The organism is Streptomyces sp. NBC_01381 (genome assembly GCF_026340305.1).
Lineage (GTDB): Bacteria > Actinomycetota > Actinomycetes > Streptomycetales > Streptomycetaceae > Streptomyces.
Genome location: NZ_JAPEPI010000004.1, coordinates 338,505 through 393,652, shown reverse-complemented (window position 1 = coordinate 393,652; position 55,148 = coordinate 338,505). Strand labels below are relative to the sequence as shown.

Below are 55,148 nucleotides of genomic sequence, written 5' to 3'. Positions count from 1 at the left end.
CCGCGAGACCGGGGGCGTAGGGAAGCCGACCGCGTCGGTAGTAGGCGGCCGTGCCCGAGAACAGGGTCTCGTCCCACTCCCAACCTGCCGTCATGCCCAGCACCGCCTTCACCGTCATCCAGTCGTCCGTCCCTGCCGGACGGACGATGATTCCACGGCGCGAGCGACCACCACGGCATCCTGCCGGGTCGAGGTGGAGCTCCGTGTCGGCCCTTTCGACGGTTCGATAGCCTCGGGGCTCTTGTGTGGCAGCGGGCGTGCGTGCGCCTCGGAACCTGGGGGCTTGGGATGACGGAGCAGACGGAGAGTGCGGCGGTCCGGGCCGCCGTCGAAGAGCGCTTCCTGCGCGAGTGGGGGTTCGAACTGCCTGAGTCGGTCTTCCGGTTCTGGGCGTTCCTCGGCTCGCTCGGCCCCGTGGAGGAGCAGGCGCTCGGGGAGCTGGACGTGAGCCCCGTCGGCATCATGGACCTGTTCGCCGACCCCGGTCTGCGGCCGCGCGACGGCATCGACGTACGCGTGCACGGTCGCTACTACCGCGACCCTCCCGAGTTCCTGACCTTCCTGCACGGCGGCTCCGACGGCCTCCACCACGGCCTGTGGTTCGACGACGGCCGCACCTGCAGTGGCGTCGCGTCGTACTACAACAACGACGGCGGTGGCATCAACACGCATGCGGCCACTCCGCTGGAGGCGGTGCGCGCGATTCTCGAACTCTTCTGGCGCGAACTCGACGACGACGTACAGGACGAGGAGGTGACCGAACGGCGCTCCCGCCTGGCCCTGCTGCGCGATGCCCTGACCGGCTTCGAGACCGGCGACCGCCCCGAGGTCGGCCTCGTCTACTCCAAGGCGTACGACTGGACGATCCAGCCCGAGGACCCCGACCGGGTCACGACGCTGGACGGCGCGGGCGCACTCGCCGCGGGGGAATCCGTCCTGGACCGCCCTGCCCACCACGGCGCCGACGAGTACAAGTTCGCGACGTACATGTACGCCCTCTTCGACGACGCCGAGGCGCTGCGGGCGAACCTGGAGGAGGCCCGCAGCCGTTGCTCGGCGGGCGATCCGACGGAGGCGCTCCTCCTCGGCCGCGACCTGCACTGGGCGTCGGGCGGCGACCCGGCCCGTGAGGCGCTCGCGAACGAACTGCTCGTGCTGGCCTATCGCGCGCTGGATCGTCCCGCGCTTGCGGGGATCGCCGAGGCGCATCACCGGCACCGTTCCTTGGCGAAGGTGACCGTCCTTGAGACGAAGAAGGCCTGAACCGGCCCGACGGTGCGCTCGCGTCGTCAGAGGACGTCGTAGATCAGATGCGTCGCGGTCGATGTGGCGGTCACGCTCCGCTGCACCAGCGTGCGCGGCGCTCCGCCGGTGAACAGTGGTGTCCCCGCGCCCAGCACGACGGGCGCGAGGTGCAGCGACAGCACGTCGATCAGGCCGGCGTCGAGCGCCGAGCGGATCGTGGCGCCGCCGCCCATGAGGACGACGTCGAGCTCCTTGCCGCCGGCCGCCGACGCCGCCTCGGCGTGCTCGCGCGCGGCGGTGACGGCGTCGGGCAGACCGGTGGTGACGAACGTCCAGTCGAGGCCGGTCAGCCGCACCGACTCCGGCGGCGAGCTCGTCACGACGACGAAGGCGGGCTTGCCCACCTCGGCCGCGCCGTAGCCGACCTTGTCGTCCCAGCCGTGCGGCCCGTCGACCACGTCGAAGAGGTGGCGGCCGAGGATGACGGCGCCCGAGCGGGCCGTCGCCTCGTGCAGGATCCGGCGGTCTTCGGGGTCGTCGGAGAACGCCCAGGTGTGCAGGGCCTCGCCGCCGGTGCCCAGTCCGCTTTCCGGGCCGGGGTCGGGCCCGGTGACGAAGCCGTCGAGGGAGACCGAGATGTCAGCGATGATGCGCGTCATACCAGGGCAGACCCGATCCGCCGCCCGAACTCATCGCTCGCCCATGAAGCGACCCGGCGACTTCAGTACCCGATGGTGAAGCGGCGCTGCACGAAGCGGGGCAGTTCCGCCTCGTCGATCAGGGCGACGGCGGCGTCCTCGGCCGAGATGCGGCTGCGGCCGTCCGCATCCACAACGGGCTGGTCACCGCCGGTGCGGAAGCGGCCCGTGCGTTCGCCTGGGGCGATGTCCTCGGCGGGGCTGAAGTAGGTCCACAGGCGGTTCGACACGCGCAGGACGTTCAGGGCGTCCCGATGGCCGCGCACGGCCGCCGCGTAGGCGCGGGGCAGGCCGACCTGGTCCAGGGTCGCGTGCAGCAGGTCGTCGGAGTCGGCTCGCACCACTCCCGGTTCCACCTCCAGGCTGCCCGCGCCGCCGATCACGATCAGCCGGGTGCGGGGATGCCGCTCCAGCGCCTTGAGCAGGGCGCGCGCCGCGGTGGCGTAGACGGTGGGGTCGGCGATCGAACGCCGCACGGTGTCGGTCATGTCGTGCGCGGCGTTGCCGGGCTGGAATCCGCTGATCAGGACGTCGAGACCGGGCAGGGCGGCGGCGACGGCCGCGGGGTCCAGGACGTCGACGCTCGACCAAGTGATGTTCTCCCGCTGCTCCTTGCCCGCGGCCGACGAGGCGTCGCGGCTGAACGCCTTGACGTGATGCCCCCGGCCCAGCGCTTCGGTGACGACCCTGCTGCCGATGGTTCCCGTGGCTCCGATGACTCCGATGTGCATGGCTCTCCCCTGTGCATGCCGATGTACGACGCCCCCTGATGGTGACGCCGTGCGAAAACTATACGCCGTGAAGTTTTCGCATGGTGCGCATTAAATTGACGCTGTAGATTGGCCGCGTGGCAGATACAGGCAGCAAGGGCAGGCGCGAGCGGCTACGGGCCGAGACGACCGCCGAAATCAAGGGCGTGGCCTTGACATTGATGGCATCGGGCGGTCCCGACGCCATCACTTTGCGAGCCATCGCCCGCGAAATGGGCATGACGGCGAACGCCATCTACGGGTACTTCGCCACCCGGGACGACCTGATCACCACGCTCATCAATGACGTGTACACGGCCCTCGCGGACGCCGTGGACAGCTCCTGGGAGGCCACCTCCGACGAGAGCCCGGCCGCGCGGATCCAGGCATGGTCCCGCACCTTCCGGAACTGGGCCCTGGCCAATCCACAGGGCTTCCGGCTCATCTACGGCGATCCCGTTCCCGGCTACCACTCCCCCGAAGGCGGCGCCGCCCCGGACGCCGCGCGCCGCGTCTGCACCGGGCTCACCGCCCTGGCGGCCGCCGCCTGGCCGCACGCCGAACGCCTCTACGAGGGCAGCGAGTTCGCCTGGTCGGACTTCGACGCGGGGCTGCTCGACAAGGTACGCCCGGCCTTCCCGGAGCTGCCGCCGGCTGCCGTCGCCCTCGCGCTCCGCATCTGGGGGCATCTGCACGGCCTGGTGTCGCTGGAGGTCTACGGCCACCTGCGTACCCAGACCGCAAGCCCGGACAAGCTCTTCCAGGAGGAACTCGCCCAGCTGGTACGGATGTTGGGCCTCCCGCAGCAGCGCTGATCGGCCACCCCGACCGGATGTGAAGTGAATCACCGCGGCGGACTGTCACGGTTCGCCGGTCCGGAGTGTCTCGATGGGCGTCCGACGAGTCCGACGAGAGGAGCCGGGTGTGATGCCGAGGTACCGAGGGGTGCTCGCCGCGGGGGCGGGCCATGGCTGAGGACGCCTTCACCGAGCACCGTCCGCTGCTGTTCACCATCGCGTACGAGATGCTGGGCAGCGCCGCCGACGCCGAGGACGTGCTGCAGGAGAGCTACCTGCGGTGGAGCGCGGTCGATCCGGCGACGGTCGAGCACCCGCGCGCCTACCTGGTCCGCCTGGTGACCCGGCAGGGCCTCAACCACATGCGCGCGGTCAGGGCGCGGCGCGAGGAGTACGTCGGCCCATGGCTGCCCGAGCCGATCCGCACCGTACCCGAGGTGAGCGAGGACGCGATCCTGGCCGAGTCGGTGTCGATGGCCATGCTGCTCGTCCTGGAGACGCTCAACCCGACCGAGCGCGCGGTGTTCGTGCTGCACGACGTGTTCGGCTACACCCACGGCGAGATCGCAGCGTCGATCGGCAAGGCCGAGGTGACCGTCCGTCAGATCGCCCACCGTGCACGCCGGCACGTCCACGCACGGCGCCGCCGCTTCGAGCCCGACTCCGACGCCACCCGGCAGATCGTCCAGCGGTTCCTGCTCGCGGCGTCGACCGGCCGGATCCAGGATCTGATGGATCTGCTGGCGCCCGATGTCGTGCAGATCTCCGACGGCGGAGGGAAGGTGGTCGCCGCCCGCCGGCCGATCACCGGCCGCGACGAGGTCGCCCGGTTCGTCCTCGGCGTGCTCCGCACCACCGGCTCGACGACCAGTGTCGAGCCCGCCACCTACAACGGCATGCCCGCGGCCCGGTTCCTGACCGGCGACGCACTCGACTGGCTGGTCGCGTTCGAGATCCACGACGGACGGATCACCGGCCTCTACGGCATGCGCAACCCGGACAAGCTGCGCCGCGCCGACGCGGTGCGCGAACTCGACAGAGGAGGTCTCTGACCATGGAAACCATGACGGTCGAACGCGTCATCGCCGCCCCGGTCGAGGAGGTGTTCGCCTGGCTCACCACGACCACCAACTACACGCGTTCACCCCTGGTGGTGCGCTGCCGCCTGACGCGGCGCGGCGAGGGCGCGCCCTACGGCGTCGGCGCGGTGCGCAGTCACCTCTGGCTGATCGGCTGGTTCCGGGAACGCATCACCCGCTACGAACCGCCGTACGCCACCGAGTACGTCGTCGAGCGCAGCCTGCCGCCGGCCCGGCACGAGATCGGCCGTATGACGTTCGCGCAGGTCGACGGCGGCACCCTGGTGCGCTGGACCACCCGTGCCGAGGTCAGCGTCCCGTTGCTCGGCCCGCTGCTCACGCGGCGCCTCGCGAGGCCGATCATCACCCACACGTTCGGCGGCATCCTCGACGCCGCCGCCACGGCGCTCGCCACCGCTTCGAAGCCGGCTGCATGAACTGGCGTACGCGCACTGATCGTTGGGACGTAGGTTGTGCGGTGGAACACTTCACGCCTCGGTGGAAAGACGGACGGAACCCATGACCGACCCCGCGACGACGCCCGGGTCTGCGGCACAGCAGCAGATCGACACCTCTGTGCCGCACTCGGCGCGGATCTGGAACTACTGGCTGGGCGGCAAGGACAACTACGCCGTCGACGAGGCGGCAGGCGACGCGTACAGCGCCGTCTTCCCCGGCATCGTCACCATCGCCCGCAGCAGCCGCGCCTTCCTGCGCCGGAACATCACGTACCTGGTCGACGACGCGGGCATCCGGCAGTTCCTCGACATCGGCACGGGACTGCCGACCGGGGACAACACTCATGAGGTCGCCCAGCGGCTCGCTCCCGAGACCCGGATCGTCTACGTCGACCACGACCCGATGGTGCTCGCACATGCCCGCGCGCTGCTCACCTCCACCCCGGAGGGGGCGACCGCCTACGTCGACGCCGATCTGTCCGACCCCGACCGCATCCTGGCGGCGGCCGCGGAGACGCTGGATCTCACGCGCCCCACGGGCCTGATCCTCAGCAACATCCTTGGCCACGTCGCCGATTACGACCAGGCGCGATCCATCGTCGCCCGCCTGATGGAGGGGCTGCCGTCCGGCAGTCACCTCTCCATCAACGACGGTTCACGGGGCACGGACGCCGATTACGAGCAGGCCCAGGATGCCTACAACGAAACCGGCGCCGTCCCCTACTTCCTGCGTCCCGTCGACGAGATCACGGCGTTCTTCGACGGCTTGGAGCTCCTGGACCCCGGGGTCGTCTCGGTCCCGCTCTGGCGGCCGGACGGCACCGCTCCTGCTCTGGAGCCCATTGGTGAGCACGGCGGTCTCGCCCGCAAGCCGTGACCCTCAGGCCCTTCAGGCCGGGAGGGCCTCGACGTTGGGGACGACCGTGCCGAACAGGTCGGTGATCGCGGTCAGCGCGGCGGACTGGAGGCCGGCGGCCGGCAGGACGCCGCCGTCGGGTGTGGCGAGGGCGCGCGTGGCGGTGGTCTCGGCGACGACGGTGGGCCGGTAGCCGAGGTTGAAGGCGCCCTGGGCCGTGTAGTTGACGCACATGTGCGTCATGAAGCCGCCGAGGACCAGGTCCTTGCCGCTGCCCGGCGCGGCGCCGAGCTCGGTGAGCGTCTTCTCCAGTTCCGTGAGGTGGAAGGAGTTGGGGAACTGCTTGACCACGACGGCCTCGCCGTCCACGGGGGCTACCTCGTCGCTGATCGCCCCGATGTGGGCGCGGATGTCGTACGGGGTGCCCTCGCCGCCGTCGTTGATGACGTGGACGACCGGGGTGCCCGCGGTGCGCGCACGCTCCAGCAGGCGGGCGCCCGCCGCGACGGCCTGCTCGGCGCCGTCCAGGGCCATGACGCCGCTGCGGTAGGTGTTCTGGAAGTCGATCAGGATCAGGACGGATTCGCTCAGCCGGGGCGGCTGGTTGTCCAGGCCGATCACGTCACGCAGGGTCGTCGAAGGCTGATTCGTGCTCATGGGGAACCTTTCCAAGGGGAAAAGGGCATGGCGAAGCCGCAGGGGGCTCGCCTGCCGGCGAAGAGATGGATGGATGTGGATGGGTGTGGCTGGGTGTGGCTGGTGTGGATGGGTGTGGCTGTTTGTGGCTGGGTGAAGAGGGTCAGGTGGTCTGGGTGCGGAAGCGGCGGCGGTAGGCCCCCGGGGTGGTCGCGAGCTGCCGCTTGAACGCCCGGTGCAGGGTTTCCGCCGAGCCGAGCCCGGCGGCGGTGGCGACCTGGTCGAGCGGGCAGTCGGTGGTCTCGAGCAGGCGGCGGGCCGCCTCCACTCGGGCGGCCTCGACATAGCCGGCCGTACTTGTGCCCGTCTCCTGTTTGAAGACGCGGGCGAAGTGCCGCTCGCTCAGGCACATCCGGGCCGCCAAGGCCTCCGCGGACAGATCCGCGTCGAGGTGATCGGCGATCCACAGGCGCAGTTCGTCGATGTCACGCCGGGAGGCGGCGGGGCGGCTGAGCGGTACGGAGAACTGGCTCTGGCCGCCCTGCCGCTTGAGGTACATCACCAGCTGCCGGGCCACCGCGAGCGCGCTGTCCTCGCCTAGGTCCTCGGCCACCAGGGCAAGCGCGAGGTCCAGGCAAGCACTGATCCCGGCCCCGGTCCACAGCCGGCCCCGGTCCGTACGTACGAAGATGGGGTCCGGGTCGACCGTGACGGCAGGATGGTCGGCGGCCAGCTGGGCGGCGGTCGACCAGTGGGTGGTTGCCGTCTTCCCGTCGAGGAGTCCGGCCGCGGCCAGGACGTGCGCGCCCACGCACACCGACGCGACGCGCCGGGCATGCGGGGCGGTCTCCTTGACCCAGTCCACGACGTCGGTGTCGATGCGGGCGACCGGGCCGTCCTCGGTCATGTCGACCGCGCCGGGCACCAGCAGGGTGTCCACCTGGCCGCCGACCTCGCCGAAGGCGAGATCGGCCACGATCCGCACACCCGCGGAAGTCCGCACCTCACCGCCGACGGGCCCGGCGAGGCGGACCTGGTAACCGGCGCGGCCCGCGGTCTCCCGGTTGGCCAGCGCGAAGACCTCGGCGGGGCCGGTGACGTCGAGGAGATCGACATCGGGGAAGACCGCGATGACGACACGGTGCGGAGTGGGCATGACCCCATCCTCACCGCCACCACCAATGGCCGCAATGACGATTCCCTGTCACATCCGGACATGCGGCGGGCGGTTCAGCTGGGGCTGGCGTGGGCCGGTGCCGGGGGCGTGACGCGAGCCTGAGCTGGGCTCGCGCCGAGGTGGCCGGGACTTGGCCGGAGGAGTCGGCCCGCGCTTGCCTGCATGCGGGCGCGCCCTGGGATCGGCGCAGACGGATGTCGACGGACCGACAACCCAGGCCCGAGGTCATGCCGAAGGTGATCGCAGCCAGACCCGGAAGCGTCAGCCCACCCGAGGCTGCATGCCGAAGCGGACGCGCCCTCTCGCCGCCACAGACCGACCTCGGCGGACCGACGGCCCCGGCCCGAGACCATGCCGGAGGTGATCGCGGCCAGGCCCGGAGGCGTCAACCCACCCAAGCCCGCACACCGAAGCAATCACGCCCCCTCCTCGCCACAAACCGACCTCGACGGACCGACACCCCCACCCCGAGACCACACCGAAGGCGATCGCAGCCAGGCCCAGAAGCGTCAACCCACCCAAGCCCGCATGCCCGGAAGCCGCCGCCCCGCCCCTCCCCGCTGGAGATCCCTCCGCGTCAGGCGCCGGGGCTGCGCAGCCCCGCCACCGCCCACTTCGCCCGTGTCGAGAGGCCGCTCAGTGCCTTCGCCAACTGCTTGGCGATTGTGTTGAGCAGGACCTTGCCGTGGGTCATCGTCGTCCGTGCGAGTTCCGTGTCGCCCGCCTCGACCGCGGCCAGGGTCAGCTCCAGATGCTGCTCCGTGATGAGCCGGCCGAGCCCTCGGCGGTGCCACTCCGCCACCGTGCTGTCCGGAGCCGTGCCGTCGACACCGACCGCCGCGCGCGCCCGCTCCAGGGCTCGCCCCGCTGCCGCGAGGTCGCCCTTGCCGCGCTCCAGGCGGGCCAGGATGTACGCCTCCGAGGCCCGGTCCCATGCGGTGTCCTGGAGCGAGAGGAGGTTGAACTGGGCGCGGGCCGCCTGTGCGTGGTCGCCTATGCGCTCCAGCGCGCGGCTCAGTTCCCGGAGCCGGTCCGCGTGCGGACCCGTGTCGTCCAGGAGGCGGATGAGCGCGACCCGGGCGTGCTCGGTGCGCCCCTGCCGGTGGGCCAGCTCGATCCAGGTGAACTCGCTCTCCGCCGCCGCATCCCGCTCGTGCCGCTTCGCTTCCTCGGCGCGGGCCCACTCCACGGCACCGGCACTGTCGGTGACCTGCCCCCAAGAGGCCGACCGCAGCAGCGGAACATCCTGGTCCTGCCCGTACGACGCCACCAACACCGCGGTAAGCCGCTGCTCCTCGAACGACTCGGTCCGCTCGGCATTCTCGCGCTCCAGCAGGAAACGCAGAAACGGCAGGTCGCCGTCCCGGCGGTCGAACTGCGCCGCCCGCAGCGCCCCCGCCCGGAGCACCGGATCCGCGGCCGCCTCCTCCCGCGCGCCGAGGTCGCCGGAGCGCATCCGCTCCAGGATCGCCCGCCCCGGGCCGAGGACTACGTCGCGCAGGCACTGCCGGTAGGACTCGTGCAGCCGGTACGCGCACAGGTCACGGGAGTTGAGCAGGACATGGTCCGGTTCGGTGCGCCCGGCGGCCGACTCCGTCAAGGCGAAGAGCTCGACCAGCGGCCGGTCCGGCAGCCCAAGGCCACTGACCAACGCGGCCCGCTGCGCGTCCAGTTCGGGGGCGAACTCCTCGCGGGCTTCATCGTCTCCCGCACGCACCTGGGCCCGCAGCCCCTCCTCGTCCAGCTCGGCGGTGAGCCCTTCGCACCACTCGGGCAACCGGACGAGCATCTCGAGCGCCTCCCCGACACTGTCGGCGATCAGTACGGCGTCCCCCTCTGAGGACGCGTGGAGCACCGCCTGATCCGCGCACAGGAAGTACGTACCGCCAGTGTCGTCGCCGGCGATCGCCTCCAGCGACGCACCTGACGCCAGGTGCACGTCCTCGACGTGGTACGCCCTGCTCACGTCGAAGTTGAAGGGAAACGCGGCCAGTTCGGCCAGGTCGGGGCGGCCGCGCAAGAGCTCCAGTACGCGATCGGTCATACGACCGAACCCTAGCGAGGCCCTGGCGACTGCCAGGCATCACCCACACACAACGGCCGCCCCGCGCAACCTCAGAAGGGAACAGCCGGCCCGGCCTCACGCAGCCGAAGCAGCGCCCTGTCCATGCACTCGGCAACCGAGGCCCCGTCGGCCCGCAGCCCGGCGGACAACGGTCCACCACCGGCGGCGAACGTCCACGCCGGCCGGCCGTCCCGCAGGCGCTCCGCATCGACTCGGATCATCGCCCCCACACCCTGCTCCCCGAGCCACTCCAGGATCAGCACCGTCGCATCCTCGACGCCGCTGTCCCCCGCCGCGGCCGTCGGGCAACCCGACCTGCCGACGCCCCGACATCGGCCGCGACCGCACGACGTACCCACACCACGCCCAACGTGACCACGCACCACCACAGACATGCACTCCCCCGCATCAACCGAACGGCCGACACAGGAGTCGGCTCAACGCCCCCGCAGCTCCATCCGGTTCAGCGACAGCTCAGGCCCCCGGACCGCCCGAGCATGGAGTGCGGGCCCATCGCACGCCCCCGCCCGCGCATGGCGGCCCGCCGCCCATGCCGATCCACCAGCCGAGGAAGGCGGCGAGGACAACCACCCCCACCGAAAGAGGAACCATGGCCTTCGCACGTCACGCGCCCCTCCTGCTCGTCCCCCTCCTCGGCCTGGGCCTGCTCGCGACCGCCTGCGGAAGCCCCGCGTCCGACAGCGACGCCGCCGCCGAGCGCAAGCCGTCGGCCACCCGGTCCGACTCGCCCTCCCCCAGCGCGAAGCCGAAGAAGACGGCCGCCGGCCGGGCCCTGCTCGACGCCGCGCGATCCGGTGACGCCGACGCGGTGCGCGGCGCCATCAAGCGGGGTGCCGATCTGGAGACCCGCGACAGCAGCCGCCGTACGCCGCTCCTCCTGGCCGCCACCGGCGATCACGTCGAGGCCGCCCGGCTGCTCGTCGAGGCCGGGGCCGACCCGGACGCCCTGGACCAGCAGCACGACACTCCGTGGCTGGTGACCGGCGTGACCGGCAGCGCGGCCATGGCGCGCACTCTGGCCGCGGCCGACCCCGACTACACGATCCTCAACCGGTACGGCGGCACCTCCCTCATCCCGGCCGGCGAGCACGGCCACGTCGCCTACATCCGGGAGGTCACCACCAACCCGGACATCGATGTGGACGTCGACCACGTCAACAACCTCGGCTGGACCGCGCTCCTTGAGGCCGTCATCCTCGGCGACGGCGGGCGCGACCATCAGGAGACGGTGAGGCTCCTCCTGGACGCCGGAGCCGACGCGTCCATCGAGGACAAGGACGGCGTGACCGCGCTCGACCACGCCGAGCAGAAGGGATACGCCGGGATCGCCCGGCGCCTGCGCACGTGAGCCGTGCGATGCGTGCTGTATATCTGCTGCTCAGGGGGATCGTCGGCGCCCTGTCCCACCCGATCGGACCGGGCACAGGATGTCGGGTCCGGCAGGGTGCGGCCTTCCTAACGTGAGGGACGTAAAGGGAAGGAGCCCGAAGTGCTTGAGCGGCTGAACGAGGCCCTGGATCACATCGAGTCGCATCTCGATCAGCGGATCGAGGTGACCGATCTGGCGCGGATCGCGATGACGTCGGAGTACCACTTCCGCCGGATGTTCTCCGCGCTGGCGGGGATCTCGCTGTCGGAGTACATCCGACGCAGGCGGCTGACCATCGCGGGCGCCGAGGTGCTCGCCGGGGAGCGGACGCTGCTGGACATCGCCGTGCGCCACGGCTATGGCTCGGGGGAAGCGTTCGCGCGTGCGTTCCGCGCCGTACACGGTGTGGGGCCGGGCGAGGCCCGGCGGGACGGTGCCACTCTGCACGCTCAGCCTCGGATGTCCTTCCGTCTCATTGTCGAAGGGAGCAGCAGCATGCGATACCGGGTCGTGGAGAAGGACGAGTTCCAGGTGGTCGGCAAGAAGGTCCGGGTCCCCCTCGTCCACGTGGGGATGAATCCGGCGATCGCCGACTTCATCCGGGGCATCGACGCGGAGACGATGCAGCGCATCAGCGCGCTGTCCGACCAGCAGCCGGAGGGGATCGTCGGGGTCAGTGACAACCTCGACCCGAGCCGGGCGGAGGGAACCGAACTCGACTACTACCACGCGGTGGTGACCGCGACCGCCGCGCCGGAGGACCTGGACGCGCTCACCGTCCCGGCGGGTAGCTGGGCGGTCTTCGAGAACTCGGGCCCGTTCCCGGAGTCGCTCCAGTACCTGTGGCGCGACGTGTTCACGCAGTGGTTCCCGTCCAACCCGTACGAGAGCCGGCCGGGCCCCGAGATCCTGCGGACCCGCCTGTCGCAGGACGCGGCACAGGCGGACGCGGAGCTGTGGATCCCCGTGGCGCGCACGGCGGTCTGACCTGACGGTGATGCGGCGGTGCCCCGGCCTTGGGGCACCGCCGCCTCATGGGCTGAATCGCGCACGCAGCAAACGCAACAAAGCAGGAGGCTGAAGTGTCCGAGGCGATGGTGGCCGAGGTGATGGCCGAGCTGGCCGGGCTCGAGGACCCGAAGGCCCGCGCGGTGAACGAGAAGCACGGTGACGATCACGGTGTGAACCTCGGCAAGCTGCGCGCACTCGCGAAGCGGCTGAAGACGCAGCAGGAACTCGCGTGCCGGCTCTGGGAGACGGACGACACCGCGGCGCGGCTGCTCGCGCTGCTGATCTGCCGCCCGAAGGCGTTCGACGGTGACGCGCTGGACGCCATGATGCGCGAGGCGCGCACTCCCAAGGTGCACGACTGGCTCGTGAACTACGTGGTGAAGAAGAACCCGCACGCCGAAGAGCTGCGCCGGGCCTGGTCCGCCGATCCGGATCCCGTGGTCGCGAGCGCCGGCTGGGCGCTGACCACCGAACGCGTGGCGAAGAAGCCCGAGGGCCTCGACCTGGCCGGGCTGCTCGACGTCATCGAGGCGGAGATGAAGGACGCCCCGAATCGCCTGCAGTGGGCGATGAACCACTGCCTGGCCCAGATCGGGATCGAGCACGCCGAGCACCGCGCCCGTGCCATCGACATCGGTGAGCGCCTGCAGGTGCTCAAGGACTACCCGACTTCCCCGGGCTGCACGTCTCCGTACGCACCCACCTGGATCGGCGAGATGGTGCACCGGCAGAACGACAAGACGGTGGCCTGAAGAATCCGATACGGCCATGCCTGTCAGGGAAGTTGCAGCTCGGCCGGAATCCCCCACCCCGCCATCATGAATTTCCGCTGAAGTGCGCCTTAAGAGCAATGGTCGCGCGGCGAATGAGCGGTCGAACATCGCTGGTCAGCAGGCATCCCGGCCCTCCGCGCCAGAATCCACTGACGTATCCCGCCACGCGCCCGACACAACCAACCACAAATCCCGGCAGTCACACGTAGTTGCAAGGACCACATACGCCTCACGGAGGTTATGCAATGCCCTCTCACTACGTCAGCCGCCGGATTTTACGTACCGCGTCGGCGGTGACGCTGGCTCTCGGTACGGGGCTGGCCGCTCCGTTCCTCCTGGCGGGCACCGCAGATGCCGATACGCCGTCGGCCACCGCCGCGTTCAGCGCGAGCGATCACGCGATCCTCTACACGGCCGCCTCCGGCCAGACCAACAAGGTGACCGTCACCGCGTCCAAGTCCGGCGGCTCCGAAGAGATCACCTACGTGATCGACGATGAGGTCCCGGTCAGCGCGGGCGACGGCTGTTCCCACCCCGACGGCGCGGACGACACCAAGGTCTCCTGCACGGTCGCCACCCTGGAGAGCCAGGACCCGTACGCCACGCTGAAGCTCGCCCTCGGCGACGGCGACGACACCGTCGCGTACGACAACACCACCGACCAGACGTACTACTTCGCCTCGGCCGACCTGGGCGACGGCAAGGACACCGCGATCCACACCGGCGGCGTCGACGGCAACTCCGTCAGGGGCCGGGCGGGCGACGACAACCTCTCGGTGGGCGTGGCCGGGGTGGTGGGCGGCGGTGACGGCGACGACACGCTCCACGCCACCGACGGCAGCATCGCCCAGGGCGGCAACGACAACGACACGATCTACTCAGACGGCGAGGACAGCGCTGTCGACGGCGGCGCGGGGAACGACGTGATCCAGGGCGGCGCGGAGCGGCAGAACCTGTCCGGCGGCGACGGCAACGACACGATCCGCGGCGGGACCGGCAACGACGTCCTGTACGGCGGCACGGGCAACGACGTCCTGTACGGCAACAGCGGTGACGACACGATCTACGGGAACAGCGGCGACGACGAGCTGTACGGCGGGCCCGGCCGGGACACCCTCTCCGGCGGGCCCGGCAGGAACATCGTCCACCAGGACTGACGCCTCACTCAGCCCCTCCGGGCGCAGGTTCGCGGGCGAGGTCGGTGATCTGGCGCTGAGCGGAACCGGGCGCTCACTCAAGGACTGACGTGGACTCGCCGACGGTTCGGTGCATCAACTCGCCCTGGTGCGCGGCTAACGCGCCTCGACGGCCTTCACCCAGTCGTCCACGGCGACGACGTCCGCCCACAGCGGGAACAGCTTCTCGGTGAGGAAATCGTGCGCCTCGGGGTCGGTGTCGAGGCAGGCGTCGTGCAGGACCGTGAGGCCGAAGTCCATGTCGTTGGCCTGGCACAGGGTGTACAGGACCACGGCGCTGGTGGCGATGCCGGTGAGGACGAGACTGTCGATGCCCCGTGTCCTGAGCACCAGGTCGAGGTCACTGCCCGAGAACGCGCTGCCCCGCCGCTTGGTGACCACGATGTCGCCCTGTTGCGGCGCGACGTCGTCGTGGATCCCGGTGCCGTGGTCGCCCTCGGTGAACAGACCGTCCCGCACGGCCGCGCTGACCGCGCGGTTGTGTGGGCTGACGTCGGGAGTGCCCGGCCGTAACGCGATGACCACGTAGATCACGGGTATGTCGGCCGCGCGGGCACCGTCGATCGCCCGGCGCAGGCGGGTCAGATATCCGGAGCCGTCGTCGGCGATGGCGACGATGTCCCGTTGGATGTCCATCACCAGGAGAGCGCTGTTCGGCATGCCTGCCGTCCCTTCTTCCTTCACCGGGGTTCCCTCCAACGGGACTCCGCTCACCGGGAATTGCATCACAGCGAGGGGCCAATCGGGTGACAGCGAATCGTTTTCTCCGCCGGTCACCGCAATCACAGGTATCACCGCTGGTCAGTGCGGGAATGCGGGATGCGTCCCATCGCTCTTCCGGTAAAGGAATGCATAGATGCGCCTGCGTCACACACTGGCCGCCGCGGCCGGTGCCGCCCTGCTGCTTCTGACCGTCCCCGGCGCCGCGCACGGGGCCGAGGGCGACTTCAGGTACACGTTCATCAACAGCACGGGCGAGGAGGGGCAGGCCACCCTCCACGACCCCGCGAGCGGGGAGTGCATCACGCTGCCCGAGGCAGCCGTGGAGTACACCCAGCCGCCCGCCCATTCGCCCAAGAACCGCACCGACGGCTACGCGATCGTCTTCACCAACGCCGACTGCACGGGCGACCAGTTCACGCTGCGCCCCCACACCGGCGGCGCGAGCGAGCGCCTCAAGCTCCGTTCGGTCGTGTTCGTCTGACCCTCCGGCAGACCGCCCCTGTCGGCCCGAGGATTCGGGTCGGACAGGGGCGGTCTGGCGTCAGGCGACGGTCCGCGCCACGTAGTAGGCGTTCAGCGGGTCGCCCTCGATCGACTGGATCTGTACGTCGGTGAAGCCGGCCTCCGCGAGCATCCGGCGTGCGGTCTGCTCGCCCCACATGGTGCCGAGGCCCGCGCCGCCCGTGCTCAGCGACGTGGTCATGCAGTAGAAGACCGAGAAGCCGAAGAGGGCGGGCCCGAAGGGGTGGTCGAGGTTCTCCTCGAGCTTGCTGGACGCGGCGATGTCGCACATCAGGAACGTGCCGCTGTCGCGCAGTGCGGCGGCGACGGCGTTCAGGGTCTCCTGTGGCCGGGCCAGGTCGTGGATGACGTCGAAGGCGGTCACCAGGTCGTAGCGTCCCGTGATCTGTGTCGCGTCGCCGACCGTGTAGTGGACGTTGTCGAGGGCGAGGCGTTCGGCCTCCTCGCGGGCGGCCGCGATGCCTTCCTCGGACTGGTCGAGGCCGTGGAAGAGGCTGCGCGGGAACGCCTTGGCCAGGACGAGCGGGGCGTGGCCCTGGCCGGTGCCCACGTCCAGCGCGTCGATGCCGTCGCGCAGCTGCTCGGCGAGGCCGGGGACGAGCGGGATGATCGTGTCGACAAGGGCCGCGTCGTACACGCGGGCCGTCTCCTGTGCCTGGAGTGCCTGGAAGCGGGGGTAGGCCGAGTACGGGACTCCGCCGCCCTCCCGGAAGGCCTTGAGCACCTGCTGTTCGACCTCTCCCATCAGCCCGATGTAGGGCGTCATCCCGGCGAGGTTGTCGGGGCCCGCGGCCGTGGTGAGCGACGCGGCGTGCTCGGGCGGCAGCAGGTAGGTCGCGCCGTCCGGCTCGTACTCGACGACACCGCCGAGGACCATGCCGCCGAGCCACTCGCGTACGTAACGTTCGTCGAGCTGCGCCGCCTTGGCTATGTCGTCACTGGTGGAGGGCGGCAGCGTACTCATCGTGTCGAAGAGGCCGGCCTGGTGGCCGGTGCTGACAAGGAGGGCGAGCACCCCCTTGTTGAGCACGTCGACCATCAGGCCGGCGAATTCCTCCTGCCGCGCGGGGTCCAGTGTCATGGTCCCTCCTCAGAACGGCATGGCCTTTGCGCACCATTTATTACGTTACGCCCCTTCGCTGTGGCGGCGACGGGGGCCGGGGCGGCCCGCCGGCCGGGGGTCAGACGCCTCCGGCCACGCCCACCAGGAGCTACGCAGCGAGGCGTTCGGCCATCAAGAGTGCGCCGATCAGGATCATGGCGGCGCCCGAGGCGCGGGTGACGGCGCGGGCGGCGGCCGGGCGGGTGCTCAGCACGGTGCGGGCCAGCACGCCCACGCCGAGGTAGACCACCGCGCAGCTGAGCGTGTGCACCATGCCGAGCGCGCCGAGCTGGGCGGCCAGCGGCCAGTCGGCGGTCGGGGTGGTGAACTGCGGGAGTATCGCGAGGAAGAGCAGCAGGGCCTTGGGGTTCAGGCCGCTGATGCCCGCCCCCTTGAGGATCCCGGCAGCCCTGGATGCACCACCGGTGGCGCCCTGCGAGACCCCCGAGGTGTCCGTCGCCTCACCGGGTGTTCCGGGCCGGGCCAGGGCCGATGCGCCCAGCCAGATCAGGTACGCGGCGCCCGTCATCGTCAGCGCCGTGAGCACGCCGGGGCTGCTCGCCACCACGGCGGCCACACCGCCGGCGACCACGGCGGTCAGGGCCACATAGCCGAGCACCAGACCGCTCACGGCCGGCACCACCGAGCCTCCGCGCAGGCCTGCCGTGATGGCGTACGCCCAGTCCGCGCCCGGGACCAGGATGAGGAGGACGGACACCGCCCAGAAGGCGGTGATGGTGCTGATGGCCACGGAAACACTTCTCCTATTGAGCGCGTGAGCTATTGAGCGCGTGAGCTATTGAGCGCGTGAGCGCGTTTGAATTGCGATGCCGCGATACACAGAGAAGATTAGTTCCGATTTGACCAAAGATGTTTCCAAGTATGATCGCCAGAGCGGTATGTCGTGGAAGAATCTCCCCCATGGATGATGTGGACCGGAAGATTCTTGCCGAGCTCCAGGACGACGGCCGGCTGACCGTCACCGAGCTCGCCGCCCGCGTACGGCTCAGCCTCTCGCCCTGCCACCGCAGGCTGCGCGAACTGGAGCGCAGCGGCGCCATCCGCGGCTACCGCGCGATCCTCAACACTCAGCAGGTGGGTCTGACGTTCGAGGCGCTCGTCTTCGTCACCATGCGCCAGGAGGACCGGGACACCGTCGCCGACTTCGAGGCGGCCGTCGCCGACATCCCGTACGTGCTGCAGGCCCAGCGGCTCTTCGGCGACCCCGACTTCCTGCTGCGTATCGTCAGCCCCGACCTGCCCGCCTTCCAGCGGCTGTACGACGAGAAGCTGGCCACCCTCCCGGGTGTGATGCGGCTCAGCTCCACGCTCGTCATGAAGCACGTGGTGCAGGAACGCCCGCTGCCGCTGTGAGGGATTTCCTCAACTCCCGTGAAAGCGCAGCCACTTGTCGAGGGTGGCGAAGTCCTCGTCGGTGAGGCCGCGCCGGGCATCGACGCGATGCAGCAGGGCCGGCTGCGGGTGGTGCGCCGCCACCCACGCGCGGTCGGCGTACGTGATCTCGTCGTCCACCCAGGCGAAGGGACGGCCCGCGGCCCGGTCGACCAGGGGGCGGGTCTTCCAGTGGAGTCCACCGGCCTCGTCATCGCCGGACGGATCCGGCCAGCTCACCACGGTGAGTTCCGGCAGGCCGAGCCAGGGCGCGATGCAGTCGTTGGCGTCGGACATCCACGTCGTGGCCCACACGAGTTCGCAGGGCAGCGCCCACAGGCGGCTGCCGTGAGCCGGATCGATCCTGGTGATCAGCGGGTTCGCGTCGGCCATCGCGGGTGCGAAGGGACTGTCGTACGTCGGATATCCGTCGGGAAGCTGTTGCCGGCTCGCCCCGAAGGGAATGAGCGGGCCGTCGACGTCGAGGAAGAGGAGGGGCAGCGTGGAACCGATCACGCCTGCACCGTAGCGATGTTCGGGCGCGCGGCGGTCAGCTCGCACCGTTCTCCGGGCGGCGCGCCAGGAAGACGAGCTCACGCCCCGGCCGATCGGGCGCGTCACGAACCTCCTCCACCACGAACCCGTGCGCCGTCAAGTCCGCCTCGACCTCCGCCCGTTCGCGGAACCGCAGGGTCGAATGCGATGTCAGCACCTCCCCGTCCGCGACGAACACGCAGGTCCCGCGGAAGGTCACCATCGGGCCACTGACCTCGATGACCTGAACCCACTTCTCGACCGCGCCAACCCCCGGGACCTCCATGACCTCGTAAGAAGCCTCGCGGTTCCACTCCTCCCAGGCGCGCCTGGCCGGATCCCGGGTCTCGAAGACCAGACGCCCGCCCGGCCGCAGGGCTTCATGGGCACCGCGCAGGGTCCGTTGCCACGTCTCCGCGTCGTCGATGGCCTGGGCGACGTTCCCCGTCATGGTCGCCAGGTCGACCCGCAGCGGCGGGAGCGACGTCGCGTCACCGCAGATCCACCGCACCCGATCGCTGCCCGGCTTGGCCCTGGCAACATCGAGGGACGCCCGTGCGGGATCGACGCCCACGACCTCGATCCCGCGATCGGCGAGCAGCAGCGCGAACACCCCTGTCCCACAGCCGATGTCGAGCACCCGACGCGCACCGAACTCCCCCGCGATGCGTACGTAGGCGTCGAGATCGCCGCGGTCGGGGTCGAGCGGATCGTAGAGCGCGGCGAACCGCGGATTCCCGAACGCTTCGTCAACCATGCCGCCGAAGGTATCCGCGGCCGCCGCTCGACGGCTCGTCAATTTCTCCGGCGGCCTGGCCGCCATCAGCCGGACTTCAGTGGAACTCGTGGACCAGCTGGATCTCGCCGACGATATGGGCGTTGAAGTCGTCGAGCTCTTCGGCCGGCACCCACAGTTCGAGGATCGTGCGGCCGCCGGCCTGCTGGACGGGGTAGCGGCCGACGAAGTCCGTGTCGACCTCGAAGCGGGTGACGAACCCTGCTCCGTCGTGCTTCACGTTCCAGTCCCGCGCGATGCTGATCGCGTAGTCCTCGTTGAGCACCGGGTAGAAGATCGGCTGCTCGGGCAGGCGGGGCGGCCAGGCGCGCCAGTTCAGCTCGCGGACCAGGTCCAGCTCCTTGGGGCCCGTCGGGCGCCACAGGGTCGTCGTTGCTTGCCGGCTGGTCATGAGGGGGTCGCTCTCCGGGAGTTGGCGGCTGCCGTTCGAAATGCGGCTGGTCGGAGAGGGGAAGATACCGGGTTCGTGGGGCTGGGGGCCATGTCGTTTCCGTACCGGCCCGCACCTGAGGTGCGGGATGAGTAGCTGTACTCAGGCGCCTCGACATCAGCCCCTCGTAGCGTCCGACGCATGGTCAATGACATGAAGCAGCCGCGGTCCCTGCCCCAGACGATCGTGCGGGGCGTCGTCGGAGGGCTTCTGGTCGCCGGAGCTTTCGGGCTTGCGGTCTACGCCACGGTCTACGTCCCTTCCTATGTCGGGTCCGGTCTCGCCGATGCCGCCCAGCGGGAGGCGACCGACGACAACGGAGCGGTGGCGCGGCTGCTCGACGCCGCGTTCGACGAGTGATGCCCTCCTTCGAGGTGCCGGGAGTCCGGGTGGGCTTCGGAGCCTGAAGCGGCGGCTTGGCGGTCGAACTCCTCTATCACGACATGATGTTCGAGGGTCGAGATCGCGACGAAGTTCGCTCGCGGGCGGCTCCTGGGCGGACTGTTCCAGTTGTCCGGCCTTCGCGCTCCGCGGGGTGACTAGCATGGCGCGAAACAGGGTCCGGAAGATCGCCGTCCTCTTTGGTGTTCTCTTCCCGACCCGTTGCCGGACCCGTAGCGGTCGGCTCGTTGTCATCCTGCACTCATGGACCGAGGGACCGCTGAATGCCAGTGCCTGCTCCTCCCCGCCCGCGCCACATAGCGAAGGCGCCGCGCCCCGCGCCGGCCGTTCCCTTGGCCGTGCTGGTCGTCTCCGGTGCGGCCGGTGCCGTCGCGGGCCTGTCGGCACCGGACGCCGCCCGTGGCTGGACGGTCGCCACGGTCGTGGTCGCGTGGCTGTGCCTCGCGGCCGTTGTGGTGGTCGGCTCGCTGGGCGTGCGGCGGGTTCGCCGGTCCGCCGCGGCGGAGCACGCCGCCGCCGGTTCCCTCAAGGCGCAGTTGGCGCAGCAGGGCGCCGAGTCCGCGCATCTGGTGAACGTCACGCTCCCGACCGTGGTGAAGCGGCTGCGCGACGGGGCCGGTGCGAGCGAGACGCTGGCGCAGACGGCGCCGCCGTCGGATCCCCAACTCCGCCAGGTCATGCAGGTGTTCGCGTCCGTGGTGGAGGAGTCCGTGCGGCACGCCGCCACCGCCGAGTCGGAGCGCGACAGTGCGCAGGGACAACTGGCGCAGGCGGCCCAGGAGTTGGAGCAGCTGACGGGGGCGACGCTGCCGGCCGCGATCGGTCAGCTGCGCGAAGGGGCCTCGGCCGACACCGTGCTCGCCGGGCTCGACTGGCCGCGCAACCCCTTGCTGCGGGTGCCCGCCGAATCCCTCGTACGCGAACTCGCGCACAGCGAGCGGCGGGCCGCGGCCGCACAGGCCGCGTCCGCCAAGGCGTTGAGCCGGGTGCAGGCGAAGTCCGTGAGCATGCTCGCCGACCTGCGGGACATGCAGGAGCGGCACGGCGTCGAGGTCTTCGGCGATCTGCTGCGGCTCGACCACAGCACGTCCCAACTCGGCCTGATGACCGACCGGTTGGCCCTGCTGATGGGTGGCCGCTCCAGTCGCGCGTGGAACAAGCCGATCGTCATGGAGAGCATCCTGCGGGGTGCGGTCGGCCGGATCTCCGCGTATCAGCGGGTGCGGCTGCACTGCTCGACGAACGTGGCGATCGCCGGTTTCGCCGCCGAGGGCGTCATGCATCTGCTCGCCGAGCTCATGGACAACGCGGCGAACTTCTCCCCGCCCATCGACGAGGTGCATGTCTACGTCGAGGAGCGCAGCGCCGGGATCGTCGTGACCATCGAGGACAGCGGCCTGAAGATGGCCGACGCAGCGATGCGCCGGGCCGAGGAGTCGGTCTCGGGGCGGATCACGGACCTCGCGTCGCTGCAGGGCACCCGCCTCGGTCTCGCCGTGGTCGGGCGGCTCGCCGCCAAGTACGCGATGAGCGTCAACTTCCGGCCGTCATCGCGCGGCGGCACGGGCGTGGTCGTCCTGCTGCCTCCGCAACTCCTTGCCCAGCAGCGCGATCCCGCGCCGCAGCCGCCGGTGCGCCGGACCGCCGAGCCGACGCCCGCGCCGGTTCCGGAAGCACCGCTCCAGGAGGCGCCCGCACCCGCGGAGACGCCCGAGCCGCCCACGGCCCCTGCCGAGATCCCGGCACAGCAAGCGCGTCCCGCCGATGCCACCCCGAACGGCCTGCCCGTGCGCGCTCCCGGCCGCACCATGGCCGAGGCCGACCGGGAGCGGCAGCAGCGCAGGGCCGCGTCCGATGCCGCAGCCGGCACCGCGGTGCCCGCCGGCGAGACGGGGCAGCCGCGCGACGCCGGTTCCCGATTCGGTGCCTTCCACCGCGCTCGGCGCGCCTCGGGCGACGTGCCCGGATCCGCCGAGGCGCCCGGCATCGATGCCGGATCCGGGCCGCCGCCCGCCCCGTAGAGCCGAAGCCTCCCGTACGGCGCCCGGGCTCTGGCGCCCCCTTCCCCCGCTCGACTTCGTGAGATTGGAGGCACGGGCCGGTGACCGGACCTACCCGGCGCATCTCGCCCCACCCACCATGCAGACCACTGACAACAGCCTGACCTGGCTCCTGAAGAGCCTTCTGAAGCGCACCCCTGGCACGCGGCACGCCCTGGTGCTCTCCCGGGACGGCCTGAAGCTGTGCTGGAGCGAGCATCTGACGCTCGACCAGGCCGACCAGCTCGCGGCGATCTGCTCCGGCATCCAGGCGCTCGCGCAAGGCGCATCGGTGGAGTTCGGCGACGGGACCGGCGGCGTCCGGCACTCCATGACCGAGTTCCACGGCGGGCTGCTCTTCATCGTCGAGGCGGGCGAGGGAGCCCACCTGGCGGTCGTGGCGGACGAGAACGCCGACCCCGGTGTGGTGGGCCATCAGATGACCGAGCTCGTCGAGCAGATCGGGGAGCATCTGCGCGCCGAGCCGCGTGCCCAGGACGAGGGCGGCGACTCCTCGTGACGCCCCGCAGGCCCGTGGACATCGGTGATCCGGACCGCCTTTACACGGTCACCGGTGGCCGCAGCCGCGCCGACGACGATTCGTTCGACCTGGTCACGCTCGTGGTGAGCGAGTGCGAGCCGGCCGCGGGGATGCAGTCGGAGCACGTACGCATCCTCGAACTGTGCCGGCATCCGACGGCCGTGGTGGAGATCGCGGCGGAGCTGAGGCTGCCGATCACGGTGGTGCGGATCCTGCTGGGTGATCTGCTCGCCACGGGCCGGATCACCGCCCGTCATCCCCGCGCGGCCGGCTCGGCCGCCGCCATCCCCGATTCCGCCCTTCTCAAGGAGGTGCTCCATGGGCTCCGCAACATCTGAGCTGCCCTCCCGTACGCCCCTGTCCGACACTGCCGAGACCGGCTTGAAGATCGTCGTGGTGGGCGGATTCGGTGTCGGCAAGACCACGCTGGTGCGGTCGGTCAGCGAGATCCGGCCGCTGAACACCGAAGAAGTGATGACGCAAGCCGGTGTCGGCGTCGACGAGACGGCCGACGTGGCCGCCAAGACGACCACGACGGTGGCGTTCGACTTCGGGCGGATCAGCCTCAACGAGCGTGTGGTGCTTTACCTCTTCGGCGCACCCGGCCAGGAGCGCTTCTGGTTCCTCTGGGACCGGCTCTTCTCGGGCACCCTCGGTGCGGTCGTGCTGGTCGACACGCGGCGCATGGACGAGTCCTGGTACGCGATCGACCGCCTCGAACACCACAAGACGCCGTTCGTGGTGGCCGTCAACCGGTTCGACGACGACACCTCCGCGCATTCCCTGCGGGAGATCCGGCAGGCCCTTGCGCTGCCCGGCCATGTGCCGCTGATCGACTGCGACGCACGGGTGCGGTCGTCGGGCAAGGACGTACTGATCACCCTCGTGGACCACCTCTACGAACTGGCCATGGCCCAGGAGATGACACCGTGACCGAGCCGACCGGACCCGCCGCCGAACAGAGCCCGCCCCCCGGCTGCCCCGCCCACGCGGGCGCCGTGCGCCTGGGCGGTCTGGAGTATCAGCAGACGCCGTCGCAGCTCTACCGCACCCTGCGCAGCGAGCACGGCGCGGTGGCGCCGGTGCTCCTGGACGGGGACGTGCCCGCGTGGCTGGTGCTCGGCTACTCCGAGGTCAGCTATGTGACCGGCCACGACGAGCTGTTCGCCCGCGACTCGCGGCGCTGGAACCAGTGGGAGCACATTCCCGCCGACTGGCCGTTGCTTCCGTTCGTCGGCTATCAGCCTTCTGTCCTTTTCACCGAGGGCGAGGAGCACCGGCGGCGCGCAGGGGTGATCACGGATGCCCTGGAGGGGGTCGACCAGTTCGAACTCGCCCGGGACAGCGGCCGGATCGCCGACCGGCTGATCGGTGAGTTCGCCGGCAGCGGGCAGGCGGAGCTGATGAGTGCGTACGCGCACGCGCTGCCTATGCGGGCCGCGGTGCAGATGTGCGGCATGCCGCATACGGGCACGGACACCCAGCAGTTGGTGGACGATCTGCGGATCTCGCTGGACGCGGCGGAGGGCGACGACCCGGTGGCGGCGTACCTGCGCGTCGGGGAGCGGATCCAGCAACTGGTCAAGGAGAAGCGGGAGAAGCCGGGTGCGGACGTCACGTCGCGGATGCTCCTTCACCCTGCGGGCCTGACGGACGAGGAGATCGTCCAGGACCTGATCTCGATCATCGCGGCGGCCCAGCAGCCGACGGCCAACTGGATCTGCAACACGCTGCGGCTGATGCTGACCGACGAGCGGTTCGCGCTGAACGTGTCCGGCGGTCGGCTGAGCGTGGGCGAGGCGCTCAACGAGGTGCTGTGGCTCGACACCCCGACGCAGAATTTCATCGGCCGTTGGGCGGTGCGCGACACCCAGCTCGGCGGGCGGCAGATCCGGGCGGGCGACTGTCTGGTGCTCGGCCTCGCCGCGGCCAACACCGACCCGCAGATCTGGCCCGAGTCGCATGTGGGCCCGGAGAACTCGGCGCACCTGTCGTTCAGCCACGGCGAGCACCGCTGCCCGTACCCCGCGCCGCTGCTCGCCGATGTCATCGCCCGTACGGCGGTCGAGACGCTCCTGGAGCGGCTGCCCGACCTCGTACTCGCGGTGGAGCCGCAGGAGTTGACCTGGCGTCCGTCCATCTGGATGCGGGGGCTTACGTCGCTGCCGGTGCAGTTCACGCCTGTGGCGCACTGAAAGGTGGCGGGGCGCCGCGTGGGCGGCGCCCCCATGGGGTCAGGCGGTGACAGGGGTGAACCGCACCGGCAGGGACTGCGGCCCCCGGGTGAACACCCCTTGCTCGACCGGGTCGAAGCCCTCGGCGAGCCGCACATCGGGCATCGCGTCCAGGAGCTGGCCGACGCCGGTCTCGACCTCGGCCTTGGCAAGCAGCGCGCCCACGCAGAAGTGCCGGCCGAGCGCGAACGAGAGATGGTCGGCGGCGGCGGAGAACGCGGTCGTGGTGGTCAGGTCGTCGCGGAAGATGTCGAAGCGGTCCGGCTCCGCGTAGCGCTGCTCGTCGCGGTTGGCCGAGCCGATCAGGCAGGTGACGGTGGCCCCGGCGGGGATCGTGCCGCCGGTGAGCTCCACCTCGGTGGCCGACTGACGCATGATCATGTGGACGGGCGGCGTGTGGCGCAGCGTCTCGGCGAAGGCGCGGGCGATCAGCGTGCGGTCCTCGCGGACGGCCGCCAACTGCTCCGGGTGCGTCAGGAGGTTGGCGAAGATGCTGGCGATCGCCTTGTCGGTGGTCTCGCCGCCGGCGGCGAGCAGCAGGCTGCAGAACGCCTTGATGTCCTCGTCACTCATGCGTACGCCGTCGACCTCGGCGGCGCACAGCGTGGAGAGCAGGTCGTCGCCGAGGTTGTCGCGGCGCTCCCGGATGATCGGGAACATGTACTCGGCGAACTCGACGCGGGTCCGTTCGCCGGCCGCCGCGACGTCCGGGTCGCCCGCCAGGTTGCCGAGGAAGGCGATGACGGTGGTGTACCAGCCGTGGAAGCGCGCGTGGTCGGCCTTGTCCAGGCCGAGCATGTCGGCGATCACGTTGACGGGGAAGCGCGTTGCGTAGTCCGCGACGAGGTCCACCGTGCCGGTGTGCCGGAAGGCGTCGATGAGTTCGCGGGAGTTGCGCTCGATGACGGGCAGGAATTTCTCCTGGAGGTCGCTGCCGCGGAAGGCGGGTGCGACCAGGGCCCGGCGCACCGCGTGCTCACGGCCGCTGAGCTGGAGGATCGTCTTGCCGTGCACCGGCTCGATCTGCCAGTCGTAGTTGTCGGTGGTGAACTGCGAGGTCTTGTCCTTGAACACGCGCTCGACATCCGCGTACCGCGAGACGATCCAGCTCTGCGTCGCCTCGTGCCACAGCAGCGGCGCGCTCTCCCGCATCGCCCGGTAGGCCGGATAGGGGTTCTCGGCGAACTCCGGCGAGAGGATGTCGGGGATCTGCTGCGCGGTGGACATGAAGCTCCTTGGTCAGTGACAGGGGGTGCGCACCAGGCTATTGATCACGTGGCGGCCCAACCAGCCTGTCCTGGCCTCCTGTTGAGCGCTGCACTAACCTTGGCTGAAAATCGCCGTCCGCCGCACCGGATCGAGCGGGTGCGGCGGACTGCGGACTGCGGACGGCGGGAACCGCGACGACGCCGGGGGTCAGCAGCTCAGGTTGCCACCCGGGTCGACGCCGAGCACGTCGGCGAACCGGGTGTAGTTGTTGATCCGGCTCTGCACCTGCTCGGGGTTCTGTCCGTTGCATTCCAGGCTGCCGTTGATGCTGCGGATGGTCTCGCCGAAGCCGGCACCGTTGACCATGGCGTTGTGCGGCGTCATCGTCCCCGGGCCGTTCTGGGTGTTCCAGTACCAGAGGCCGGTCTTCCAGGCCACGGCCGGATCGTTCTGGACGAGGTCGGGGTTGTTCAGGAGGTCGATCTTCAGGGCGTCGCCCGCCGCCTTGTAGTTGAAGTTCCAGCTGAGCTGGATGGGGCCGCGGCCGTAGTACTTGTCGTTGCCGGCCGGGCAGCCGTAGGGCTGTGAACTGTCGCAGTAGTGGGGGTAGTTGGCGGTGTTCTGCTCGACGACGTGGACCAGGCCGCCCGTCTCGTGACTGACGTTCGCCAGGAAGGCCGCGGCCTCCTGCTTGCGCACGGTGTCGCTGCCGGTCCCGGTGAACTCGGGATAGGCGCTGAGCGCGTCCGTGAGGCCGCTGTAGGTGTAGAAGGAGTTCCGGTTCGGGAACATCTGGTTGAACTGGGCCTCGCTGACGATGAATTCCGCAGCGGCCCGCACCTTGGCGTCCGACTTCTCGGCGGAGGCGTTGGGGGCGAGGGTCAGCAGGGTGAGGGCGGCGGCGGACGCCGTCGCGGTGAGCATGGCGGCGAGTACACGAGGACGCATGAGCGATCACTCCTTGGGCGGACCGGGGCATGCCGGGGGCACGGCCGACCGCCGTGTGGTGGGGGGTTGAGCGGCGAGGAGCGCACCGGCACACCGGAGCTGCGACTATCCGGAATGATCCCTGCCGCCGTTGGCCTAGACCATACCGAGTGACGGATTCACGTCAAGAGGCATCCGGATAACGGCAGTTGAAAGACAGCGCGTCAGTCGGCGCCCGCCGCGGCCAGCTCCTCGATCACTTCAGTGACGTACGCGGCCCAGGGGCCCACCAGCGGCTGGAGTTCGCCCCAGCGCTCCCTCTCCCCCGTGACGTACACGGCGCGTACGTGGGCGAGCACGGGCCGGTGTTCCTCCGGGAGCCGCGCGAGGGCCCAGCCCGCCGCGGCGTCCTTGGAGGTGATCGTCCCGGTCGCCAGGGTCATCCAGATCCGGGCCAACGTGAGGACGACGTTGCGGGTGTCCGCCGCGAGGTCCGCAAGGAGCTCCGGTACGCCGACGGACAACGCGCGCGTGAGGTCCGCACGCGGGACAGGGGCCAGCACCTCGCCCGGCGGTGGTCCGGCCAAGGGCGTGCCGGCCATCAGCACCATCGTGATCAGGGGCGCGAGATCGGGGCTCGGCACCGGCGACGGCAGCCGCCCGCGCTCGTACTCCTCGCGCAGCCACTCCCCGTACTGGAACTCGCACCGCGGCGGATACCGCCACGGGCTGACCTCGCGCCGCACGACGATCGTCAGCTCGACGGGCCGCACGGTCTCACCCCGTGGCGGCCAGGCGGAGATGTCGAGGAGCGCCTCGACGAGCCGCCGCCGCTGCCGGACCGACAAGGGCCGCTCGACGACGGCGAACACATCGATGTCGCTGTACGGGCGCAACCCGCCCAGCCGGGCCGAGCCGTACACGTAGCCGCCGACGAGGTCCGCGCCGAGCGTCTCGCGCAGCAGGTGAACGGTGTCCTCGGTCTGGGTCACTGCGGCCCTTTCCCTTGCGCGGCGGGAGTGGGCTGTGTGGCATCGGCGGATGAACCGGTCGTGATCGTAGGAAGGGCGGGAGCCCCGGAACCAGCGGGTTTCCGACACGGCGGAGGCGAGCCGCGGCGCACGTACACTGAAGCGGTGTCGGGCAGGCCCCTGCTCCGCCCGGCCACCTGTGGTCAGCCCTCCACGGCCCGGATCCCATCCGACGCGACCGGCCGGCCGTGCGGCACACAGGTAGCGATCCTCGGCCGTCCCGGCCCTCGGCCCGCACGCAGATATCCCCCTGCGGGGCCCGCTCGCCCAACGCGTCACACCGCGGATTCCGGCTCACCGTCGCCCTCGCCCTCGCTTGTCGGGCCGGGCATGCGCGGCGTGCCGCCGGCCGCCTTCGAGGGGACAGATATGAAGCTCAGCGCACTGCTCCATGGGCACGACCACGACGTTCTGCACGGTGACCCGGGCGTGCCGGTCACCGCGGGGATGACTTTCGACGCCGGGCAGGTCGGGTCCGGTTCGCTGTACATCGCCGTTCCCGGGCACGAGGAGGGCGGGCCCGGGGGTGTCGCGCGGGCCCTGGAGCGAGGGGCGGTGGCGGTCCTTGTCGAGGACGGCGGGGCGCCGGAGGACGGGGCGGCCGGGCAGGCTTGCGTGGTGCGTGTGGCCGACACGCGGGCCGCGGCCTCGCTCGCCGCCTCCCGTTATTACGGGGAGCCGGGGCATGCGATGGATGTCGTGGCGATCACCGGTACGAACGGCAAGACCTCGGTCTCGTACATGGTCGAATCGGCTCTCCGCCTCGCGGAGGGCGCGAAGGTGGGGGTGATCGGCACCTCGGGCAGCCGGATCGGTCAGGAGCGGATCCCGATGCCGCGGTCGGTGCTGAGCACGCCGGAGTCGCCGGACCTCCACTACCTGCTCGGGCACATGCGTGACCGGGACACGGCCTGCGCGGTGCTTGAGGCCACGTCCATGGGCCTGGTGCAGCGGCGGCTCGACCATGTGCCCGTCGACATCGGCGTGTTCACCAATCTCACCCAGGATCACCTGGACGACCACGGGACCATGGCGCACTACAAGGACGCCAAACTGCGCCTGTTCGGCGGGCTGTGCGACCGCGCGGTGGTCAACGCCGACGACCCCGTCAGCGCCGAGATCCTCGCCCTGATGCCGGGCGCGGTGACCACCTACGGCCTGGACGCGCCGGCCGACTACCGGGCGAGCGATCTGGTGGTGGACGCGGTGGGCAGCCGCTTCACCCTCCATCACGACGGGCGCAAATATCCTGCCGCGATCCCCGTCCCGGGCCGCTTCTCGGTGTCCAACGCGCTCGCCGCCCTCGCGGCGTGCCATCTGCTCGGGCATGAACTCCCGGCGCTTGTCGAGGCCTTGGACCGGATGCCGCCGACTCCGGGCCGGCTGGAGCGCTTCACCACCTCGCGGGGCGTCTGTGTGATCGTCGACTACGCGCACTCCCCCGACTCGTTGGAGAAGGTCCTCGCCACGATCCGCGGTTTCGCCACCGGGTCGGTGATCACCGTCTTCGGCTGCGGCGGCGACCGTGACACCACCAAGCGTGCCCTGATGGGCGAGATCGCCGGCCGTCAATCCGACCTGTGCGTTCTGACCACGGACAATCCGCGCGACGAGGACCCCGAGCGCATCCTGGACCAGATCGTCCCCGGCCTGACGTCCACCGCGACGCCCTTCCACCGCGTGGCCGACCGTCGCGCGGCGATCGCGTGCGCGCTGTCCGCCGCGCGTCCCGGCGATGTCGTCCTGGTCGCGGGCAAGGGCAGCGAGCCCTACCAGATCGTCGGCGAACTGCTCCTGCCCTTCGACGACATGACCGTGGTCCGCGAACTGGCTTCTGCTGCCGGGTGATCCCGGCGGCGGGTCCGCGGGGCGGAATCGCTGGGCGGCTTCGCGGGGCGGCTTCGCGGGGCGATGCCCCTGCCCGCTGAGTGTGCGAATCGTCCATCACACCGCCGTGAGCAGTGCGAATCCGGCACTGGTGCGGTGTGGCCCGCGGCGTCTACGTTCCCTGCACCTCCAACACCGCGTCTCGCGCGCCGTGTTGCCGTCCTCCAGGGAGCTGCCCGTGTCCAGGGATTCGCCGCCGTCCGTCACTCAGGTCGAGACCCACGGGGTCGAGCGCATCCCGGACGCGGATCGCACCGCAGGGCCGCTCGATCTGTTCCGGCTCGCGTTCGGTGGCGCGAACACCTTCGCCACGTGTGTGCTCGGCGCGTTCCCCATCCTGTTCGGGCTCTCCTTCTGGCAGGGGCTCGCGGCGATGCTGCTCGGGCTGCTCACCGGCGCCCTGCTGCTTGCCCCGATGGCGGTCTTCGGGCCGCGCAACGGCACGAACAACGCCGTCTCCTCGTCGGCGCATCTGGGGGTGCACGGCAGGATCGTCGGATCCTTTCTCTCTCTGCTCACCGCCGTGGCGTTCTTCTCGCTGTCGGTGTGGAGTTCGGGCGACGCGCTCATCGGCGGGGCGCACCGGCTGCTCGGCGTGCCGGAGAGCGACCTCGCGTACGGCTGCGCGTACGCGGTCTTCGCCGTCCTTGTGCTCGCCGTGTGCGTCTACGGCTTCCGCTTCATGCTGCTCGTCAACAAGGTCGCCGTCATCGCCGCGACCCTGCTGTTCGTCCTGGGCCTCTTCGCCTTCGCCGGTGACTTCGATCCTTCGTACGCCGGAATCTTCACCCCAGATGCCGACCGGGCCACCCAGGACCTGTACTGGCCGTCCTTCATCGGCGCCGCGCTGATCGTGCTGTCCAACCCGGTCTCCTTCGGCGCGTTCCTCGGCGACTGGGCCCGCTACATCCCGGCCGATACGCCGCGCCGCAAGGTGATGGGCGCGGCATTCCTCTCGCAGCTCGCCACGGTGCTGCCATTCGGCTTCGGCCTGGCGACCGCGGCGATCATCGCCGAGCGGGCCCCGAAGTATCTGGATCCGGCCGCCCCCAATTTCGTCGGCGGGCTGCTGGCGATCGCGCCCGGCTGGTACTTCCTGCCGGTCTGTCTGATCGCGCTGATCGGCGGCATGTCGACCGGGACGACCGCGCTGTACGGCACCGGGCTCGACTTCTCCTCGGTCTTCCCGAGGCTCAGCCGGGTGCGCGCCACCGTCCTGATCGGCGTGCTGTCCATCGCCTTCATCTTCGTAGGACGATTCGGCTTCAATCTGGTCCAGGCGATCTCCACCTTCGCCACGATGATCATCACCTGCACGGTGCCGTGGATGATCGTCATGATGCTCGGCTATGTCACCCGGCGCGGCTGGTACGACCCCGAGGCGCTCCAGGTCTTCACCCGCCGCCGGCACGGCGGGCGCTATTGGTTCACGCGCGGCTGGAACTGGCGGGGCATGTCGGCCTGGTGGACCGGCGCGGTGACCGGCGTGCTGTTCACCAACATCCCCGGGCAGTTCGTCGGGCCGCTCGGCGACCTCGCGGGCGGCACCGACATCAGCCTGCCCTTGGGCGCGGCCGTGGCGGCGATCGTCTATCTCCTCCTGCTCGCGGCGTTCCCGGAGCCCCGTGCCGTGTACGGGCCGGACGGGCCGCGCTGGGTGCGGGCCGCGGACACGCCCGTCGCGCCGATCACCGACGCGGGGAGCGGCCCGGCTCGCGGGGAAGCGCGGCGGGACGCCCGTCAGCCGGGTGTGCCCCGGTAGGTGCGCCGGTAGGCGGCCGGGGTGGTGCCCATCAGGCGGTGGAAGTGCTGCCGCAGGCCGTCTCCCGTGCCGAGGCCGCTGCGTTCGGCGACGGCGTCGACCGGCAGGTCGGTGGTCTCCAGCAAGGTGCGGGCGTGGGTGACGCGCTGCTGGTTGAGCCACCGCAACGGAGTGGCGCCCGCCTCGCGGCCGAAGTGCCGTTCGAAGGTGCGTACGCTCATGCCCGCTCGGCCCGCGAGATCGGCGATGGCCAGCGGCTCGTGCAGCCGGGCGAGCGCCCAGTCCAGGACCGGCGCAAGTCCCGTCCCCGGAGCGGGCGGAGCCGCGGCGGCGGTCCTGGGGCGGGCGTACTGGGCTTGGCCGCCCTCGCGGTGCGGGGCCACCACCATCCGCCGGCCGACCTCCGCCGCCACTGCCGCGCCGTGGTCGCGGCGCACGATGTGCAGGCACAGGTCGATCGCGGCGGCCGTGCCCGCGCTGGTCAGGATGGATCCGTCATCGATGTAGAGGGCTCGGTCGTCGACCGTCACTTCCGGGTGACGGCGGCGCAGTTCGTCGGCGTACATCCAGTGGGTGGCCACCTCGCGGCCCGTCAGCGGCCTGGCCTGGCTCGCCCGCCGCCCCGCGCTCCCCCTGTGCACGACCGCCTTCTCCTACGGCCTTGTCGGCGCCGTCTACTGGGCCTTCGCCGCCGAGGCCGTCTCCGACCACGCGGGGACGAGCTCCGCCGTGACCGCACCGCTGTTCTGGACGCTGATCGGCTTGGCGGGCACGGTCGGCGTCCTGACCGGGCCCGTCATCGACCGGTTCGGGCTTCGCCGTGTCCACCGCGGCCTGTTCGCGGGCCTCGCCGCGGCCGCGGCCCTGCTGACCGCGACCCACTTCTCCGGCATCTCCCTGCCCGCGGCCCTCCTCTCCGCGCTCCTCTACGGGCCCTGCTTCATGGCGGGTTCCGGCCTCCTCGCCGTGTGGAGCTACCGGGTCTTCCCCGACCGCCCCACGCCCGGCTTCACGGCCACCGTCCTCGCGCTCGGCCTCGGCACCATCACCGGCCGGCGCTGCTCGGCCGGCTCGCCGACCGCCAGGGCCTCCCCGCGGCCTTCGCCGCCACCGCCGTCGCGGCGGCGCTGACCTCGCTGACGCCGCCCCGGCGCCCTGGCGCGCCGCGTCGAGCCGCTCCCGCGGCGTCAGCTCCAGGTCTGGCCGAAAATACCCCCCTGGGTATTTCTGTTACGGTGAGGGAGAGATACCCCGGGGGGTAAAAAGTGTGACGAGGGAGTGTGAGTGTGCCGTGTTCTTTGCCGATGTCCTGGAGACCGAAGGCCTGGGCAACCGGAGCTACCTGGCGGGCGGTGCCCGGTCGGTGGTCGTGGTGGATCCGCCGCGCGACATCGACCGGGTGATCGCCGCGGCCGCCCGGCGGGGCGTGCGGATCGTCGCCGTCGCCGAGACGCATGTGCACAACGACTACGTGACCGGCGGTCTTGAGCTGGCCCGCCTTACCGGCGCCCGCTATCTCGTGCCCGCCGGCGCGTCCGTGGCCTACCCGCGGGTCCCGGTGGCCGACGGGGACCTGGAGGAGATCGACGAGGGGCTGACGCTGCGGGCGGTGGCCACGCCGGGCCACACCCCGCACCACACCTCGTACGTCCTGGAGGAGAACGGGCGTGCGGTGGCCGCCTTCACCGGCGGATCACTGCTGATCGGCGGCGTGGGGCGGCCGGATCTGGTGGAGCCACGGCTGACCGAGCGGCTGGCCCGCGCGCAGCACGCCTCCGCGCACCGGCTGGCCGACGAGCTGGCCGACGAGGTGGCGGTGCTGCCCACGCACGGCTTCGGCAGCTTCTGCTCGTCAGCCGGCGGAGGTGGCGAGCGCAGCACCATCGGTACGGAGAAGGCGTCCAACCCGGCCTTGGTCCAGGACGTGGAGACGTTCGTCGCCGAGCTGCTCGCCGGTCTGGACGACGTACCGGCGTACTACGCGCACATGGGTCCGGCCAATGCCGCGGGCCCGGCGCCGGTGGACCTGACCGCGCCGCGGCGTGCCGACGCCGCCGAGATAGCCCGGCGCCTGGCGGCGGGCGAGTGGGTCGTGGACCTGCGCCATCGGGTGGCCTTCGCCGAGGGGCATGTGGCCGGGTCGTTCAACTTCGAGGGCGACGGTCGTCTGGCGACCTACCTGGCGTGGATGATCCCGTGGGGCAAGCCGGTGACGCTGCTCGCGGAGAGCGCCGATGATGTCGCCCGCGCCCAGCGGGAGTTGGCCCGCGTCGGCATCGACCGGCCTGCCGCGGCCGCCACCGGCTCCCCTGCCGACTGGGCCGACGGGCAGGCGCCGCTCGCGTCGTTTCCGCGGGCGACGTTCGCCGAGCTGGCCGCAGCGCGCGAGCGGGGCGCGGACCCGGTGGTGCTCGATGTGCGCCGCGCGAGCGAGCGGTCCGGCGGCTGGATCGAGGGCAGCGTGCACATCCCGGTCCACGAGATCCACCGGCGCCTCGACGAGGTGCCCGCGGGCTCGGTGTGGGTGCACTGCGCCGGTGGCATGCGTGCCGCGATCGCCGCCTCCGTCCTGGACGCGGCAGGGCGTGCGGTGGTGGCCGTCGACGACGGTTACGCGGCCGCCGCCGACTCCGGCCTCACGCTCGTCACACCCACCCGGAACTGACCCCACAGCCTCGCGGGCCGGGCGGCAACCCGGCCCGGCCCGCGAGGAGCTACCGAGGAACACGACGATGCCCATCTCCCCACGCGGCCCCGGCCGCGCTCCCTCCGTACGGGCGCACCGCCCGACGCGGACGTGTACGAGGACGCTGCCCCATGCCCATGAGGCGTACGAGGTCGGGCACGGACCCGGCAGTTACGAAGCCGGGCGCGGACCCGGCGGACACGACGCGCGCGGGGCGGCGGGCACCGTCATATGACCGCGCCGATACTCGCCCTGATCGCCGGCGCACTGGTCGGTCTCGCCCTGGGAGCGCTCGGGGCCGGCGGCAGCATCCTGACCGTCCCGGCCCTGATCTACCTCCTCGGCTTCAGTCCGGCCGAGGCCACCACGGCGAGCCTGGTCATCGTGATCGTCACCTCGCTCGCCGCGCTGGTGGCCCATGCACGGGCGGGAGCGGTGCGCTGGCGGGCCGGGCTCGTGTTCGCCGCGGCCGGGCTGCTGCCCGCCGCCGCGGCGGGCGTCCTGTCCGCGCGCATCCCCGCCACCGCGCTCACCCTGGCCTTCTCCGGCCTCGCGGTGCTCGCCGCGCTGCGCATGCTGCGCCGCAGGTCATCGCAGGAGGGCGGGACGGTGTCGGTGCCCCGCGCCGCGGGAGCGGGCGCCGGGCTCGGGGCGGTGACCGGGTTCCTCGGGGTCGGCGGTGGATTCCTCGCCGTGCCCGCCCTGGTGGCCGCGCTCGCCGTACCGATGAGTGCGGCCGTGGGCACCAGCCTGCTGGTCATCATCGCCAACGCCCTTGTGGCCCTCGCCGCCCGCGCGACCACCGCCGTCGCCCTCGACTGGGCGCTGATCATGCCGTTCATCGCGACGGCGGTCCTGGGCGCCTGGGACGGCAGGCGGTTGAGTACGAAGGTCTCCCCCGGCACCCTGCAGCGCGTCTTCGGCAGCCTGCTCCTGGTCGTCGCCGCGGCGATGGGAATCGGCGTACTGCTGTGACGCGCCACAACAGTGCACTGCCCCGACGCCGGTCGGGGACGGCGGGTCTCAGGCCAGCGACAGGAAGAGCTTCTCAAGGCGGGCCCGCATCTGCGCGGAGTCCCGCATCTCGGGATCCTCGCTGGTCATGCACTGCTGCAGCCCCGTCGCGATGATCGAGAACCCGGCCCGGTCCAGGGCCCGGGACACGGCGGCCAGCTGCGTGACGACGTCCTCGCAGTCCCGGCCCTCCTCGATCATCCTGATCACTCCCGCGAGCTGGCCCTGGGCCCGCCGCAGGCGGTTCAGCGCCGACTTCAGCTCGTCGGCGCTCATGTCGAGTTCCACACGTCCTCCTCCGCATACCCCCACGGGTATTCTACCTGGAGGGGGGAACCAATCTTCGAAAGGCATTGTTCCGTGAGCAACCCCAGCACTCTCACGCCAGGCCAGGCCACGGCGCGTTTCGGTGAGTTCACCGTCATCGACGTCCGCACCCCCGGCGAGTACGCGGGCGGCCATCTGCCCGGCGCCCACAACGTCCCGCTCGACCGCCTGGACGAGGCCGCCGACGCACTGCGGGCGGCGTCGGCGCGTACTCCCCTTCTCGTCGTCTGCGCCTCCGGCGCCCGCTCCGCCAAGGGCTGCGCCCGTCTTGCCGACCTCGGCGTCGAAGCGGCCACCCTGGCGGGCGGGACCGGCGCCTGGGCCGCGGACGGCCATCCGGTGGAGCGTCCTGCCGGGGCCCGCACCACCTGGCCGATGGACCGGCAGGTCCGCCTTGCCGCAGGATCACTGGTCCTGCTCGGCTTCCTGGCGGGCCTCGCCTGGCCGCCCGCGCACTGGCTGTCCGGAGCCGTGGCCGCGGGGCTCGTCTTCTCCGGCCTCACCAACACGTGCGGCATGGCCGTCCTGCTCGCCAAGTTCCCCCACAACCGGCCCTCCGAACAGGCCGTCCCCTTTCAGGAGACGCTGGTACGCCTCACGACCTGAAGCCGCCCATCAGCGGGCGTCCCGACGGTAGAAGTCGAACTGGGTCACTCCGTCGTATCCGTAGCTCTCCGGGTGCAGTTCGTGCAGGGCGACCCCGCCCCGGGGCAGCGGGCCGAGCAGCTCCGACAGGAGTGCACCGGCCTCGGCGATGAAGGCAGCCTTCTGGGCGCCGCTGTTCGTGCCCGTGGTGATGCTGCCCTCCACGTGCGCGTCGCGCACGCCGGCCAGGGGCCTGCCGTCGATGAAGTAGGCAGCTCCCGGGACCAGGTTGATGTGGACGACGGTCCGCGCGCTCGACTTGCCCAGTGCGGTGACGGCGAGGCGGGTCAGCCCTTCGGCGATGGCGCTCTGGACGCCGGTGGGCAGGTCGGGGTCGGTGACGGTGACCCGGAAGTACGGCATGGCTCTCCTTGAGAGTGCTCGGCGTTCCGCCGGCTTCGGCGGCGCGGAGCAAGCCTCGCGGGCCTGGCACGATGGATCCAACGCATAGGTTTCATAGGCATATGAGGCGCACGCATGACCGTGAACATCCCCCAGCTGAGGGCCTTCCTCGCCGTCGTCGACGCGGGCGGCTTCAGCGCGGCCGCCGACGAACTGGGCATGAGCCAGTCCGCCGTGTCGCACGCCGTCGCCTCCTTGGAACGCGAGTTGGCCGCCCCGCTGCTGGTCCGCGCCACGCCCGTACGGGCCACCGCGCTCGGCGAGCGGATCCTGCCGCACGCACGCGGCGCACTGTCGGCGGCCCGGTCGGTGGAACGGATCGCGGCCGATGCCTCGCGGACCCTGACCGGCACCGTGCGGCTCGCCGCCACACCGACCGTCTGCCAGGGGCTTGTTCCCGGCCTGCTGCGGCACTGGCGGCAAGACCTGCCGCAGCTCACCGTGCGGGCCTTCGAGGGCGACAGCGCCGAAGTGGCGGCCTGGCTGGAGAGCGGAGCGGCCGACGCCGGCATCGTGATCGACCCGCCGCCCGGCACCGGCATCCCGCTCGCCACGGACGGCTACCGCGCCCTGCTGCCGCGCGACCATCCGCTGGCCGGCGAGCCTGCCGTCGACATCCGCGATCTGGAGGACGATCCGTTCCTCATCTCCCCCAACGGCTGCGAAGTCCGTATCCGTACGATCCATGAGCTTGCGGGGCTCGACTTCGCCCCCGCCCACCGCGTGCGGGACCTGGCCACGCTGATCAGCATGGTGCAGGCCGGGCTCGGCATGACGGTCCTGTCCGAGGTCTCGCGCTCGCTGATCCCCGCCGATCTGGTCCTGCTGCCGCTGCGGCCGCATGTCTCGCGGCGTCTCGCACTGACCGGGCCGCACGCCCGCCCCTGGCACCCGGCGGTCCGCGCCCTTGCGGAATCAGCCGTCGCTCACCTGGACCGGACCCTCCCCCAGGACGCGCCCGTTCTTGCGCGCGGTCACCAGCGCGAAGGTGAGGAACTCCCCGCCGTCGGCCGTGAGCATGTCGATCACGGGCCGGTTGGCTGACTCTCCGTCGGGCAGGTGCTCGGCGCAGGCGCGGGTCCACAGGAGCCAGTCCTGCCAGCCGTCCTGCTGGAGTCGCGCCGAGGTGACGGTGACGAGTTCGGTGATCGCCCACTGGAAGCGCCACCAGTCGGCCGTGTGCCAGGCCAGGGCCTCCCAGCCGACGAGTTCCTTGATGTGCGGCGGGATCGCGCCGAGTTCGCGGACCTCCCGGGTCATCGCGGGGGTCGCCATGCCCAACTGGCCGCCAGGACGCAGGAAGCGCAGCAGGTAGGGCAGGTAGCCGTCGGCCGTACCGAAGTACTCGAAGGCGTCGACGCTCACGACCGCGTCGAAGCTCTCCTCGGCGAACGGCAGGGCGTGCGCCTCCGCGTGCACGGCCTCCACCCGGTCGCCGACACCGGCATCGGCGAAGACGGCCGCTGCCTCTTCGGCGCCGATCCACCAGTCGGCCGCGACGACCTGTACGCCGTACTCGCGGGCCAGGAACACCGATGTCGCCCCCTTGCCCGAGCCGAGGTCGAGCACCCGCATTCCGGGGCGCAGATCGAGATCCCGTGCCAGGTTCTCCAGGAGCCACAGCGGGTTCGGGCCCATGTCGAGGCCGAGCAGCCAGGCAGGGTCGTAGCGGGAAGAGCGCGGGTATCGCTCCGGGCGTACGAGGTCGCCGAGGGCGGTCACGGGCGTCCTGCCGGGCGGGCGAGGAGGGCCGTCGCCATCTGCTGGACGGAGCGGGTGAAGTAGCGCGGGTCGTCGGGTGGGGTCACGTGGCGGATCAGTGCTCCGTCGAAGAGGGCCAGCAGGCCGTGGGCGAGGAAATCGGCATCCAGGTCGGGGCGTTCGGCTGCGAGCAGGGAGCCGAGGTGCTCGTGCCAGAAGCGGAAGCTGGGGTCGCTGTACTTGTCATCGGCGCATGCCTGTTCATGGGCGGAGAACAGGATGGCGTTGGTTTCGGCGATCGCGCCGAGGCCGTCGAGGAAGGCGTGCAGGCGCCGCCCGGCAGGTGCGCCGGGACCCAGCGGCGGGGGTCCGTGAGAGACGGCATCGCGCAGCTCGCGCGAGCGTTCTTCGAGGAGCGCCTGGAGCAGCCCCGCGCGACTGCCGAAGCGGCGGAAGACCGTGCCCTTGCCGACTCCGGCCAGGGCGGCGACCCGGTCCAGCGACACGCGTGCACCGTCGCCCTCGGCCAGCAGGCGCTCGGTGGCGCGCAGGACCGCGGCACGGTTGCGGGCCGCGTCGGCCCGCTCCGCGCGGTCGCTGCCCGCCGGTCCCGCGGCGCGCCGCTCCTCGGCCATGACGTCAACTCCTCATTGAAAGCGGGCTGTTGGTCCGGATAGATTACCCCGACCCAAGCGGACCAGCAGTCCGTATGGGTGGAGTCCGTCCTGCCCTGCCCTGCCCTGCCCCGAGGAGTACTGAATGGACATGCGCGCGCTCGTCGTCGACCCCGCCGCCCCCGCTTCCCTGCGCCTGGGCGAAGCCCCCGAACCCCGGCCCGCCGCAGGCCAGTTGGTGCTCGACGTACGGCACATCTCCCTCAACCGCGGCGAGGTCGCCTTCGCCGGGCAGCGGCCGCCCGGGACCGTGCACGGCTACGACGCCGCCGGGATCGTCGCACGTGCCGCCGCCGACGGCACCGGACCTGGCGTCGGCAGCCGCGTCGCCGCCTTCGGCCCGGGCGCGTGGGCGCAGCGCATGGCCGTGGACACCACCGCGGTGGCCGAAGTGCCCGCCGGGGTCGACCTCGCCGATGCCGCTGCGCTGCCGATGGCGGGCATCACGGCCCTGCGGACACTGCGCTCCCGGCCCATCCTCGGCCACCGGGTGCTGATCACCGGGGCGGCAGGAGGCGTGGGCCGCTACGCCGTGCAGCTGGCCGCGCTGGGCGGTGCGCACGTCATCGCCTCCGTCGGCTCGCCGGAGCGCGACAAGGGGCTCGCCGAACTCGGCGCCCACGAGGTGGTGGTCGGCCTGGAGGGGATCGACGCCCCCGTCGATCTCGTCCTCGACACCGTGGGCGGGCCCCAACTCGCCGCCGCCTGGGAGCTTCTGGCCCCCGGCGGAGGCGTGCAGAACATCGGCTGGGCCTCCGACGAACCCGCCGTCTTCGCCCCCTACTCGCTCTTCCACATCGGCGCTCCGAAGACCATGAGTACGTTCGGAGACGTCCACGAGGTGGGGCCCGACCTCGCCACGCTGCTCGCGTTCACCGCGGCGGGCCGGCTCTCCCCGGAGGTCGACTGGCGCGGCCCTTGGGAGCGTGTCCCGGAGGCCGCGCGGGCGCTGCTCGACCGGCGGATCTCCGGCAAGGCCGTCCTCGACGTCACGCCGGGAACGGCTCCTTGAGCGTCCCGTGCACGCTCCGTTGCGCGCTCACACGCCGATCGCCCCGTCGATCCGCTCCCGCAGCAGGTCGGCGTGGCCGTTGTGCCGCGCGTACTCCTCCACCATGTGGATCAGCACCCAGCGCAGCGACACCTTCCCCTTCCAGCCGTCCTCCCCCTCGACGTCCAGATCCGGCGCACCGGCGACGAAGCGGTCGGCGAACTCCACCTCCGCGCGCCAGGCCTCCCAGGCCTCGGCGATCACCGCGGGGTCGGGCACCGCGCCCTCGAAGTCGTGGTCGGGGCGGTCGGCCGAGACGAACAGCGGCGGTGCGTCCTCGCCCGCGAGGACGCACCGGAACCAGCGGCGCTCCACCTCGGCCAGATGCCGGACGATGCCGAGGAGCGACAGCGTGGACGGCGCGACCGACCGCCGGGACAACTCGCGCTGGAGGCCCGCGCACTTCATCTCCAGTGTCGTGCGCTGCGCGGTCAGAAAGTCGGCGAGCATCTCCCGCTCGTCCCCGGTGGTACGGGCGCTCAACCGCCCGTCCCGCTCGGCCTCGACGAACATTTCCGCTCTTCTGCGTACGTTGCTCATGCCCGCCATCCAATCCCGGCCGGCACGTGCGGATCCAGCACTCGAATGCCCCAACCGGCAGCCGGGCGGCGGCCGTTCACGCCGACGCCGCCAAGAACTGGGTCGCCGCCAGCTCCCCGTACAGCGGATCCGCCGCCACCAACTCCGCGTGGGTACCGGACGCACGCACTTTCCCGGCGTCCATCACCACGATGCGGTCGGCCAGCGTCACCGTGGAGAGCCGGTGCGCCACCACGAGGACCGTCACCTCCCGCGCCACCTCGGCCACGACATCGCGCAGCGCCAGTTCGTTGACCGCGTCGAGCTGCGAGGTCGCCTCGTCCAGGAGCAGCAGGCGCGGCTTGCGCAGCATCGCCCTGGCGATCGCCACCCGCTGGCGTTCACCGCCGGAGAGCTGTGAGCCGCGGTGGCCGACCAGGGTGTCCAGGCCGTCGGGCAGCCGCTCCACCAGGGTGTCGAGCCGGGCGCGTACGAGAGCGTCCTGGATCTCCGTAGCGGTCGCGTCCGGCGCCCCGAAGAGCAGGTTCTCGCGCAGGGTGCCCGCCAGGACGGGCGCGTCCTGCTCCACGTATCCGATGGCGGCGCGCAGTTCGGCCAGCGGCCACTCCCGTACGTCACGGCCGTCGACCAGGACACGGCCGCCGGTCGCCTCGTAGAACCGCTCGATGAGGCCGAAGACCGTGGTCTTGCCCGCGCCCGAGGGGCCGACGAACGCGGTCATGCCGGGGCCCGGGATCTCGAAGCTCACGCCGTGATGGACGTACGGAAGGCCCTCCCGGTAGCGGAAGGTCACGTCCTCGAAGGCGACCGAGGCGGGACCCTCCTGGCCGGGTCCGTCCACGGGCCCGGTGACGTCCTCCGTCTCCAGGCGCTCGGCCCGCACGATGCGGGCGATGGCCGCCGAGCCGACCTGGTACTGCGTGGCACCCTCGACGAGCCGGGATACGGGGTCGATCAGATAGAAGAGGAACAGCAGGAAGGCGACGAGCGTCGAGATCGAGATCGCGCCGGACGCGACCCGCGCGCCGCCGATGCCGAGCACCGCGAGGAACGACACCTGCACCGCGAGCCCGACCGAACTCCACGCCACCGCCTGCCACTTGGCCGACCGCACCCCGTGGCGCCAGGCATCCTCCGCGGCCGCCTGCACCACTTCGGTCTCCCGCTGCTCGGCGCCCGATGCCTTGAGGGTGCGGAACGCGCCGAACGCCCGCTCAAGGGCCGTCGAGATCGTGCCGACCGCCTCCTGGGCGCGCTCGGTCGACCGCGCGATCTTGGGCATCACCAGCGTCATCGCGCCGCCGATCAGCACGATCACGCCGAGCGTGACGCCGAGCAGGACGGCGTCCATCAGCCCCATCATCACGATGGTGGCGATGAAGCTGAGTCCGCCCGCGACCGCCGACACCACGGACTGCGTGGTGACCGCGCGCAGCAGCGTCGTGTCCGAGGTGATCCGGGACATCAGGTCGCCCGGCTGGGTCCGCTCCACCTCGGGCAGGCGCAGCCGCAGCAGCCGCCCGATGAGGGTGCGCCGGGCCGCGAGCACCACGGACTCGGCGGTGCGTTCAAGGACGTACGCGCCTATGGACTCGATCGCCGTGCCGAGGACCACGAGGGCGGTGAGGACCACGAGGATCCCCGCGATCGACTCGTCGCCGCCGAGCCGGTCCACCAGCGCCTTCGCGGCGAGCGGCTGGGCGAGGCCGGTCGCGGCGCCGATCAGCGTGCACAGGGCGCCGAGCGCGACGACCGCGCGGTGCGGGCGGAAGTAGCCGTACAGCGCGCGCCAGGTCTCCGCGGCGGACAGCCGCTCCGGTGCCGGCTTCTCCGGCTCGTTCCCCGGCTCGTTCCCCGGCCCGCTCTCGGTCACTGCCTTCGTCATGTCCTTGGTCACATCAGAACAGGACGCACGGGATGGGTGATTCGCCTGACCGGGGCGGACAGTCGGCCCGTAACTCAGATCGGGGCACGGAGTTAGAGGATCTGTCGAACTCGGTGCAGTGACGATTCTGCAGGGCGAGTCCGGCATGGGGCGGGCGACAGGGCTCGCGGCGTGGAAGGGCCCGAGCGTGACGAGGAGGACAGGGCGCGTGCGTCTTCACGGGGGCGGACTTGTGGGCCGCGCGGAGGAGCTGGCCAGGCTCCGCCGTCTGCTGGCCCAGAGCAGGCTGGTGACGGTGGTGGGCGGACCCGGGGTCGGCAAGAGCAGCCTCGCCGCGCACGCCGCCGCGGCGACGGGCGGCCAGCTGACCGACGGCGTGGTCGTCGTGCGGTGGTGGGACGGGGCCGGCCCGCGGGGGCGGAGCGTGGCGCGCGCGGTGGTCGAGGCGATGGACGGGGAGACGGCCGACGGCGACGGCGACCGAGACAGGGACGGCGACGGGCTCGAAGTCGGGGGCCGGCAGGGCGATGACTCCGGGGAGCGTGAGCTGTTCGCCCGTCTTCGCTCGCGCCGGGTCCTTGTCGTCCTCGACGATTTCGATCCGGTACGCGACGAGTGCGTACGTCTGGTGCAGTCCCTGCTGCTGTGCGCGCCGGGGGTACGGGTCCTCGCCGCCGGGCGTCAACCACTGGGCCTGGGCCCGGAGTTGGTCCTGCACCTCGGCCCGCTCCAGGTCACCCTGCCGGGCACGGAGGAGGAACCGGGGCCTGCGGTGAGGCTGTTCATGCAGCGATCGCGTGATGTCCGGGGAACGGCGGGGGAAGCGGCCGAGCTGCCCGCCGTGAGCGACATCTGTACGCAGCTGGAGGGCGTGCCGCTGGCCGTCGAACTGGCGGCGGCGCAGACCGAGCACCATTCGCCCGCCCAGTTGGCCCGCATGCTGCGGCCCACGCAAGGCTGGCTCGGCATGCCGGAGGCGCCGCTGCGGCGGCACCGGTCCCTGCGGGCCGCCGTCGGCGCGAGTTACGCGTTGTGCGGGCGGGCCGAGCGTTCCGTGTGGGCGCGGCTGAGCGTGTTCGCGGGCGAGTTCGACGAGGACGCCGCCGTGTTCGTGTGCGCGGGCGGCGGCCTGCCCCCGGCGCGGGTGGCATCCTGCCTGGCGCGCCTCGTCCTGGCGTCGGTGCTCGAGCCGGTGCGCGATCCCGGCGGGGTGCTGCAGCCCCGCTACCGGCTGCCGGCGGCGGCCCGCGGGTTCGGTGCCGAACGCCTCCAGTCCGTGGGCGAGTCGGCAGCGGCGGGCACCCGGCACCTGAACTGGTACAGCGGCATCGCGCAGACCGCCCACCACCTGTGGAGCACCGGGCGGCACGAGCAGGCGACCCTGCTGATCCGCGACGAGGAGCCGAACCTGCGCGTCGCGCTCGCCCGGGGCCCGTACAGCGCCGACCAGAGCGCGGTCGCCCTCGGCATGGCCGTGGACCTGTGGTTCTGGTGGGCGGTGTGCGGTCACGCCGCCGAAGGGCGAGAGCATCTGCGGCAGCTGCTGCCCCTCGGCCGTGCCGACACCCTCGTCTGCGGGCAGGCGCTATGGCTCGCCGGGTGGCTTTCGGCGTGCACCGGCGGCCCGGAGGCGGAGGAACTCCTCGGCCAGGCCTGGCGGTTGGCCGTCCTCGCGGGAGACGACGCCACCGTCGGCCGCGTCGCCCACGCCCACGGCGTGCTCGCGCTGCGCAACGGCGAGACCGAGCGGGCCATCGAGCATCTGCGGGAGGCCGCCCACACCATCCCCGCTTTTAGCCAGCACGGCCCTCCGGCCGCGGTCAGCTGGGCCGAGCTCGCCGTGGCGCAGGCGCGGGTCCGCCCGGCCGACGCGTTGCGCAGCGTCCGCCGCGCGTCTGCCGGTACGCAGACCCGGCACGACGTGTGGACACGCTCCCTGACGCAGTACGCCCATGCCCTCGTCGAGCATCTCCGGGGCCGCCGCAGCAGCGCCTGGCGCCGCGCGCACAAGGCGCTGGCCGGTGTCACCGCCGTCGCCGGACCGCTCGGCGCGGTCCCGGTCCAGGAACTCATCTCCGAGATCGAGCACGGTCCGACGCGACCGAGCGGCAGCGACCCTCCGATCACCGCCCCCTGACGGGTCATCGCTTTCTCACGCGCCATCACTTCCCGGACGGGACAGCCCCTTCGTTCCACGCCGGCCGCTCCCCCTGGCGGTCACCCTCCTGGGTCAAATCCCGGGAAAGTGATGGATTGCCCTGATTCATTCGCTTTCGTGCGGTCTACAGATAGTAGGACCGGTCGGCGAGTGGACGGAGCGAGAGTATGCGGGCGTTCGACCGAAGGCGCGCGCTGGGTCTGGGACTTGCCGTGACGGCGGGCGTGGGTCTTGCGGGGTGCGGTGCGAAGGAGTCCAGGGCTTCGGTCTCCCCGTCACCGTCAGGACCCGGCAAGAGCCCTACCGGCGGCGGTCGGCACGGCGCGCAGCGCGGGCGGCCGTCGATCAAGCCGATCGGGGATGGTTCGACGGCCTTTACGGGGCAGCAGCCCCGGCAGCCCGCCAAGCCCGTTCCGCTGGAGCCGGGCCAGACGCCCCCGCAGTTCGTGATCTTCTCGTGGGACGGTGCGGGCGAGGTCGGCAACGGTCTCTTCCCGCGCTTTCTGAAGCTGGCCGAGGAACATGACGCGCGGATGACGTTCTTCCTTTCCGGGCTGTATCTGCTGCCCGAATCGAAGAAGCGTCTGTACCGGCCGCCGAACAACTCCGTGGGCGCATCCGACATCGGCTATCTCACCGACGGCCATATCAAGGAGACTCTCAAGTACGTGCGCCAGGCCTGGCTAGAGGGCCATGAGATCGGCACGCACTTCAATGGGCACTTCTGCGCCGGCACCGGCTCGGTCGCCAACTGGACGCCCGCGCAATGGCAGGACGAGATCGACCAGGCCAAGTCCTTCGTCAAGGAATGGCGTACGAATACCGGCTGGACCGATCTGCCGTCGCTGCCTTTCGACTACGACAAGGAACTCATCGGCGGCCGCACACCCTGCCTCCTCGGCCGCGGCAATCTCCTTCCCGTCGCCCGCGACCTGGGCTGGCGCTACGACGCGTCGTCGCCCGGCGGACTGCAGCGCTGGCCGGGCAAGCGCCTGGGCATGTGGGATCTGCCGCTCCAGCAGATCCCGTTCCCCGGCCACCGCTTCGAAGTCCTGTCCATGGACTACAACATCCTCGCCAACCAGTCGAAGAACTCGACCCGGGCACCCTCGTACAACTATCCCGGCTGGCGCACCCAGGCGACCGAGTCGTATCTCGCCGGCTTCCAGCGGGCGTACGAGACGAACCGCGCACCGCTTTTCATCGGCAACCACTTCGAGGAGTGGAACGGCGGCATCTACATGGACGCCGTCGAGCAGGCCCTCACACGCATCGCCGGGAAGAAGGACGTACGCCTCGTCTCCTTCCGGCAGTTCGTCGACTGGCTCGACGTCCAGGACCCGGCCGTACTCGACAGACTGCGCGGCCTCGAAGTGGGGCAACGCCCCGAAGGCGGCTGGAAGAGCTACCTCGCACCACGGGATCACCAGGGATCAGTGGATCGCACCAGAGAGATGGGAACAGGAAGTTGACCGTGAATCGGTTGAAGTACGCGTCGTTGGCGGGACTCGCGGCGGTGGCCGTCCTGACAGTGCCTGCGGTGGCGGCCAACGCGGGTGACCCGCCGCCGTCCGACACGGCTCCGCAGGCACCGGCAGCCGAGGCCGCAGCCCCGCGTCCGGCGCTGACGGCGAAGGCGAGCGTGGCCAGTGTGCGGGCCTGGCAGCAGTTCAACATCAACGGCGTCAGCCGCCACATGGCGACGGGGACCCGCGTCACCCTGCAGGAGAAGCAGGGCAAGCGGTGGGTGTCGCTGGCCGCGACCGTGAACATCAAGTACGACGCGACGTACAGCATGCCCGTCAAGCTCGGCCTCAAGGGGCACAACGCCCTGCGGATCGTGGGCGGGGGCGCCGTCTCGCCCGTCGCCCATGTGACGGTGCGCTGACCCTGCCGCCCCTCCTTGCCGAATACGTACGTGGATTTGCCTAAAGGTATTAGGCAGCTGCATAATCTATTTCGGCAAGAGAGGGGCACGTCATGGTGCGCGTAGGGCTGACCGCGGAACGTCTCACCCAGGCGGGTGCGGAGCTGGCCGACGAGGTCGGGTTCGACCAAGTGACCGTCTCGGCGCTCGCCAGACGGTTCGACGTCAAGGTCGCGAGTCTGTACTCGCATGTGAAGAACTCCCAGGACCTCAAGACGAGGATCGCCCTGCTCGCCCTTGAGGAACTCGCCGACCGGGGCGCCGCCGCGCTGGCCGGACGGGCCGGCAAGGACGCGCTCTCGGCTCTGGCGAACGTCTACCGCGACTACGCCCGGGAACACCCCGGCCGCTATGCCGCGGGCCAGATGAGGCTCACCCCGGAGGCGGCCGCCGCAAGCGCGGGCGGCAGGCACTCGCAGATGACGCGGGCGATCCTGCGCGGCTACGACCTGACCGAGCCGGACCAGACGCACGCGGTCCGCCTCCTCGGCAGCGTCTTCCACGGCTACGTCAGCCTGGAGCTCGCGGGAGGGTTCAGCCACAGCGCCCCCGACACGGAGGAGACCTGGCCCCGGATCCTCGACGCCCTCGACGCCCTGCTGCGGAACTGGCCGGCGCCGGAAATCCCCGTACCCCAGACCCATTGATCAACAGGTTGAGGCCATGAACACCCCCCAGGACCGGATCACCACGCCCGTCACCGCGGAACTCCTGCGCGGCGCCCTCGATGTGGAGCACACCGAGCACGGTGTGCTGCCGCACCGGCTGCCCGCCTGGGCCCGCGCCCAGTACGCCGACGGGCAGCTCGCCATGGCCGAGGCCCAACCGTCGGGCGTACGCCTGGTGTTCCGTACCCGCGCCACCGCCGTCGAGCTCGAAGTCCTGCCCACCAAGCGGGTCTACGTGGGCGCGCCGCCCCGCCCTGACGGTGTGTACGACCTGCTCGTCGACGGCAGGCTGACCCGTCAGGCCAGTGTGGCTGGCGGCAACACGCTGGTCATCGACATGACCGCGGGGACCGCCGAGCTGCGGCCCGGCGCGCCCGGCACCCTCCGCTTCGCGGATCTGCTCGATGGCATGAAGGACGTCGAGATCTGGCTGCCGCACAACGAGACCACCGAACTCGTCGCCCTGCGCACGAATGCCCCCGTCGAGCCCGCGCAGGACCCGGACCGGCGGGTGTGGCTGCACCACGGCAGTTCGATCAGCCACGGCTCCGACGCCGCGAGCCCCACCACCACGTGGCCCGCGCTTGCCGCCTCGCTCGGCGGTGCCGAACTGATCAACCTGGGGTTCGGCGGCAGCGCACTGCTCGACCCGTTCACCGCCCGCACCTTGCGGGACACCCCCGCCGACCTGATCAGCGTCAAGATCGGCATCAATGTGGTCAACACAGATCTGATGCGGCTGCGCGCCTTCACGCCCGCGGTCCACGGTTTCCTCGACACCATCCGTGAGGGCCACCCCACCGCACCGCTCCTTGTCGTCTCGCCCATCCTGTGCCCCATCCACGAGGACACGCCCGGCCCGTGCGCGCCGGACTTCAGCGCGCTGAGCACCGGGCAGCTGCGGTTCATGGCCACGGGCGATCCGGCGGAGACGGCGAACGGAAAGCTGACGCTGACCGTCATCCGGGACGAGCTGGCCCGGATCGTGGCACAGCGGGCGGCCGACGACCCGAACATCCACCACCTCGACGGCCGCGACCTCTACGGCGATGCGGACTTCGCCGAACTGCCGCTCCCCGACGCACTCCACCCGGACGCGGCCACCCACCGCCGCATCGGCGAGCGCTTCGCCGATCTGGCCTTCGCCGGCAAGGGCGCCTTCGCCGATGGCGGCGCCTGAGAGAACGCCGGCGTCGGCCTGAGCGATGAGTTCCGGCGGTCCCGACGGTCTTACTTCCTGAGAACGCGACGACTTCAGGAGAACCCCATGCCCGAGACAACAACGCACACACTGGCCGCGACCGGGGCCACGCTGACCTACGACATTCACGGCGGTGTGATCGGCGGCGACGCGACCGGTGACCGTGTGCTGTTCCTGATCGGCTCGCCCATGGACGCCACCGGGTTCACCACGCTGGCCTCGCACTTCACCGACCGGACCGTCGTCACGTACGACCCGCGGGGTACGGGCCGCAGCCCGCGCACCGACGGTGCGACGGAGACCCGACCCGATGAGCACGCCGATGATCTCCGGCGGGTGATCGAGGCGCTCGGCGTGGGGGCCGTGGACCTGTTCGCGAGCAGTGGCGGTGCCGTGAACGCGCTGGCTCTGGTGGCGCGGCACGGGCACCTCGTGCACACCCTGGTCGCGCACGAGCCGCCGTCGGCGCAGGTGCTCCCGGACCGGGAGGCGGCGCTCGCCGTCTGCGCGGACATCCACGCCACTTACCTGCGCGACGGGATGGGTCCCGCGATGGCGAAGTTCCTCGCGGTGACGAGCCGGAAGGGGCCGTTCCCGGACACCTGGGCGGACGAACCGGCGCCCTCGCCCGCCGACTTCGGGCTTCCCGTGGAGGACGACGGTTCGCGCGACGACCCGCTGCTCGGCCAGAACATGATCGGCTGCACCGGATTCGAGCCCGACTTCACCGCTCTGCGCGCAGCGTCCACGAAGATCGTCATCGCGGCCGGGCAGGAGTCCGCCGGCGAGTTGGCCGCCCGCGCCGCGGCCCGGATCGCCGCGGGTCTCGACAGCGAGCTCGCGATGTTCCCCAGCCACCACGGCGGCTTCCTGGGCGGCGAGTTCGGCCAGCAGGGCGCCCCGGAGCCCTTCGCGAAGACCCTGCGGCAGGTGCTCGACGCACACCGCTGAGGCGCGGCGCGGCGGTCAGCGCCCCAGGGAACGCGCGAGGCGGAAGCCCACGTCGTCGACCCGGTAGCTGGGGTGGCTGCGCCGCCGCGCGGAGGCCCGGCAGCTCCAGTGCTCGTCGAACCAGCCTCCGCCGCGCAGCACCCGGTAGCTGCCGTAGACATCCGGGTCGTAGATGTCCCAGCACCAGTCCCAGACGTTGCCGAGCATGTCGTACAGGCCCCACGCGTTGGGCCGTCGGCCGCCCACGTCGTGGATCCGCTCGTCCGAGTTGCCGCGGTACCAGGCGATCTCGTCGAGCGGCCCGTAGTGCGGCCCGGCGGTACCTGCGCGGCAGGCGTGCTCCCACTCGGCCTCGGTCGGCAGTCGGTAGCCGTCGGCCGACGCATCCCACGCGATGCCTTCGCCGTCGCTCTCGCCGTCGATGCGGTAGGCGGGCGTGAACCCGTCGTGCTCGGACAGCGCGTTGCAGAACCGGACCGCGTCCCACCAGGAGACCCCTTCGACCGGCAGCCTGTCCCCGTCTGCGGTGCTGGGCCGGAGGCCGGTGATCCGCGCGTAGAGCGCCTGGGTGACCGGGTACGCCGCGATGCGACAGGCCGCGACGTCGACCGCCCAACTGCGCCGCGTCCGGCGGTCGGAGAGGGTCACCCGTCCCGCCGGAATGTCGATCATCTCGGTCCCTGTGATCACGTCCATCGCCCGATCATGCCTGATCGTGCTGGTGCTCGGAATCGGGTTCGTACTCGGGTTCGCCGGTGACGTAGCCGTGCAGGCGGCCCGATGCCGCGAGCATGGCGGTCGCCCGCCCCGTCAGGGCCGCGAGGCGTTGCGCGATGGCCGCGCGCAGGGCGTCGGGGCTGCCCGTCTCGCGCAGTCCGTCGAGGACGGACTGGATCTGGGGCAGGGGGTAGTGGCCCTGTCGGAGGATGCTGACGATGCGGGCGTCGCGTACGTCGGTGGGGCCGAACCAGCGGTAGTGGGTGACCGGTTCGCGCTGCGGGTGCAGCAGGCCCGCGGCCTCCCACACCCGCAGCGCCGAAGTACGCACGCCCAGGCGGGCGGCGACCTCTCCGATCCGCAGGCGCGGTGCGTCGGAGGCCTGCGGGGTGTCGTCCGGGGTCTCCTTCGCGACGGCTTCCAGCGCCTCGCCCGCCGCCTGGAGGGAGCGCCGCTGCTCGTGCAGTTCGACATGGCCCGCGTCGATGAGGGTGAGGGCCAGGGGGAGGTCGTCGGCGTGCACGGCCCGCATGATCGCCTGGGCGGTGTACAGGCCGTACCCCGGAACGAGCGCGCGGTAGGCGAGCAGGGCGCGGCGGTGGCGCGTGTCGAACCTGCGGTATCCGGCGGGCGTGCGCGGGGTGGGCGGCAGGATGCCCGCGTCGGCGTAGTTGCGGATCTGCTGGGTGGAGACTCCGGCCGCCCGCGCCAGGTCGACGGGGCGCAGTGCCGTTTCGGCTCGGCTCATCGATCGACCTCTCCTTCGGACAGCCCGGACGCATCCCCGAGTTGAAGGTTAGCGGCGCGGATTCTCACTCGTACAGGCAATCCAGCTGCAAAAGTCTCAAGTAGGACTTCAATGGAACACTTGAAGGCATGGATGCCAGCACTGTCAACGCCGACTCGATCCGCATCAAGGGCGCACGCCTGCACAACCTCAAGAACGTGTCGCTCGACGTCCCCAAGAACAAGCTCGTCGTCCTGACCGGGCTCTCCGGCTCCGGCAAGTCCACGATCGCGTTCGACACCCTGCATCGGGAGGGCCAGCGGCAGTACCTGGAGTCGCTCGGCCTGGTCACCACGTTCGTCAGCAAGCCGGCGGTCGACTCGATCACCGGTCTCTCCCCGTCGATCAGCGTGGACCAGCATCTGACCAACCGCAGCCCCCGGTCGACGGTCGGCACGGTCACCGAGGTCTTCACCTATCTGCGTCTGCTGTGGGCGCGCATCGGCCACCGCCCCTGCCCGGCGTGCGGGCAGGACGTCCCGCCCGCCTATCACGTGGACGGTGACGAGCTCTGGGGCGACGAGACGTCCGCGGGCGAGTCCGCCGACGGCGAAGCCCCCTCCCTGCCGTGCCCGCACTGCGGGACGGCCGTCCCCGGCATGGTGATGGGCACCTTCTCCTTCAACAAGCCCGCCGGCGCGTGCGCCACCTGCACCGGTATCGGCACCGTGTTCCAGGCCGATGTGCGCCGCCTGGTCGACGACGGGCTGAGCGTCGCGGCGGGGGCCGTGCTCGGCTGGCTGCCCGTGCTGACCGCGCGCAACGTCCCGGTCCTGCGGGCCGCGGGGGAGCACTACGGCTTCACTTTCCACGCGGACACTCCCGTACGCGAACTGGGCGACGTACAACGCGACTTGCTGCTCCACGGCGTCGAGAGTGACGCGTTCCGCCGCCACTTCCCGGGCGTCGAGCCACCGGCCACCGTGGCGCGCGGACGTTTCGAGGGCGTGGTGACGGCCGTGCTGCGCCGGTACGCCGAACGCATCGATGATGCCGCCTACCGCGAGAAGACGGAGAAGTTCCTCGTCAACGACGTCTGCCCGGACTGCGAAGGCACCCGGCTTCGGCCGGAGAGCCGGCAGGTCACCGTCGCCGGTCTCACCATCGTCGACGCGGCGCGGCTGCCGCTCGACGAGCTCGCCGAGTGGATCGGCGCACTGCGCGGCCATGTCACCGACGACGAGGCGTGGCAGGTCACCGAGCCCATCGTGGACGATCTGCGGGAACGTGTGCGGCGTCTGACCGACGTCGGCGTCGGCTATCTGACCCTGGAGCGGGCCACCCCCAGTCTCTCCGCGGGCGAGGCCCAGCGCTTGCGGCTCTCCTCGCTGCTCGGCAGCGGACTCACGGGCGTGCTGTACGTCCTGGACGAGCCGACGATCGGGCTGCATCCCGCGGACACCGCACGACTGGTCGGCGTCCTGCGCCGGCTGCGCGATCTGGGCAACACGGTCCTGGTCGTCGAGCACGACCTGGACGTGCTGCGGGCGGCCGACCACGTCATCGATGTCGGGCCCGGCGCGGGCCGCGACGGCGGGCGCATCGTCGCCGCGGGGTCGCCGCGGGAGGTGGCGGCGACCCCCGGGTCGGTCACCGGCGACCATCTGTCGGGGCGCCTTGCGATGCCGCTGCCCGCGGCCCACCGGCCGGGCACCGGCAAGGAGTTGGTGATCCGCGGGGCGCGGGCGCACAACCTCAGGAACGTCACCGCGCGGCTGCCGCTGGGGCGGCTCATCGCGGTGAGCGGCCCTTCGGGATCGGGCAAGTCGTCGTTGGTCCTTGACATTCTGGGCCGTGCGGCGCGGCAGCGTTTCCACGGTGCGGGCGAGGCGCCGGGGGCGCACGACGGGATCGACGGCTGGGAGCACATCGACAAGGTCGTCACCATCGACCAGCAGGCGATCAGCCGGGTGCCGCGGTCGAACGCGGCGACGTACTCGGACGCGTTCACCCCGATCCGTGAGGCGTTCGCCGCGAGCGCCGACGCACGGCAACGGGGGCTGACCGCCGGGCACTTCTCGTTCAACGTGGCGGGTGGCCGCTGCGAGCGCTGCGCGGGCGCGGGGGTCCTCACGGTGCAGATGCACTTCCTCCCCGACGTGGAGGTGCGCTGTCCTGCCTGCCGGGGCCGCCGCTTCCGGGCCGAGGTGCTCGGTGCGCGGTACGGCGGTCATGACATCGCGCAGGTCCTTGAGATGACCGTCGACGAGGCGCTCTCCCTCTTCGAGGCCGTGCCGGGCGCGGCCACGCGCCTCCAGCGGATGTCCGACGTCGGGCTCGGCTATCTTCAGCTCGGGCAGCCCGCGACCACCCTGTCCGGCGGCGAGGCCCAACGCGTCAAGCTGGCCAAGGAGTTGGGCCGCCGCGCCACGGGCCGCACGCTGTATCTCCTGGACGAGCCGAGCACCGGCCTGCATGCCGCCGACACGGCACGGCTGCTCGGCGTGCTGCAACGCCTGGTCGACGCCGGGAACAGCGTCATCACCATCGAGCACAACCTCGACGTCATCCGCGCCGCCGACTGGGTCGTCGACCTGGGTCCCGAGGGCGGCGCGGCGGGCGGCGAGATCGTGGCCGAGGGCACCCCGAAGGAGCTCACGCGGGTGAGCGCGTCACGGACGGGTGCGTTCCTGGACGGCGTGTGACGTACCTGGAGTTCGGCAACTGCCCGCTGCCGTGACCGAGTTCACCGTTGCGGCCTCTTGTCCCCCGAGTGACAAGAGGCCGCACCATGTGTGTCCATCACCCGATGGTCTTCCGCGCACCTTCGGGCGGTATCTTCACCGAACGTTTGTCCCGCGCGCAGAGGGAGCACTCCATGGTCAACGGATCGATGCCGCCCGCGGGCATGGCCTCGGCCGGCACTCCGGCACCCCTGAGCGCCCCCGCAGAGAAGTCGCACGCCGCGTTCAGCGCCTTTCCCTCGGGCCTGCACGACCATGTTCGGCCGTATCTGGACGACATCACCGCGGAGGTGGTGCAGGCCATACGTACGGAGATACCGGAGTACGCCCGGCCGACGGACAACACGTACATGCACGTCGTGAACCGCGGTGTGGAGCAGGCCCTGCAGGGATTCCTCGCCCGCATGGCCCACCCGGACACCGACTGGGAGTCGGTGAAGGCCACCTATCAGAGCATCGGCAGGGGCGAGGCGGACGAGGGGCGCAGCCTCGACTCGTTCCAGTCGGCGCTGCGGCTCGGCGCGCGGGTGACGTGGCGCAGGGTCAACGCCCTGGTCGACGCCGACCTGTTGCCCCGGCATGTGCTCGCCGCCTTCGGCGAGGCGCTCTTCCTGCACCTGGACGAGATGGCCGCGGCGACGACCGCGGGCTACACCGAGGCCCGGCTGCACGCGGCCGGTGAGCTGCAGCAGCGCCGGGACCGGCTCATCGGTCTGCTCACCGCCGATCCGCCGGCGTCCGCCGAGGCCATCGCCGATCTCGCGCAGAGCGCCCAGTGGCCCATCCCGCGCGAGGTGGCCGTCGTCGTCATCGACCACGCCCTCACCCCCGAGACCATCCGGCCCATCGTGCCGCCGGAGTTCCTCGCCCGCTTCTCCGAGCAGCCCGGCTGTCTCGTCGTACCCGACCCGGAAGGACCCGGCCGTGCCCGCACGATCGCGGCCGCGCTGCAGGGGCTGCGCGCGGTGATCGGTCCCACGGTGGCGCTGCACGAGGGGGCACGCTCGCTGCGCTGGGCGCTCGACGCCCTGGAGCTCTCCCGGCGCGGCATCCTGCCCCACGCGGGCCTCCTGCACTGCGCGGACCATCTGGCGACGCTGCTGCTCTTCCACGACGAGGCGCTGATCGACGCGCTCGCCCAGCGGCATCTGCTGCCGCTGCGGGAAGTGCGCTCGCCGCAGCGCGAACGCCTTGCGGAGACGCTGCTGTGCTGGCTCCGGTCCGGGCACAACGCGAGCGAGGTCGCCACCCGCCTCGCCGTCCACCCGCAGACCGTCCGCTACCGCCTGCGGCAGCTGGACGAGGTCTTCGGCGACCGGCTGCACGATCCGGCCGCGCAGTTCGAGATGCAGCTGGCCCTGCACGCGTTGAGCCTGCGGCCGGCCGGCACCTGACGGTCGGCTGCCGACGCGTGACGTTCCGCTGGTGGCGCGTGACGTTCCTGATGGCGCGTGACGTGTACGTGGTAC

58 protein-coding genes and 1 pseudogene (1 of these 59 only partly in view) are annotated in these 55,148 nt (G+C 71.2%); 34 read left to right on the top strand and 25 right to left on the bottom strand.

What is annotated here, in order from left to right; genetic code table 11:
• Positions 1-94, bottom strand: the beginning of a protein-coding gene (locus tag OG453_RS43110) for a class I SAM-dependent methyltransferase (protein ID WP_266874370.1). The gene continues 776 nt to the left of window position 1, outside the view; the window shows 94 of its 870 coding nt (coding positions 1-94); the start codon lies at positions 92-94; its stop codon lies beyond the left edge, outside the window.
• A gap of 194 nt (positions 95-288) precedes the next feature.
• Between OG453_RS43110 and OG453_RS43105 the strand changes: the two genes are divergently transcribed.
• Positions 289-1,263: an ADP-ribosylation family protein gene (locus tag OG453_RS43105; protein WP_266874268.1), complete on the top strand. Its 975-nt coding sequence runs from the start codon at positions 289-291 to the stop codon at positions 1,261-1,263.
• Positions 1,264-1,289: 26 nt separating this feature from the next.
• Here the strand turns inward: OG453_RS43105 and OG453_RS43100 are convergent, their stop codons facing one another.
• Both OG453_RS43100 and OG453_RS43095 read right to left on the bottom strand, forming a co-directional pair.
• Complete coding sequence (locus OG453_RS43100; RefSeq protein ID WP_266874267.1) at positions 1,290-1,904, bottom strand: dihydrofolate reductase family protein; 615 nt, start codon at positions 1,902-1,904, stop codon at positions 1,290-1,292.
• A gap of 62 nt (positions 1,905-1,966) precedes the next feature.
• Entirely contained in the window at positions 1,967-2,674 is a 708-nt protein-coding gene (locus OG453_RS43095) for an NAD(P)-dependent oxidoreductase (RefSeq protein WP_266874266.1), read from the bottom strand.
• A gap of 116 nt (positions 2,675-2,790) precedes the next feature.
• On the opposite strand from OG453_RS43095, the gene OG453_RS43090 reads away from it, so the two are divergent.
• The 4 genes from OG453_RS43090 (at position 2,791) to OG453_RS43075 (ending at position 5,903) form a co-directional block, all read left to right on the top strand.
• Positions 2,791-3,507, top strand: coding sequence for a TetR/AcrR family transcriptional regulator (locus OG453_RS43090; protein ID WP_266874265.1), 717 nt, complete (start codon positions 2,791-2,793; stop codon positions 3,505-3,507).
• 152 nt (positions 3,508-3,659) lie between these two features.
• Complete coding sequence (locus OG453_RS43085) at positions 3,660-4,541, top strand: RNA polymerase sigma-70 factor (RefSeq protein WP_266874264.1); 882 nt, start codon at positions 3,660-3,662, stop codon at positions 4,539-4,541.
• A gap of 2 nt (positions 4,542-4,543) precedes the next feature.
• Entirely contained in the window at positions 4,544-5,005 is a 462-nt protein-coding gene (locus OG453_RS43080; protein ID WP_266874263.1) for an SRPBCC family protein, read from the top strand.
• A gap of 82 nt (positions 5,006-5,087) precedes the next feature.
• Entirely contained in the window at positions 5,088-5,903 is an 816-nt protein-coding gene (locus OG453_RS43075; protein ID WP_266874262.1) for an SAM-dependent methyltransferase, read from the top strand.
• A gap of 12 nt (positions 5,904-5,915) precedes the next feature.
• Here OG453_RS43075 and OG453_RS43070 read toward each other — a convergent pair whose 3' ends face one another.
• The 4 genes from OG453_RS43070 to OG453_RS43055 all read right to left on the bottom strand — a co-directional run bounded on the left by OG453_RS43070 (position 5,916) and on the right by OG453_RS43055 (position 10,023).
• Positions 5,916-6,539: a cysteine hydrolase family protein gene (locus tag OG453_RS43070; protein WP_266874261.1), complete on the bottom strand. Its 624-nt coding sequence runs from the start codon at positions 6,537-6,539 to the stop codon at positions 5,916-5,918.
• Between the two features lie 142 nt (positions 6,540-6,681).
• Positions 6,682-7,674, bottom strand: coding sequence for a GlxA family transcriptional regulator (locus OG453_RS43065; RefSeq protein WP_266874260.1), 993 nt, complete (start codon positions 7,672-7,674; stop codon positions 6,682-6,684).
• A 598-nt stretch (positions 7,675-8,272) separates the two neighbouring features.
• Entirely contained in the window at positions 8,273-9,739 is a 1,467-nt protein-coding gene (locus OG453_RS43060; protein ID WP_266874259.1) for a hypothetical protein, read from the bottom strand.
• A gap of 71 nt (positions 9,740-9,810) precedes the next feature.
• A complete protein-coding gene (locus OG453_RS43055; RefSeq protein WP_266874258.1) occupies positions 9,811-10,023 on the bottom strand; it encodes a hypothetical protein in 213 nt (70 codons plus the stop codon).
• A 530-nt stretch (positions 10,024-10,553) separates the two neighbouring features.
• Between OG453_RS43055 and OG453_RS43050 the strand changes: the two genes are divergently transcribed.
• From OG453_RS43050 to OG453_RS43035, 4 genes are all read left to right on the top strand, one after another.
• Positions 10,554-11,129, top strand: coding sequence for an ankyrin repeat domain-containing protein (locus OG453_RS43050; protein ID WP_266874369.1), 576 nt, complete (start codon positions 10,554-10,556; stop codon positions 11,127-11,129).
• A 141-nt stretch (positions 11,130-11,270) separates the two neighbouring features.
• The gene (locus OG453_RS43045) at positions 11,271-12,137 is read left to right on the top strand and encodes an AraC family transcriptional regulator (RefSeq protein WP_266874257.1); all 867 of its coding nucleotides are present in this window, start codon (positions 11,271-11,273) and stop codon (positions 12,135-12,137) included.
• Between the two features lie 107 nt (positions 12,138-12,244).
• Positions 12,245-12,913 carry a DNA alkylation repair protein gene (locus tag OG453_RS43040; protein ID WP_266874368.1) on the top strand — a complete coding sequence of 223 codons (669 nt, stop codon included), beginning with the start codon at positions 12,245-12,247 and terminating at the stop codon, positions 12,911-12,913.
• A gap of 266 nt (positions 12,914-13,179) precedes the next feature.
• Positions 13,180-14,091 carry a calcium-binding protein gene (locus tag OG453_RS43035; protein ID WP_266874256.1) on the top strand — a complete coding sequence of 304 codons (912 nt, stop codon included), beginning with the start codon at positions 13,180-13,182 and terminating at the stop codon, positions 14,089-14,091.
• 135 nt (positions 14,092-14,226) lie between these two features.
• Here the strand turns inward: OG453_RS43035 and OG453_RS43030 are convergent, their stop codons facing one another.
• Positions 14,227-14,790, bottom strand: coding sequence for a cysteine hydrolase family protein (locus tag OG453_RS43030; protein WP_266874255.1), 564 nt, complete (start codon positions 14,788-14,790; stop codon positions 14,227-14,229).
• Positions 14,791-14,986: 196 nt separating this feature from the next.
• Here OG453_RS43030 and OG453_RS43025 point away from each other — a divergent pair, with 196 nt between their 5' ends.
• Complete coding sequence (locus OG453_RS43025) at positions 14,987-15,334, top strand: hypothetical protein (protein ID WP_266874254.1); 348 nt, start codon at positions 14,987-14,989, stop codon at positions 15,332-15,334.
• Positions 15,335-15,394: 60 nt separating this feature from the next.
• On the opposite strand, the gene OG453_RS43020 is transcribed toward OG453_RS43025, so the two are convergent.
• On the bottom strand, positions 15,395-16,456 hold the full coding sequence (locus OG453_RS43020) for a class I SAM-dependent methyltransferase (protein ID WP_266874253.1): 1,062 nt from the start codon (positions 16,454-16,456) through the stop codon (positions 15,395-15,397).
• A gap of 130 nt (positions 16,457-16,586) precedes the next feature.
• The gene (locus tag OG453_RS43015; RefSeq protein ID WP_266874252.1) at positions 16,587-17,228 is read right to left on the bottom strand and encodes a LysE family translocator; all 642 of its coding nucleotides are present in this window, start codon (positions 17,226-17,228) and stop codon (positions 16,587-16,589) included.
• Positions 17,229-17,398: 170 nt separating this feature from the next.
• Here OG453_RS43015 and OG453_RS43010 point away from each other — a divergent pair, with 170 nt between their 5' ends.
• On the top strand, positions 17,399-17,851 hold the full coding sequence (locus OG453_RS43010) for an Lrp/AsnC family transcriptional regulator (RefSeq protein ID WP_266874251.1): 453 nt from the start codon (positions 17,399-17,401) through the stop codon (positions 17,849-17,851).
• 9 nt (positions 17,852-17,860) lie between these two features.
• Here the strand turns inward: OG453_RS43010 and OG453_RS43005 are convergent, their stop codons facing one another.
• The 3 genes from OG453_RS43005 to OG453_RS42995 form a co-directional block, all read right to left on the bottom strand.
• The gene (locus tag OG453_RS43005) at positions 17,861-18,385 is read right to left on the bottom strand and encodes an HAD domain-containing protein (protein ID WP_266874249.1); all 525 of its coding nucleotides are present in this window, start codon (positions 18,383-18,385) and stop codon (positions 17,861-17,863) included.
• Positions 18,386-18,419: 34 nt separating this feature from the next.
• Positions 18,420-19,160 (bottom strand): bifunctional 2-polyprenyl-6-hydroxyphenol methylase/3-demethylubiquinol 3-O-methyltransferase UbiG, encoded by a 741-nt coding sequence (locus OG453_RS43000; RefSeq protein WP_266874247.1) that lies wholly within the window; start codon positions 19,158-19,160, stop codon positions 18,420-18,422.
• A 76-nt stretch (positions 19,161-19,236) separates the two neighbouring features.
• Positions 19,237-19,590: a hypothetical protein gene (locus tag OG453_RS42995; protein WP_266874246.1), complete on the bottom strand. Its 354-nt coding sequence runs from the start codon at positions 19,588-19,590 to the stop codon at positions 19,237-19,239.
• A gap of 180 nt (positions 19,591-19,770) precedes the next feature.
• On the opposite strand from OG453_RS42995, the gene OG453_RS42990 reads away from it, so the two are divergent.
• From OG453_RS42990 to OG453_RS42965, 6 genes are all read left to right on the top strand, one after another.
• A complete protein-coding gene (locus tag OG453_RS42990; RefSeq protein ID WP_266874245.1) occupies positions 19,771-19,989 on the top strand; it encodes a hypothetical protein in 219 nt (72 codons plus the stop codon).
• A gap of 305 nt (positions 19,990-20,294) precedes the next feature.
• The gene (locus OG453_RS42985) at positions 20,295-22,052 is read left to right on the top strand and encodes a sensor histidine kinase KdpD (protein WP_266874243.1); all 1,758 of its coding nucleotides are present in this window, start codon (positions 20,295-20,297) and stop codon (positions 22,050-22,052) included.
• A 118-nt stretch (positions 22,053-22,170) separates the two neighbouring features.
• Positions 22,171-22,590, top strand: coding sequence for a roadblock/LC7 domain-containing protein (locus OG453_RS42980; protein WP_266874242.1), 420 nt, complete (start codon positions 22,171-22,173; stop codon positions 22,588-22,590).
• Entirely contained in the window at positions 22,587-22,949 is a 363-nt protein-coding gene (locus tag OG453_RS42975) for a DUF742 domain-containing protein (protein WP_266874241.1), read from the top strand. The genes OG453_RS42980 and OG453_RS42975 overlap by 4 nt, the downstream gene beginning before the upstream one ends.
• Positions 22,930-23,544 carry an ATP/GTP-binding protein gene (locus tag OG453_RS42970; protein ID WP_266874240.1) on the top strand — a complete coding sequence of 205 codons (615 nt, stop codon included), beginning with the start codon at positions 22,930-22,932 and terminating at the stop codon, positions 23,542-23,544. Before OG453_RS42975 ends, OG453_RS42970 begins: the two co-directional genes overlap by 20 nt.
• Complete coding sequence (locus OG453_RS42965) at positions 23,541-24,806, top strand: cytochrome P450 (RefSeq protein ID WP_266874239.1); 1,266 nt, start codon at positions 23,541-23,543, stop codon at positions 24,804-24,806. The genes OG453_RS42970 and OG453_RS42965 overlap by 4 nt, the downstream gene beginning before the upstream one ends.
• A 39-nt stretch (positions 24,807-24,845) precedes the next feature.
• On the opposite strand, the gene OG453_RS42960 is transcribed toward OG453_RS42965, so the two are convergent.
• The 3 genes from OG453_RS42960 to OG453_RS42950 form a co-directional block, all read right to left on the bottom strand.
• Positions 24,846-26,072: a cytochrome P450 gene (locus OG453_RS42960; RefSeq protein ID WP_266874238.1), complete on the bottom strand. Its 1,227-nt coding sequence runs from the start codon at positions 26,070-26,072 to the stop codon at positions 24,846-24,848.
• A gap of 189 nt (positions 26,073-26,261) precedes the next feature.
• A complete protein-coding gene (locus tag OG453_RS42955; protein WP_266874236.1) occupies positions 26,262-27,002 on the bottom strand; it encodes a chitinase in 741 nt (246 codons plus the stop codon).
• 203 nt (positions 27,003-27,205) lie between these two features.
• On the bottom strand, positions 27,206-27,973 hold the full coding sequence (locus OG453_RS42950) for an aminoglycoside adenylyltransferase family protein (protein ID WP_266874235.1): 768 nt from the start codon (positions 27,971-27,973) through the stop codon (positions 27,206-27,208).
• A 408-nt stretch (positions 27,974-28,381) separates the two neighbouring features.
• On the opposite strand from OG453_RS42950, the gene OG453_RS42945 reads away from it, so the two are divergent.
• Entirely contained in the window at positions 28,382-29,860 is a 1,479-nt protein-coding gene (locus OG453_RS42945; protein WP_266874234.1) for a UDP-N-acetylmuramoyl-L-alanyl-D-glutamate--2,6-diaminopimelate ligase, read from the top strand.
• 217 nt (positions 29,861-30,077) lie between these two features.
• Positions 30,078-31,661: a cytosine permease gene (locus OG453_RS42940; protein ID WP_266874233.1), complete on the top strand. Its 1,584-nt coding sequence runs from the start codon at positions 30,078-30,080 to the stop codon at positions 31,659-31,661.
• Here OG453_RS42940 and OG453_RS42935 read toward each other — a convergent pair.
• On the bottom strand, positions 31,640-32,242 hold the full coding sequence (locus OG453_RS42935) for a GlxA family transcriptional regulator (RefSeq protein WP_266874232.1): 603 nt from the start codon (positions 32,240-32,242) through the stop codon (positions 31,640-31,642). The two genes, OG453_RS42940 and OG453_RS42935, sit on opposite strands and share 22 nt — an antisense overlap.
• Here OG453_RS42935 and OG453_RS42930 point away from each other — a divergent pair.
• The 4 genes from OG453_RS42930 (at position 32,235) to OG453_RS42915 (ending at position 35,322) form a co-directional block, all read left to right on the top strand.
• Positions 32,235-32,792, top strand: a complete 558-nt coding sequence (locus OG453_RS42930) for a hypothetical protein (RefSeq protein ID WP_266874231.1) — start codon at positions 32,235-32,237, stop codon at positions 32,790-32,792. The genes OG453_RS42935 and OG453_RS42930 overlap by 8 nt on opposite strands.
• Before the next feature lie 160 nt (positions 32,793-32,952).
• Positions 32,953-34,326: an MBL fold metallo-hydrolase gene (locus tag OG453_RS42925; RefSeq protein WP_266874230.1), complete on the top strand. Its 1,374-nt coding sequence runs from the start codon at positions 32,953-32,955 to the stop codon at positions 34,324-34,326.
• 67 nt (positions 34,327-34,393) lie between these two features.
• A complete protein-coding gene (locus OG453_RS42920) occupies positions 34,394-34,582 on the top strand; it encodes a hypothetical protein (protein WP_266874229.1) in 189 nt (62 codons plus the stop codon).
• Entirely contained in the window at positions 34,579-35,322 is a 744-nt protein-coding gene (locus OG453_RS42915) for a sulfite exporter TauE/SafE family protein (protein WP_266874228.1), read from the top strand. The genes OG453_RS42920 and OG453_RS42915 overlap by 4 nt, the downstream gene beginning before the upstream one ends.
• Before the next feature lie 48 nt (positions 35,323-35,370).
• On the opposite strand, the gene OG453_RS42910 is transcribed toward OG453_RS42915, so the two are convergent.
• Positions 35,371-35,649 (bottom strand): metal-sensitive transcriptional regulator, encoded by a 279-nt coding sequence (locus OG453_RS42910; RefSeq protein WP_266874227.1) that lies wholly within the window; start codon positions 35,647-35,649, stop codon positions 35,371-35,373.
• 72 nt (positions 35,650-35,721) lie between these two features.
• Here OG453_RS42910 and OG453_RS42905 point away from each other — a divergent pair, with 72 nt between their 5' ends.
• Positions 35,722-36,294, top strand: a complete 573-nt coding sequence (locus OG453_RS42905; protein WP_266874226.1) for a rhodanese-like domain-containing protein — start codon at positions 35,722-35,724, stop codon at positions 36,292-36,294.
• A gap of 9 nt (positions 36,295-36,303) precedes the next feature.
• Here OG453_RS42905 and OG453_RS42900 read toward each other — a convergent pair whose 3' ends face one another.
• Entirely contained in the window at positions 36,304-36,696 is a 393-nt protein-coding gene (locus OG453_RS42900) for a hypothetical protein (protein ID WP_266874225.1), read from the bottom strand.
• Between the two features lie 114 nt (positions 36,697-36,810).
• Between OG453_RS42900 and OG453_RS42895 the strand changes: the two are divergent.
• A pseudogene (locus tag OG453_RS42895) lies at positions 36,811-37,608 on the top strand (LysR family transcriptional regulator); the annotation flags it as partial.
• 42 nt (positions 37,609-37,650) lie between these two features.
• Here OG453_RS42895 and OG453_RS42890 read toward each other — a convergent pair.
• Together OG453_RS42890 and OG453_RS42885 are read right to left on the bottom strand one after the other, a co-directional pair.
• A complete protein-coding gene (locus OG453_RS42890; protein ID WP_266874224.1) occupies positions 37,651-38,457 on the bottom strand; it encodes a cyclopropane-fatty-acyl-phospholipid synthase family protein in 807 nt (268 codons plus the stop codon).
• Positions 38,454-39,071, bottom strand: coding sequence for a TetR/AcrR family transcriptional regulator (locus OG453_RS42885; protein ID WP_266874223.1), 618 nt, complete (start codon positions 39,069-39,071; stop codon positions 38,454-38,456). The genes OG453_RS42890 and OG453_RS42885 overlap by 4 nt, the downstream gene beginning before the upstream one ends.
• 130 nt (positions 39,072-39,201) lie before the next feature.
• On the opposite strand from OG453_RS42885, the gene OG453_RS42880 reads away from it, so the two are divergent.
• Positions 39,202-40,122 (top strand): zinc-binding dehydrogenase, encoded by a 921-nt coding sequence (locus OG453_RS42880; protein WP_266874367.1) that lies wholly within the window; start codon positions 39,202-39,204, stop codon positions 40,120-40,122.
• A 27-nt stretch (positions 40,123-40,149) separates the two neighbouring features.
• Here the strand turns inward: OG453_RS42880 and OG453_RS42875 are convergent, their stop codons facing one another.
• Positions 40,150-40,701 (bottom strand): DinB family protein, encoded by a 552-nt coding sequence (locus OG453_RS42875; RefSeq protein WP_266874222.1) that lies wholly within the window; start codon positions 40,699-40,701, stop codon positions 40,150-40,152.
• Between the two features lie 76 nt (positions 40,702-40,777).
• Positions 40,778-42,586 (bottom strand): ABC transporter ATP-binding protein, encoded by a 1,809-nt coding sequence (locus tag OG453_RS42870; RefSeq protein ID WP_266874221.1) that lies wholly within the window; start codon positions 42,584-42,586, stop codon positions 40,778-40,780.
• A gap of 208 nt (positions 42,587-42,794) precedes the next feature.
• Between OG453_RS42870 and OG453_RS42865 the strand changes: the two genes are divergently transcribed.
• The 6 genes from OG453_RS42865 to OG453_RS42840 all read left to right on the top strand — a co-directional run bounded on the left by OG453_RS42865 (position 42,795) and on the right by OG453_RS42840 (position 49,491).
• Positions 42,795-44,723 (top strand): AAA family ATPase, encoded by a 1,929-nt coding sequence (locus tag OG453_RS42865; RefSeq protein ID WP_266874219.1) that lies wholly within the window; start codon positions 42,795-42,797, stop codon positions 44,721-44,723.
• A 188-nt stretch (positions 44,724-44,911) separates the two neighbouring features.
• A complete protein-coding gene (locus tag OG453_RS42860) occupies positions 44,912-46,216 on the top strand; it encodes a hypothetical protein (RefSeq protein WP_266874218.1) in 1,305 nt (434 codons plus the stop codon).
• A 2-nt stretch (positions 46,217-46,218) separates the two neighbouring features.
• The gene (locus tag OG453_RS42855) at positions 46,219-46,632 is read left to right on the top strand and encodes a hypothetical protein (RefSeq protein WP_266874217.1); all 414 of its coding nucleotides are present in this window, start codon (positions 46,219-46,221) and stop codon (positions 46,630-46,632) included.
• A gap of 92 nt (positions 46,633-46,724) precedes the next feature.
• Entirely contained in the window at positions 46,725-47,318 is a 594-nt protein-coding gene (locus OG453_RS42850) for a TetR/AcrR family transcriptional regulator (protein WP_266874216.1), read from the top strand.
• Positions 47,319-47,334: 16 nt separating this feature from the next.
• Positions 47,335-48,519, top strand: coding sequence for a GDSL-type esterase/lipase family protein (locus OG453_RS42845; protein ID WP_266874215.1), 1,185 nt, complete (start codon positions 47,335-47,337; stop codon positions 48,517-48,519).
• Between the two features lie 87 nt (positions 48,520-48,606).
• A complete protein-coding gene (locus OG453_RS42840; RefSeq protein WP_266874214.1) occupies positions 48,607-49,491 on the top strand; it encodes an alpha/beta fold hydrolase in 885 nt (294 codons plus the stop codon).
• A gap of 15 nt (positions 49,492-49,506) precedes the next feature.
• On the opposite strand, the gene OG453_RS42835 is transcribed toward OG453_RS42840, so the two are convergent.
• Both OG453_RS42835 and OG453_RS42830 read right to left on the bottom strand, forming a co-directional pair.
• Positions 49,507-50,187, bottom strand: a complete 681-nt coding sequence (locus OG453_RS42835) for an SUMF1/EgtB/PvdO family nonheme iron enzyme (RefSeq protein WP_266874213.1) — start codon at positions 50,185-50,187, stop codon at positions 49,507-49,509.
• A 7-nt stretch (positions 50,188-50,194) separates the two neighbouring features.
• On the bottom strand, positions 50,195-50,956 hold the full coding sequence (locus OG453_RS42830; RefSeq protein WP_266874212.1) for a MerR family DNA-binding transcriptional regulator: 762 nt from the start codon (positions 50,954-50,956) through the stop codon (positions 50,195-50,197).
• A 128-nt stretch (positions 50,957-51,084) separates the two neighbouring features.
• Between OG453_RS42830 and uvrA the strand changes: the two genes are divergently transcribed.
• A complete protein-coding gene (gene uvrA / locus OG453_RS42825) occupies positions 51,085-53,640 on the top strand; it encodes an excinuclease ABC subunit UvrA (protein WP_266874211.1) in 2,556 nt (851 codons plus the stop codon).
• Between the two features lie 173 nt (positions 53,641-53,813).
• Positions 53,814-55,073 carry a helix-turn-helix domain-containing protein gene (locus OG453_RS42820; RefSeq protein WP_266874210.1) on the top strand — a complete coding sequence of 420 codons (1,260 nt, stop codon included), beginning with the start codon at positions 53,814-53,816 and terminating at the stop codon, positions 55,071-55,073.
• The last annotated feature ends 75 nt before the right edge of the window (positions 55,074-55,148 follow it).

What these genes read in the sequence shown, in the direction of transcription:
- OG453_RS43105 (WP_266874268.1), top strand. Translation starts at nt 289, where the DNA reads ATGACGGAGCAGACGGAGAGTGCGGCGGTCCGGGCCGCCGTCGAAGAG.
- OG453_RS43100 (WP_266874267.1), bottom strand. Translation starts at nt 1,904, where the DNA reads ATGACGCGCATCATCGCTGACATCTCGGTCTCCCTCGACGGCTTCGTC.
- OG453_RS43095 (WP_266874266.1), bottom strand. Translation starts at nt 2,674, where the DNA reads ATGCACATCGGAGTCATCGGAGCCACGGGAACCATCGGCAGCAGGGTC.
- OG453_RS43085 (WP_266874264.1), top strand. Translation starts at nt 3,660, where the DNA reads ATGGCTGAGGACGCCTTCACCGAGCACCGTCCGCTGCTGTTCACCATC.
- OG453_RS43080 (WP_266874263.1), top strand. Translation starts at nt 4,544, where the DNA reads ATGGAAACCATGACGGTCGAACGCGTCATCGCCGCCCCGGTCGAGGAG.
- OG453_RS43075 (WP_266874262.1), top strand. Translation starts at nt 5,088, where the DNA reads ATGACCGACCCCGCGACGACGCCCGGGTCTGCGGCACAGCAGCAGATC.
- OG453_RS43070 (WP_266874261.1), bottom strand. Translation starts at nt 6,539, where the DNA reads ATGAGCACGAATCAGCCTTCGACGACCCTGCGTGACGTGATCGGCCTG.
- OG453_RS43065 (WP_266874260.1), bottom strand. Translation starts at nt 7,674, where the DNA reads ATGCCCACTCCGCACCGTGTCGTCATCGCGGTCTTCCCCGATGTCGAT.
- OG453_RS43060 (WP_266874259.1), bottom strand. Translation starts at nt 9,739, where the DNA reads ATGACCGATCGCGTACTGGAGCTCTTGCGCGGCCGCCCCGACCTGGCC.
- OG453_RS43040 (WP_266874368.1), top strand. Translation starts at nt 12,245, where the DNA reads ATGGTGGCCGAGGTGATGGCCGAGCTGGCCGGGCTCGAGGACCCGAAG.
- OG453_RS43035 (WP_266874256.1), top strand. Translation starts at nt 13,180, where the DNA reads ATGCCCTCTCACTACGTCAGCCGCCGGATTTTACGTACCGCGTCGGCG.
- OG453_RS43030 (WP_266874255.1), bottom strand. Translation starts at nt 14,790, where the DNA reads ATGCCGAACAGCGCTCTCCTGGTGATGGACATCCAACGGGACATCGTC.
- OG453_RS43025 (WP_266874254.1), top strand. Translation starts at nt 14,987, where the DNA reads ATGCGCCTGCGTCACACACTGGCCGCCGCGGCCGGTGCCGCCCTGCTG.
- OG453_RS43020 (WP_266874253.1), bottom strand. Translation starts at nt 16,456, where the DNA reads ATGACACTGGACCCCGCGCGGCAGGAGGAATTCGCCGGCCTGATGGTC.
- OG453_RS43010 (WP_266874251.1), top strand. Translation starts at nt 17,399, where the DNA reads ATGGATGATGTGGACCGGAAGATTCTTGCCGAGCTCCAGGACGACGGC.
- OG453_RS43000 (WP_266874247.1), bottom strand. Translation starts at nt 19,160, where the DNA reads ATGGTTGACGAAGCGTTCGGGAATCCGCGGTTCGCCGCGCTCTACGAT.
- OG453_RS42995 (WP_266874246.1), bottom strand. Translation starts at nt 19,590, where the DNA reads ATGACCAGCCGGCAAGCAACGACGACCCTGTGGCGCCCGACGGGCCCC.
- OG453_RS42990 (WP_266874245.1), top strand. Translation starts at nt 19,771, where the DNA reads ATGGTCAATGACATGAAGCAGCCGCGGTCCCTGCCCCAGACGATCGTG.
- OG453_RS42985 (WP_266874243.1), top strand. Translation starts at nt 20,295, where the DNA reads ATGCCAGTGCCTGCTCCTCCCCGCCCGCGCCACATAGCGAAGGCGCCG.
- OG453_RS42980 (WP_266874242.1), top strand. Translation starts at nt 22,171, where the DNA reads ATGCAGACCACTGACAACAGCCTGACCTGGCTCCTGAAGAGCCTTCTG.
- OG453_RS42970 (WP_266874240.1), top strand. Translation starts at nt 22,930, where the DNA reads ATGGGCTCCGCAACATCTGAGCTGCCCTCCCGTACGCCCCTGTCCGAC.
- OG453_RS42960 (WP_266874238.1), bottom strand. Translation starts at nt 26,072, where the DNA reads ATGTCCACCGCGCAGCAGATCCCCGACATCCTCTCGCCGGAGTTCGCC.
- OG453_RS42955 (WP_266874236.1), bottom strand. Translation starts at nt 27,002, where the DNA reads ATGCGTCCTCGTGTACTCGCCGCCATGCTCACCGCGACGGCGTCCGCC.
- OG453_RS42945 (WP_266874234.1), top strand. Translation starts at nt 28,382, where the DNA reads ATGAAGCTCAGCGCACTGCTCCATGGGCACGACCACGACGTTCTGCAC.
- OG453_RS42920 (WP_266874229.1), top strand. Translation starts at nt 34,394, where the DNA reads ATGCCCATCTCCCCACGCGGCCCCGGCCGCGCTCCCTCCGTACGGGCG.
- OG453_RS42915 (WP_266874228.1), top strand. Translation starts at nt 34,579, where the DNA reads ATGACCGCGCCGATACTCGCCCTGATCGCCGGCGCACTGGTCGGTCTC.
- OG453_RS42900 (WP_266874225.1), bottom strand. Translation starts at nt 36,696, where the DNA reads ATGCCGTACTTCCGGGTCACCGTCACCGACCCCGACCTGCCCACCGGC.
- OG453_RS42885 (WP_266874223.1), bottom strand. Translation starts at nt 39,071, where the DNA reads ATGGCCGAGGAGCGGCGCGCCGCGGGACCGGCGGGCAGCGACCGCGCG.
- OG453_RS42880 (WP_266874367.1), top strand. Translation starts at nt 39,202, where the DNA reads ATGCGCGCGCTCGTCGTCGACCCCGCCGCCCCCGCTTCCCTGCGCCTG.
- OG453_RS42875 (WP_266874222.1), bottom strand. Translation starts at nt 40,701, where the DNA reads ATGAGCAACGTACGCAGAAGAGCGGAAATGTTCGTCGAGGCCGAGCGG.
- OG453_RS42870 (WP_266874221.1), bottom strand. Translation starts at nt 42,586, where the DNA reads ATGACGAAGGCAGTGACCGAGAGCGGGCCGGGGAACGAGCCGGGGAAC.
- OG453_RS42860 (WP_266874218.1), top strand. Translation starts at nt 44,912, where the DNA reads ATGCGGGCGTTCGACCGAAGGCGCGCGCTGGGTCTGGGACTTGCCGTG.
- OG453_RS42850 (WP_266874216.1), top strand. Translation starts at nt 46,725, where the DNA reads ATGGTGCGCGTAGGGCTGACCGCGGAACGTCTCACCCAGGCGGGTGCG.
- OG453_RS42845 (WP_266874215.1), top strand. Translation starts at nt 47,335, where the DNA reads ATGAACACCCCCCAGGACCGGATCACCACGCCCGTCACCGCGGAACTC.
- OG453_RS42840 (WP_266874214.1), top strand. Translation starts at nt 48,607, where the DNA reads ATGCCCGAGACAACAACGCACACACTGGCCGCGACCGGGGCCACGCTG.
- OG453_RS42835 (WP_266874213.1), bottom strand. Translation starts at nt 50,187, where the DNA reads ATGGACGTGATCACAGGGACCGAGATGATCGACATTCCGGCGGGACGG.
- OG453_RS42830 (WP_266874212.1), bottom strand. Translation starts at nt 50,956, where the DNA reads ATGAGCCGAGCCGAAACGGCACTGCGCCCCGTCGACCTGGCGCGGGCG.
- uvrA (WP_266874211.1), top strand. Translation starts at nt 51,085, where the DNA reads ATGGATGCCAGCACTGTCAACGCCGACTCGATCCGCATCAAGGGCGCA.
- OG453_RS42820 (WP_266874210.1), top strand. Translation starts at nt 53,814, where the DNA reads ATGGTCAACGGATCGATGCCGCCCGCGGGCATGGCCTCGGCCGGCACT.